Genomic DNA, 55909 nt, shown 5'->3' with positions numbered 1-55909 from the left:
ACGGCCGGCGCGCTCAGCGCCTCTTCAAGCATTCTCGACACAGCATTCTCCTTCGACATAAACGGTGCGCACTGAGAGCGCGCGGTCCAGCACGACCACGTCGGCCCAGCAGCCCTGTGCCAGCATGCCGCGGTCGGACATGCCCAGGTACTGGGCCGGATAGAGCGACACGCGCCGCGACGCATCGGCCAGGTCCAGCCCGATCGACACAAAGTTGCGCAGCGCCTGGTCCATGGTCAGCACGCTGCCAGCCAGCGTGCCGTCAGCCAGGCGCACGCTGCCGTGGGCCTTGTAGACGGTCTGGCTGCCCAGGTGGTACACGCCGTCCGGCATGCCCGCGGCGGCGGTGGCGTCAGTCACCGCATACAGCCGCGGAATCGCGCGCAGCGCGGCGCGGATGGCGCCGGGGTGGACGTGCAGCAGGTCGGGGATCAGCTCGGCAAACTCGGCATGCGCCAGCGCTGCCGCGACCACGCCGGGCGCGCGGTGCTGCAGTGGGGTCATTGCGTTGAACAGGTGGGTGAAGCCGCTGGCGCCGGCGTCCAGCGCGGCCACGGCGTCCTCATAGGTGCCCAGCGTGTGGCCCAGCTGCACGCGCACGCCGCGTGCGGCCAGCAGGCGGATGATGTCCAGATGCCCCGGCAGCTCGGGCGCCAGCGTCACCACCTTCAGCGGCGCGGCGCCCAGGTACTGCTCCAGTTCTTCGGGCGTGGCAGTGGCCGAGGTATCCGGCTGCGCGCCCAGCTTGCCGGGGTTGATATATGGCCCTTCCAGGTGCACGCCCAGCATGCGCGCCGCGCCGGGCGGGCGCTGCGCGCAGGCCCGGCCCAGCGCCTGCAGTGCGGGCAGCAGCACGTCGTGCGGCGAGGTCATGGTGCTGCCCAGCAGGCTGGAGGTGCCAAAGCGCACATGCGCGCGCAGGATCACTGGCACCGCGGCCTCGCCATCCATGAAGTCCTTGCCGCCGCCGCCGTGGTTGAGCAGGTCGACAAACCCCGGCAGCACGTACGGGGCATCGTTGTGCTCAGGCGAGGCGGGCACGCCCTCAATGCGCGCGATGCGTCCGTCCGGGCCGGCATGGATCTCTCCGAAGATCCAGCCGGCCGGTGTCAGGATGTTTCCTTTCATGGCAATGCTCTCCAATACATTTCAATCACCGGCCAGCCACCGTCAGAACCGGTGGATGATGCCGGCATTGCCCTGCTGGTTCGCCCCGGCGCGCGGCATGGTGTCCGGCGACGCCTCCACCGAGACGGTGGCATGCGCGAGTTGAACACCGACGCCACCGTGCCATACGGCGAGGTGCGCAAGTCATACTTTGCGCCCAGTGTGACAAGCGTGCCATGCCCGCCGCTTTTGTTCAGGGTGGCGTAGTAGACGCCGGACAGCCGCGTCAGCGCCGGCAGCAAGCGGTAGTTGGCGCCGACCCATGCCATCTGGCTGCGCGTGGCGGCGTAGGAGTTCTCCGGCGTGGCCACGGTATCGCCCGAGGACACGGTCAGGTTGTAGCCGGCAAACAGGCGCAGGTTGTTCAGCGCATAGCTGCCGCCTAGCGTGTACTGGCGCGAACTGGCGTACAGGTCGTCCATGCGGCTCTGCGCGTCGCGCAGTTCCTCGTAGATGCCGGTCAGGTTCAGGTTGCCCTGCGCGTACTTGATGGCCGCGCTCAGCTGCTTGCCGCTGTTGAAGCTGCCCGCCATGCCGTCGCTGCCGGCCTGCGCGCGCACACTCAGCCCGCCCCACACCGGCGAGTTGTAGGTCGCGGCATTGAGGCGCGCGCCCCAGTTGCGGCCATAGACCAGGGTGGCGACCGAACTGGCCTGCAGGCCCATCGGGTCGATCGCGCCGCTCTCGTCATCGGTCAGGCTCATGGCCCGGCCCAGCAGCAGCGTGCCCCAGTCGTTGCTGGCCAGGCCCACTTGCGCGCGCCGGTTGAATAGCGGATCGTAGCGCCCGGTGCCGGAGGTGATCATGCCCTCCAGGTTGAAGACCCCGCGCAGTCCGCCGCCAAGGTCCTCGGCACCGCGCATGCCCCAGAAGCTGACGCCGTACTGGTTGCTGCCGAAGCGGAAGGTGTCCACGTCGCCGCCCGGGCGGGCGATGCCGTTGACCTAGTCGAGGCCGGCCACGGCGCGGCCGTACAAGGTGATGCCGGTGCCGGCGGACTGGGCGCAGGCGCCCCCGGCCGACGCTGCGAGCAGCGCCGTCAGAGCAACGCGTTTCATGATCAATGACTCCTGGATAGGCAGACGGTATCCACCGGCGCGGCCGTCGTTGTTGTGGCCGATGGGGAAGGTCGACCGCAGCCGCGCACGGCTGCGGCGGCGGGGGGCCAGGTGGGCATGGCTTGCAGGGCGCGCTCGAAGGCGGCCGCGTGTCCGTCAGCCGCATGGCCGAAGGCGATGTGGGCGGTGTCATCGCCGATCCCCTGGGGATTTCACGCGTCACGGCCCGCCGCGCCCTGCAGGTGCTGGCGGAGGAAGGCGCGATCACGCGCAGCCGCGGCGCGGGCACTTTATCGCCGCGCCCTGAGCCGAAGACGGCGCGGCTGGACAACTTCAGCGAACTGGCGCGCCGGCGCGGCATGACGCCGGCCAGCGATCTGGTGGCGTTCGAACGCCGCCGCGCCACGACGCAGGAGGCCGCGGCGCTGGCACTGCCGGACGCCGATGAGATCGTCAGGCTGACCCGCCTGCGCAAGGCCGACGGGCAGATTTTCTGGATGGATGTGACCACGCTGGCGCTGGCCGTGCTGCCCGACGCCAGCGCCATCGGCGAATCGCTGTACGCCTACCTGGAGCGGATCGGCAAGCCGGTGCTGCGCGTCACCGAGAAGCTGCGCGCGATCGTGGCAACTGAGGAGCTGGCCGCACGACTGGGCATCGAGCCGGGCGAGCCGCTGCTGCACATCCGGCGCACCGGCTACACCCATGACGACCAGCCGGTCGAACTGACCGACACGTACTACCTGAACGACTTCTACGAACTGACGCCGTAGCGCCCCGCATGCCCGGCCACCGGCGGCTCGACCGGGGGCGGGGTCGGGTCTTCCTCTGGCGGCAACGGCAAGTCCGGGGGGATGCCCGGCGGCCCGGGCTCTTCGACCGGGGGCACGGTATGGCGCGGCTGCAGGCGCGCAACGGCGCGGGGGTTCGGCAAGGCGGGCATGCGGGGTCTCCGTGGCCGGGTTTCCTCCTCATTGAAGCAAACCCGGCCGGTGCGCGCCAGTAATGATGCAAGTCCTGCTCAGGCGTGTTGCCGGCGCACGAAGAACAGCGCCGCGCCCACCGCCATCAGCACGCTGCCAAAGAAGCGGTTCTGCCAGCGCACCGCGCGCGCATTGCGGAACAGCCCCTGCATGCGCGAAGCCAGCAGCGCATAGCCATGCATCACCACCAGGTCCACGCAGCACATGGTGGCGGCCAGGATCGCCAGCTGCAGCGCCAGCGGCCGGTTGGGATCGATGAACTGCGGCAGCACCGCGACCATGAAGATGATGCCCTTGGGGTTGGTCACATTGGTCAGCAGGCCGGTGGCAAAGCGCCGGCGCCGGCTCATCACCGCCACGCGCACGGGGGCGGCGCTGCCACCCTGGTCCGCCCCGCTCTCCATCTTCGCGCGCCATTGCTGCACGCCGAGGTAGATCAGGTACAGCGCGCCAATCGTCTTGACCACCATGAAAGCCTGCTCCGAGGCCAGCAGCAGCGCGCCCAGCCCGCCGCCCGCCACCAGCAGCACGATCACCAGCCCGGCCTGCAGACCGAAGATGGTGGTGGTGGTCCTGCGCAGCCCATATGAGAGCCCATGGCTCATCGACAGCACCGCGCCCGACCCCGGCGACACGGCGATCACCCAGCACGCAGCGAAATAAGCCAACCACACTTCCCAACGCATCCCTACTCTCCTTTGACGACAACGATGCCGGGGCCACGATCCCGCAGCCACGGCACAAACAATTTTTCCTGCGGCGCGGCGCGTCAGAACGGGTGGAAGCCGCCCAGGAACTGCTCCACCTGCTCGGCCTGGCGCGCGTCGCGCGCGGCATCGCCCGATTCCAGCACCACCGCCTGGTACGCGCGCGTACCCACGGCCACCAAGCGCGCCGTCAGCCGGCGCGGCGACTGGTCCTGCGGCGACACCCCGCTGGCCTGCACTTCCACGCCGGCAAGCGGGCGGCCCGGACGGTCGGCACTCATCATGGTGACCGGCCGCGCGCGCGGCTCGCCCGACGGCGTGCCAAGGTTGGCCAGCAGGCCGGCCTGCATCGCCGCCAGCGCCTCGCGCCGCAGGGCTTCGTCATCGGCGGGCAGCGTCACCACGCCCACGGCGAAGAGCGTGTCGTCGACGCGCGCGGCTTCCATCGTCATCGGCAGCTTGCGCCCGGCAATGGTCACGTCGCGCGCGGCGCTGGTGGGCTTGCCCGGATAGAGCGCGGCATAGGCGCCCTCGCCAGACTGGATGGTGCGCCAGTCATAGCGCGGCGAACAGGCGCACAGGGCGAATGCCAGCACGGCGGCACAGCACAGCAGCGGCCGGCGGACAGCGGCAGGAAAGCTCGGCGGAGGCGGCACAAGACGCATCGGGAATCCATGGGGGGACGGCGCGCACAGGCTGCGGGCGGCGCTGGCGGGCGCCATCGCCTGCGGGCGGAAACCGGTATTATCCCGAAAGCGGCGCGCCAGTGCTTGCCGCGCCGCTCCCACTACCCCCTGCCCCCACGTTCCTGCCATGCCTGCCGCCCGCATCGCCCGCCACGTCTTTGCCACCACCAGCCTGCGCTGGGTGGCCGCGAGCGCGTTGCTGGCAGCCGCAACCAGCATGCCCGCCGCCGCCAGCCCCGCTCATCTGCCGCCGGCCACCGACCTCGCCGCCCACGGCACCGAGGCCGCGCGCCGCGGCGAGCCGCTGGTGGTGCTGGTGTCGATGCCGGGCTGCAGCTATTGCGATGCCGTGCGCCGCAACTACCTCGGCCCGCAGGCCGCCGCCGGCGAGATTGCCGTGCGCGAACTCGACATGACCTCCGACACCCCGCTGCGCGATGCCGACGGCAGCCTGACTACCGCGCGCGCGTGGGCGCGGGCGCACCAGGTGCGGGTGGCGCCCACGGTGCTGTTCCTGGACCGCCAGGGCCGCGCCGCCGCCGGCCCGCTGCGCGGCATGCAGCCGGATTTCTACGGCGCCTACCTGGAACAGGCGCTGGACCAGGCACGCGCCGCCATCGCCACCCGGCGCTGAACGGATTGGCGCGCTTGCGGCAGATTGCCGCAGCCCGGCCCCGCGCAGCGCGCGAACGCCCGCGGCATTAGAATGTCCCAATGCTGACCCGAACCTGCCTGACCCGGATTCCATGACCACTGCTGCCCCTGCCATCAAAACCTCCCGCAAGCCCTGGCCCATCGTCGTGGCCGTAGTCGTGCTCGCGCTGCTGGGCTGGTTCGGCTACCGCGCGCTGTCGCCGGCCAATACGGCCCCGGCGGCCACCTTCACGCTGCTGTCGGGCGAGAAGGTCAGCACCGCCGACCTCAAGGGCAAGGTCTACATGATCAACTTCTGGGCCACCAGCTGCGCCACCTGCGTCAAGGAAATGCCGGACATGGTCCGCACCTATGAGCAGTTCAAGGGCAAGGGGCTGGAATTCGTCGCCGTGGCGATGAACTACGACCCGCCCATGTATGTGATGAACTACGCCAAGACGCGCGGCCTGCCGTTCAAGGTGGCCATGGATTCCGACGGCGCCGCGGCCAAGGCCTTCGGCAATGTGCAGCTGACGCCGACCACCTTCGTGGTAGACAAGGACGGCCGCATCCTGAAGCGCTATGTGGGCGAGCCCGAGTGGGATGCACTGCACAAGCTGCTGGATGGCGCGCTGGCAAAGTCCGCGTAACGCTCCCGGCGGCAACCGCAGCGAAAAGGTGCTCATTGAGCACCTTTTTTTGTTTTTAGGCACGATCGCCAGGGCAGCAGGTTGCGCGACATCCCTGTATGGATATACAGTTGGCGCCAGCCTTTTCTGAGCCTTCCCCGAGCCCCGCCTGTGACTTTGGACCTAGCCCCCGCCGCCGACCTCGCGGCCCCTGACGCCGATGACGTCCCCGCCTACCTGTCCCGGCTCAACCCGGAGCAGCGCGCCGCGGTGGAACACGGCAGCGACGCGCCGCTGCTGATCATCGCCGGCGCCGGCTCGGGCAAGACCAATACGCTGGCGCACCGGGTCGCGCACCTGGTGCTGGCCGGTGCCGATCCGCGCCGCATCCTGCTGCTGACGTTCTCGCGCCGCGCCGCGGCCGAGATGGGACGGCGCGTCGAGCGCATCGTCGACCAGGCACTCGGCACCCAGACCGGCGCGGGGCGCGCGGCGCTGCAATGGTCCGGCACCTTCCACGCCATCGGCGCGCGCCTGCTGCGCGAATACGCCGAGACCCTGGGCCTGTCGCCCGCCTTCACCATCAGCGACCGCGGCGATGCCGCCGACCTGATGCACGTGGTGCGCCACGACCTGGGGCTGTCAGAGACCGCCAGCCGCTTCCCGAAGAAGGAAACCTGCCTGTCGATCTACTCGCGCGTGGTCAACACCCAGGCGCTGCTGGAAGACGTGCTCAGGCAGCAGTTCCCGCGCTACGCGATGTGGGCCGATGCGCTGCGCACCTTGTTCGCCGGCTATGTCGAGGCCAAGCAGAAGCAGCATGTGCTGGACTATGACGACCTGCTGCTGTACTGGGCGCAGGCCATGGCCGAGCCCACCATCGCGCAGGACATGGGCGCGCGCTTCGACCATGTGCTGGTCGACGAATACCAGGACACCAATGCGCTGCAGGCGTCGATCCTGCTGGCCATGCGACCGGACGGCCGCGGCCTGACCGTGGTGGGCGACGACGCGCAGTCGATCTACGCCTTCCGCGGCGCTACCGTCCGCAATATCCTGGACTTCCCGGCGCAGTTCACGCCGGCCGCGCAGCAGGTCACGCTGTCGCAGAACTACCGCTCGACGCAGCCGATCCTGCAGGCCGCCAACGCCGTGATCGGGCTGGCGGCCGAGCGCTATACCAAGGACCTGTGGTCCGAGCGCGCCTCGGCCGAAAAGCCCGGCGTGATCGTGGTCAACGATGAGGCCGACCAGGCCCGCTACGTGGTCGAGCAGGTGCTGGCGCGGCGCGAGGCCGGCCTGACGCTGATGGCGCAGGCGGTGCTGTTCCGCGCCGCCGACCACAGTGCGCAGGTGGAGATCGAGCTGGCCCGGCGCAATATCCCGTTCGTGAAGTTCGGCGGACTGAAATTCCTGGAGTCGACCCACGTCAAGGACGTGCTGGCGGTGGTGCGCTGGCTGGAAAACCCGCGCGACCGCATGGCGGGCTTCCGCACGCTGCAGCTGCTGCCCGGCATCGGCCCCAAGACCGCGGCGCGCGTGCTGGATGCGATGGCGCTGGCCACCGAGCCCTTGTTCTCGCTGGAGGAATTCGAGCCGCCGCCGGCCGCCGCGCCCGCCTGGGCCGACCTGCTGGCGCTGGCGCGCGCGCTGATGGCGCCCACCTCGCCGTGGCCGTCGGAGTTCGAGCAAGTGCTGGCCTGGTACGCGCCGCACCTGGAGCGCCTGCACGACGATGCCGCCGCGCGCCAGGCCGACCTGCAGCAGCTGGAGCGCATCGCCGCCACCTACGGCGCGCGCGAGCGCTTCCTGACCGAGCTGACGCTGGACCCGCCCAGCGCCTCCAGCGACGAATCCGGCGTGCCCTCGCGCGACGAGGACTACCTGATCCTGTCGACCATCCACTCGGCCAAGGGCCAGGAGTGGAAGGCGGTGTACGTGCTCAATGCGGTCGACGGCTGCATGCCGAGCGACCTGGCGACCGGCACCACCGAAGAGATCGAGGAAGAACGGCGGTTGCTCTATGTGGCGATGACGCGGGCCAAGGACCACCTGGACATCGTGGTGCCGCAGCGCTTCTACGTGCACCAGCAGGTGGGCTTCGGCGACCGGCATGTGTATGCGTCGCGCACGCGCTTTTTGCCGAATCGCGTGATGCCCAACTTCCACAGCCGTGCCTGGCCGCCGCCGCCGATGCCGGGCGAGGCGCCGGCAAGGCCGGCGCTGGCGCCGGTGGACCTGGCCAGCCGGATGCGGAATATGTGGCGCTGAGCCTGCGCGCTACCCCGGTGCCAGCGCGATGTGCTTGTATTCGACGAAGTCATCGATCGCGGCCACGCCGTTGAGCCGGCCCTGCCCCGACTGCTTGTAGCCGCCCTCCTCGAATTCGTCGTAGACCGACGCCCAGTTGTTGATCCACACGGTGCCCGCCTCGAGCGCGCGCGCCATGATGCGCGCCACCAGCGCATTTGTCAGCGCCGTCTGCCCCGGCATCTTTGATCACCGCCGTGCAGCCCGCCGCCAGTGCCAGCGCCAGCGAGCGCACCATCAGCACCACCGGCGAATTCCACGGCACGATGATGCCGGCCACGCCCATCGGCTCGCGCAGCACCAGCGACAGCCGCCCCGGCCGCGGCTCGGCGGCGCGGCCGTATTCGGTGAGCGCGAGCCCGGCGTAGTAGCGCAGCTTGGCCGGCACCATGCCGACCTCGAAGGCCGCGCAGGCTCGTATTGGCGGCGAGTACGGCGTCCTCGGCCTCGCCCACCTCGACCAGGATGCGCATGCAGTATTCGTGGAAGACTTGCCCCGCTTCGGTCGCCGCGGCACCGCGCCCGCGTTGCAGCAGCGCGGCGCCGAGCCGTTGCTCCAGCATCTGCACACGCTGGCTGATCACCGACTTGGTCGTGTCCAGCCGCCGTGCCGCCTCGGTAATGCTGCCGGCATCGACCACGGCCACGAAGGCATGCATTTCAGAGAGTTTGTTCGTGACTCGCGCCTGCCCGTCCGTGAAGGCGTGGCCTGGCTGGCCTACGCCACCTTTTCCAGCAGCAATCCCTTCAGGTACTCCCCTTCCGGGAACGCGGCCAGCATCGGGTGATCCGTGCCCGCCGACAGCCGCCGCAGGATGCGCGCATCGGCGCGCGCATCGGTGACCGCGCCCGCCACGATCTTCTGAAACAGCTCCATGCTGATCGCGCCCGAGCACGAGTAGGTGAACAGCAGCCCGCCCGGGCGCAGCAGCTGCATGCCGACCAGGTTGATTTCCTTGTAGGCGCGCGCGGCGCGGTCGATATGCTGCGCCGACGGGGCGAACTTGGGCGGGTCCAGCACGATCAGGTCGAACTGGCGACCCTCGGCGCGGAATTCACGCAGGGTCTTGAACACGTCGGCATCGAGCCAGGTGGCGCGCTCGGGTTCGAAGCCGTTGAGCGTGACATTGCCCGCGGCGATCTTCAGCGCCTCGCCCGATGAATCGATCGAGGTCACCGAGGTGGCGCCGCCGCGCAGCGCCGCCAGCGAGAAGCCGCCGGTATAGCAGAAGCAGTTCAGCACCTCGCGCCCGACGGCCAGGTCGCCCACAAGCTTGCGGTTGTCGCGCTGGTCGACATAGAAGCCGGTCTTGTGGCCGTTGCGCACGTCGACGTAGTAGCGCACGCCGTGCTCGGTGACCGACAGCGCCGGATCCGGCTCGGCGCCGGCCAACACGCCGGTCACCAGCTCCAGGCCTTCGCGCTGGCGCACGGCGGCATCGGAACGCTCATAGACGTTGGGGCAGCCGGTCTCCTTGACCAGTGCCTGCACGATCGCGGTCTTCCAGTGTTCCACGCCGGCCGAATTGAACTGGCACACCAGCTGGCCCTTTTCACCATTGCCGTAGTAGTCGACGATCAGGCCGGGCAGCCGGTCGGATTCGCCGAAGATCAGCCGCACCGCGTCGCTGTCCTTCACCCATTGGCGCCGGTAGGCAATGGCCGCGGCCACGCGGCGCTTGAACAGGGCGTGGTCGACCGGCTCGTTTTCATCGAAGGTCCACGCGCGCGCGCGGATCTGCGACTCGGGGCTGTAGGCGGCCTTGGCCAGGAAGCGGCCGTCGGCGGCGCGCACGATCACGGTTGCGCCCGGCTCGCAGCGCCCTTCGGTCGTGGCAATGCCGGTGGCGTAGATCCACGGGTGGCGGCGCAGCAGGGATTTTTCCTTGCCGGGTTTCAGGGTGATGGTGTTCATGTTGGTATGGGGAAACTGCAGGCCACCAGCAATTGAAACTGGCGCGAACGCATCAAGGCGGCTCCCCTCTCCCGCTTGCGGGAGAGGGGTGGGGGTGAGGGCGGGAGCGTCGACGAAGTGATGCGTGTCGGTATGCCAGCGCCTGCCCTCACCCCCTGCCCCTCTCCCGCGCGCGGGAGAGGGGAGAAAACAGAGCGGGAGGGAGGGCCTTTACAGCACCACCTTCACCATCGGATGCGAAGTCAGCGCCCGATACAAATCATCGAGCTGCTCGCGGCTGGTCACCCACACCGTCACGGTCAGGCCCAGGTAGTTGCCGCCGCTCGAGGGGCGCATTTCCATCTTGCCTGCGTGGAAGTCGGGATCGAATCCCTGCACCAGCTCGACGATGGCCTCGGCAAAGCCGTCCTGCATCGCGCCCATCACCTTGATGGGGAAGTGGCTGGGATACTCGATCAGCGACTGCTCCGGCGGGATATCGCCAGTCTTGTTGCCGCTGCCTTGGTTGTCGGTTGTCATGTCGGATTCTCCGGCACGAAACCGGCGCGCCGCATGGCGCGCCAGCTTGCGCGCATTCAGGTCACTTGCGCTTGAACCACAGGCGGATGGTGTCCCACAGGCGGCCGAAGAAGCCGGCCTCAGGCACTTCTTCCAGCGCCACCACCGGGAACTCCGCCACCTTGTTGGTGCCGTCCATCAGCTTGACCATGCCCACCTGCTGGCCCGCCGAGATCGGCGCGATCAGCAGTTCCTGGCGCTCCAGCACCGGCTTGAGGCGCCCGCCGGTGCCCTTGGGCACGGTGACGAAGGTCTCGTTCTGCACGCCGATCTTGACCGTGCCGCTCTTGCCCTTGTAGATGTCCGGCGTGGCCAGCACCTGACCCTTGTCGTACAGGCGCAGCGTGTCGAAGAACTGGAAGCCGTAGTTGAGGATCTTCAGGCTTTCCTGGGTGCGCACCTGTTCGGTGGTGGTGCCGATCACGATTGAGATCAGGCGGCGCGAGCCGTCCGGCACGTTGGCCAGCGGCCGCTTGGCCGACGAGATCAGGCAGTAGCCGGCGGACTTGGTGTGGCCGGTCTTGACCCCGTCCACGGTCGGGTCGATATACAGCAGGCGGTTGCGGTTGGGCTGCCTGATCTTGTTATAGGTGAACTCCTTCTGCGAGTACATGGCGTAGTACTCGGGGAAGTCCTTGATCAGGCGCGTGGTCAGCGTCGCCAGGTCCACCGCGGTGGTGTAGTGGTTCGGGTCGGGAATGCCGTCGGTGTTGGTGAAGTGGGTGTTCTTCATGCCCATGCGCTGGGCCTCGCGGTTCATCATCGCGACGAAGCCCTCTTCCGAGCCGCCCACGGCTTCGGCCAGCGCCAGCGCGGCGTCGTTGCCCGACTGCACGATCAGGCCCAGCAGCAGGTCCTGCACGGTGACCGGCTTGTTGGGCTCGATGAACATGCGCGACTCGTCGCTTTTGACCTTGAGCACCAGGCTGGTCGGCACCACCGACTGGTCCAGCGTCAGGCGCTTTTCCTTGAGTGCCTCGAACGCGAGGTAGGCGGTCATCAGCTTGGTCAGCGAGGCCGGCTCGATGCGCGCGTCGGCATTCTGCGACGCCAGGGCCTGGCCGCTGGTCACGTCATACAGCATCCACGACTTGGCTGCGACCTGCGGCATCGGCACGCCCTGCGCCAGGACGGCGGCAGGCGCGGCGGCCAGCACGACGGCGGCGGCGATGGCGGCGGGAGCAAAAGCGGACGAAAGGCGTGTCGTGGCTCTATTCAGCATGTTTCTGTTTTCCGACAGTAAGAAGGTGGCGCGGGGATGGTCCGGGTGGCGGCGTGCCGGCCTCACCGGTCCCACGCATTGACGACGAGCTGCTTGATCAGATGCAGCTTGCGGTGAAAGAAATGGTCGGCGCCGGGGATCACGATCACCGGCAGCTCCTGCGGGCGGGCCCAGTCGAACACGCTGGCCAGCGGCACGGTGTCGTCCTGTTCGCCATGGATCACGATGGTATCGGCCGGAACCTCGGCCACCTGCCAGCGGCTGGCGGCGGTGCCCACCAGCACCAGTCGCTGCGCGGGCGTGCCGGCATCGGCCAGGCGGCGTGCCACGTGGGTGGTGACGAAGCTGCCGAACGAGAACCCGCCCATGGCCAGCGGCAGCGTTGCGGCCTGTGCCGACCACGCGGTCTGCTGGCGCATCCAGGCCACCACGGCCAGCAGGTCGTCCTGCTCGGCGATGCCGTTGTCATGCTCGCCGGCGCTGCCGCCCACGCCGCGGAAGTTGGGGCGCACCGTAGCATAGCCCAGCTGCACGAAGCTGCGCGCCAGCGTCTGCGCAACCTTGTTGTCCTTGGTGCCGCCGAACAGCGGATGCGGATGCGCCACCAGCGCCAGGCCGCGCGGCTCACCTTGCGGCAGGTCTACCGAGAGATCGATCGCACCGGCGGGACCGGCAATGGAAAGTACCTGGGTATGCGCGTTCATGATGGCGGTGAAGCAAGCGCCCGGCGGCAAGCCCGGGCAAAAATGAAAAAAACCGTCCGGCTGGCGGGCGGGCGGCGGGCAATACGGCAAAGCGGCGAAACTGGGAAACAACAAGCCGGCATGCGCCGGCCTCGGTTCGTTCAGCGGTCCACCATCAGCCGTTCGACAGGCTTGCCCTTCATCAGGTGGCTGTCGATGATTTCGTCGATGTCGTGCTCATCGACAAAGGTGTACCAGATGGCCTCGGGGTAGACCACCAGCACCGGGCCGAGTTCACAACGGTTCAGGCAGCCTGCCTTGTTGATGCGCACCCGGCCTTCGCCGCCGGCGATGCCCAGTTCCTTGCAACGCTTCTTGGCGTATTCCTGCATCGCCTGGGCGTTGTGGTTGGCGCAGCAGTTCTCGCCGGCCTCGCGCTGGTTCAGGCAGAAGAAGACGTGGTGCTGGTAGTAGCTGCTCATGCGTACGGTGTGAGAAGGCGGCCCCGGACGGCGGCACAGCCCGGACGGCATTGAACGGAAGCTCGGAATTATACGGTGTCGCGGCGGCATGTCCGCGATGGCGGCGCCCTGGCACGGCCGTCGAAGTTGCCGACGGCTCCCGGCGGGTGGCGCTTCGCGCACCTGTGATGCCTCCGGCATTCCGAAACCCCGGAGCCACACCGTCCGGATTTCCGGAATCCCGGAGGCCGCACGCCCCTGCCAGGCCGTCGTTTCCTTGTGAATCAACCAGTTAGCAATGCCGGTTCGACTGGCACGGCGGTTGCGAATTCCCTCCCTGAACGCGCCGCAACCGTGACGGCGCGCAGCCCGCGCGGCCCCGCCGGGTACGGTCAACACCGAGGACGACATCATGAGAAAACCCTTCTACAAGATCCTGTACGTGCAGGTCCTGTTCGCCATCTTCGTCGGCATCCTGCTCGGCCACTACTGGCCAGACACCGGCGTGGCCATGAAGCCGCTGGGCGATGGCTTTATCAAGCTGATCAAGATGATCATCGGCCCGATCATCTTCTGTACCGTGGTGACCGGCATCGCCGGCATGAGCGACATGAAGAAGGTCGGCCGCGTCGGCGGCAAGGCGCTGCTGTACTTTGAAGTGGTGTCGACCTTCGCATTGCTGATCGGGCTGGGCGCCGCGCACCTGCTCAAGCCGGGCGTGGGCTTCAACATCGACCCGGCCACGCTGGACACCAAGGCCATTGCCCAGTACGTGTCCAAGGCGCACGGCCAGAGCACGGTCGAGTTCCTGATGCACATCATCCCGGACACGGTCTTCAGCGCCTTCGCCAACGGCGACATCCTGCAGATCCTGCTGGTGTCGCTGTTCTTCGGCGCCGCGCTGGCCGTGCTCGGCGAGCGCGCGCGCATCGTGGTGCAGCTGATCGAGCAGGTCTCCAAGGTGTTCTTCCACATCGTCCACGTGATCACCAAGGTGGCCCCGATCGGCGCCTTCGGCGCGATGGCGTTCACCATCGGCAAGTACGGCCTGGGCTCGCTGGTGCCGCTGCTCAAGCTGATCGGCACCTTCTACTTCACGGCCATCGTCTTCGTGGTGTTCGTGCTGGGCACGGTGGCGCGCCTGACCGGCTTCAGCATCCTGCGCTTCATCTCGTACATCAAGGAAGAGCTGCTGATCGTGCTGGGCACCAGCTCGTCGGAAGCGGCGCTGCCGCACATGATGGAGAAGCTTGAAAAGCTCGGCTGCTCGCGCTCGGTGGTGGGCCTGGTGGTGCCCACCGGCTATTCGTTCAACCTGGACGGCACCAACATCTACATGACGATGGCGGTGATCTTCATTGCACAGGCAACCGGCATCGAGCTGACGCTGATGCAGCAGCTGACCATCCTGACGGTGGCGATGATCACCTCCAAGGGCGCCAGCGGCGTGACCGGCTCGGGCTTCATCACGCTGGCCGCGACGCTGGCGGTGGTGCCGACCATCCCGGTGGCGGGCATGGTGCTGATCCTTGGCATCGACCGCTTCATGAGCGAGTGCCGCGCGCTGACCAACATCATCGGCAACGGCGTGGCCACGGTGGTGGTCTCGGCATGGGAGCGCGAGCTTGACCGCAAGAAGCTCAACAGTGAGCTGCAACACGGCGGCCGCGATGCTGAAGTACTGGCCGACGCCGGCCAGAACGTCTGACGCCATGCGGGTGGCTGCCCCGGCCACCCGCCAGCGAGTATCATCGGCGCGACAGCCTTCGCGCGCGCCGATGCCACACTCAGACGACTTTCTCGCCGTGCATGACCCCGCCGCCCCGTCTGCCGCGCATCCGGCCCATGCGCCGGACAGCGGCAACGGCCGCTGGTGGGGCTTTGCGGTCGCCCTGGCCGCGGGCCTGCTGCTGCTGTGCGCGCTGACCTGGCTGGTCTCGGTCCAGCGCGGCCTGGCCACCCTGCAGCAAAGCACAGCCACGCGCGCCGACCGCTACGCCGCCACGCTGGAAAGCACCCTCGACCGCTACGAATTCCTGCCCGCGCTGGTCTCGCTGCACCCCTTCGTGCGCGGGCTGCTGGACTCCCCCAACGACCCGCAACGCGTGGCCGCCGCCAACCAGTACCTGGCGGAGGTCAATCGCCGCGCGCATGCCTCGGCCACCTATGTGATCGCCGCCAACGGCATTGCGCTGGCGGCCAGCAACCACGGCCAGCCCGGCAGCTTTGTCGGCACCGACTACCGCTTCCGCCCCTACTTCCAGGCCGCCGCGGGCGGCAAGATGGGGCGTTTCTATGCCATCGGCATCACCAGCGAGGAGCCCGGCTACTACCTCGCGCAGCCGATCGAGTCGGGCGGCAAGGTCATCGGCGTGACCGTGGTCAAGCTCAACCTGGAGTGGTTCCAGCGCGCCGGCAGCGGCGCCGAGCCGCTGATGGTCAGCGACGACCATGGCGTGATCTTCCTGTCGTCGGTGTCGGCCTGGCAGTACCGCACCCTGCGCCCGCTGCCGCCGGCGCTGCAGGCCGAGATGGAAAACACCCGCCAGTACCACGGCCGCGCGGTGACGCCGCTGCCGCTGGAGCCGCTGACCTCGCCGGTCACGCGCTGGCTGGCGGACACCACACTGACCGACGGCGCGCGGCTGGTGCGCGTGCGCGACGAATCGCCCGCCACCAGGACCACCTTTGCCCCGGACGGCGCCGAGCGCGCCGACCGCTACCTGGAACTGGGCCGCACGGTCGGCCCCGCTGGCTGGACCATGCAGGTGATGGCGCCGCTGGAGCCGGTGCTGGCCAATGCGCGCAACGCCACCGTGGCGGCGGCGCTGGCCTATGCCTGCATCTGCCTGCTGCTGGTCAACTGGCGCCAGCGCCGCCAGCGCGCGCGCGACATGCAGTACAGCCGCCGCCTGCTGGAGGCCGCCTACGACCAGCTGGAGCGCCGCGTCGAGGCCCGCACCGCCGACCTGATGGCGATCAATGAAAAGCTGGAAGATGAAGTGGCCGAGCGCACCCGTGCGGAAAGCGAGCTGCGCGCGGCCCAGGACGAACTGGTGCAGGCCAGCAAGCTGGCCGCGCTGGGGCAGATGGCGGCCGGCATCACGCATGAGCTGAACCAGCCGCTGGCGGCGCTGCGCACGTTCTCGGACAACACCCGCGTGCTGCTGGAGCGCGGCCAGCTGGCCGCGGCCGAAGGCAACCTCACCGCCATTGCTGACCTGACTGAGCGCATGGGCAAGATCACCAGCCAGCTCAAGCTGTTTGCCGGCAAGGCCCGCCCGGTGCGCCGGCCGGTGGCGCTGCGCGCGGCGGTCGACCACGTGCTGGCGCTGCTGGCGCCGCGGCTGGGCGCGGTTACGGTCAGCGTCACCGGCCTGGACGCCCTGCCCGGGCTCGCCGTGCGCGCCGATGAGCTGAAGCTGGAGCAAGTGCTGCTGAACCTGCTCGGCAACGCGCTGGATGCGATTGCGGCAGCCGCGCCGGCGCGGGGACAGATCGATCTCGACGTGCAGGCAGAAGACCACGCCGTCACCATCGTCGTGCGCGACAACGGCACCGGCATCGCGCCGGAAGCGCTGCCGCGCCTGTTCGAACCATTCTTCACCACCAAGGAAACCGGGCAGGGCCTGGGGCTGGGGCTGGCGATCTCGTCGTCGATCGTGCGCGAGTTCGGCGGCCAGCTGAGCGTGGCCAACGTGCCCGGCGGCGGCGCGCAGTTCACGCTGGTGCTAGCGCGCGCCCCCGCCATCGATCCGGCACCATCGGTTTCCGCCTCTCAATGAGTATTGCCATGCAAGACGGTCTGCGTGTCCTGTTTGTCGAAGACGAGCCGCTGGTGCGTCAGGCCACCGCGCAGAGCCTGGAGCTGGCCGGCTTCGCGGTGCTGGCGCTGCCCTCCGCCGAGGCCGCGATCCCGCACCTGCACGGCGCCTTTGCCGGCGTGGTGGTGACCGACGTGCGCCTGCCCGGCGCCAGCGGCCTGGACCTGCTGCAGCACTGCCGCAACGCCGCGCCGGGCGTGCCGGTGATCCTGGTGACCGGCCATGGCGACATCACCATGGCCGTGCAGGCCATGCGCGAAGGCGCCTACGACTTTATCGAAAAACCCTTCGGTGCCGACCGCCTCACCGACACCGTGCGCCGCGCGCTGGAACGCCGCGCGCTGGAACTGGAAAACCAGGCGCTGCGCCGCGAACTGGCCGGCCCTGCGGCGGGCACGCGCATCATCGGCCGCTCGCCCGCGATCGGGCAGGTGCGCGCGCTGGTGGCCAATGTCGCGCCCACCGACGTGCCGGTGATGATCAACGGCGAGACCGGTACCGGCAAGGAACTGGTGGCGCGCAGCCTGCATGCGCTGTCCGGCCGTGCCGAAGGCCCGTTTATCGCGCTGAATTGCGGCGCGGTGCCCGAGGCCATCTTCGAGAGCGAGATGTTCGGCCACGAGGCCGGCGCCTTCACCGGCGCCGGCAAGCGCCGCATCGGCAAGCTAGAACATGCCTCGGGCGGCACGCTCTTCCTCGACGAGATCGAGAGCATGCCGCTGGCGCTGCAGGTCAAGCTGCTGCGGGTGCTGCAGGAAGGCTCGCTGGAGCGGCTGGGGTCCAATGCCTCGGTGAAGATCGATGTGCGCATCGTCGCCGCGGCCAAGGGCGACATGGATGCGCTGGTGGCGCAGGGCAGCTTCCGTGAGGACCTGTACTACCGGCTGAACGTGGTCACCATTGCGCTGCCGCCGTTGCGCGAACGGCGCGAGGACATCGTGCCGCTGTTCGAGCATTTCTCGCTGGTGTCTGCGGTGCGCTACCAGCGGCCGGCGCCGATCCTGTCCGAGGCGCAACGCCAGGCACTGGCCCAGCGGCCCTGGCCTGGCAATGTGCGCGAGCTGCGCAATGCCGCGGATCGGATGGTGCTGGGCGTGCCGGAGGGCGGGCAGGCAGGTGCGCAGGCCGCGGGCCCCGATGAAGCCGCGCCGCTGCGCGAGCGGATGGAGCACTTCGAGCGCGCCGTGATTGCAGATGCACTGGCGCGCACCGGTGGTGCGGTCAGCCAGGCGGCGGACTTGCTGCAAGTCGGCAAGGCTACGCTCTATGACAAGATCAAGCGCTACGGGCTGTGATGTCACGCTGCCTTCATTCCGCTGCCACGTGGCCGTCACATTGGCGAACTATCCTTCGGTGGCGGTTGTGGCATTGGCAGGTGCCCGCCGTGTGTATCAATCTTCGTGGTAATTGATGGCCCCGCGTATGCGGGGCGTTTTTTTGGGTGATTCACCCCGCCCCGCCACTTCACACTGCCCACACACTCCCCTCACCCCCGCTGGCCAGACTGGAGCCCTTCCATCTCCGGGAACTGCCATGCCCTCTTTCGACTACGACATCGTCATCGCCGGCGCCAGCTTTGCCGGCGCAGCCTGCGCCCTGGCCGCGGCACGCGCCGGCCTGCGCGTGCTGGTGCTGGAACGCAAGACCGATCTGGGCGACAAGCTCCACACCACCGGCATCCTGGTCAAGGAAGCCATCGAGCAAACCTGGCTGGGCCGCGCGCCGGCCGACTGCGTGCACCGGGTGGAGCAGGTGCGGCTGTACTCGCCCAAGCTGCGCAGCATCGACCTGAGCGCGCCGGGCTATTACTTCCACACTACGGATACGCCGCGGTTGATGCGCTGGCTGGCCGCCGAACTGGTGTGCCACCGGGTCGAACTGCGCCTGGGCCAGGCGTTTGTGGGCGCAGTGCCGCGCCACGGCGGATGGCATGTGACCGGCGTGGGCAATACGCGCTATCTGGTGGGAGCGGACGGCGCGAAGTCGCGCGTGGCACAGTGTGCCGGGCTGGGGCGCGTGCACAGCTTCCTGTATGGCGTGGAATACGAGTTCCCGGGACTGGCGCTGCCCGAGCCCGGCGCGCTGCACTGCTTTATCACCCGGCGCTTCGCGCCCGGCTATATCGGCTGGATCGCGCAGAACCCCACCGGCGTGCAGGCCGGCCTGGCGCTGCGCTACCTGCCGCGTCACGGCCGCGCGCCGGACCTGGACGGGCTGCTGGCGCATGTGCGCGAGCGCGCCGGGCTGCCGCAGCTGGCGCAGCCTGCGGCGACGCGCGCGGGCCTGATCCCGTGCGGCGGCCCGGTCTTCCCGCTGGCGCGCGACGGCGTGATCCTGACGGGGGATGCCGCCGGCATCGTCTCGCCGGTCACCGCCGGCGGCATCCACTATGCCTTTGCCCATGGCGAGTCGGTCGGCCAGGCCGTGGCCGCGCACCTGCTGCGCGGCGGCCCGGCGCCGGAAGCCGTCGCCACCGCCAGCGCGCCGCGCTTTCGCGCCAAACGTGCGCTGCGCTGGATGTTCGACCGCTTCCAGTGCGACTGGCCCTTTGACCTGATGCTGTACTCGCCGCCGCTGCGCTGGGCGGCGGAGCAGATCTATTTCCACAAGCGCCAGGGCGACGAACCCGCGCCGCCGGCCCGCACGGCGGCCAGCGCCTGACCGGCTAGAATGCCGGGCATGGAACAACCGCGGATCCTGGTGGTGGAAGACGAGCAGGCCATCGCCGACACCATCCTCTATGCCCTGCGCACCGACGGCATGCTGGCCGAGCACTGCACGCTCGGCGGCGCCGCGCTCGAGCGCATGCGCGCCGGCGCGGCCGACCTGGTGATCCTCGACGTGGGCCTGCCGGACCTGAGCGGCTTCGAGGTCTGCCGCACGCTGCGCACCTTCAGCAATGCGCCGGTGGTCTTCCTGACCGCGCGCCATGAAGAGATCGACCGCATCGTCGGGCTGGAGATCGGCGCCGACGACTATGTGGTCAAGCCCTTCTCGCCGCGCGAACTGGCCGCGCGCGTGCGCGCCATCCTGCGCCGGGCGCGCGGCGGCAGCACAGCGAAGGGCGACGAGGTCGCCGGCTTCACCCACGACAAGGACGGCGCTCGCCTGGCCTACCGCGGCCGCTGGCTGGAGCTGACCCGCTACGAGTACCTGCTGCTGGCCTGGCTGGTGGCGCATCCGAGCCGTATCTATTCGCGAGCGCAGCTGATGGAGGGCGTCTGGGAAGACGCGCTCGACACCAGCGACCGCACCGTCGACACCCATATCAAGACCCTGCGCGCCAAGCTGCGGGAGGCCTCGCCAGACGGCGCCGAGCGCATCCGCACCCATCGCGGCATGGGCTATTCGCTGGAACCGTGAGCGCACGCCATGCATATCGGCCTGCGCATCTTCTTCGGCTTCTTCCTGATCGTGGGACTGGCCACGGTGCTGACGCTGCGCGTGTTCGTGCAGGAGGTCAAGCCCGGCGTGCGCCAGGCCATGGAAGACACGCTGATCGACACCGCGCACGTGCTGGCGGCGCTTGCCGCCGACGACATGAAGGCCGGCCGCATTGCCGACGGCGAATTCGCGCGGCACATGGCGGCGCTGCGCGACCTGCCGGTGGACGCCGATGTGTCGGGCCTGCACAAGGACAGCATCGGCTACCGCATCTACGTGACCGATGCCAGGGGCATCGTGCGCTTTGACTCCACCGGCACTGACGTGGGCCGCGACTATTCGCGCTGGAACGATGTCTACCTGACGCTGCGCGGCAAGTACGGCGCGCGCAGCACGCGCACCGACCCCGACGACGAGGCCAGCACCGTGATGCACGTGGCCGCGCCAATACGCGACGGGGACGGCGAGCGCATCATCGGCGTGCTGACCGTGGCCAAGCCCAATGCGGCAATGGCGCCCTTTATCGAGCGCAGCCAGCGCAAGATCCTGCTCTACGGCGGCCTGCTGATCGGCGCCGCTTGCGTGATCGGGCTGGCCTGCACGCTGTGGCTGGCGCATGGACTGAGCCGGCTGCGCGGGTACGCGCGCGCGGTGGCGGCCGGCGAGCGCGCCGAGATGCCGCTGCGCGGCGGCAGCGAGCTGGCCGAGCTGGGCCGCGCGGTGCAGGGCATGCGCGAGCGGCTGGAAGACAAGCAGTATGTCGAGCACTACATCCACACGCTGACCCATGAGATGAAAAGTCCGCTGGCCGCGATCGGCGGCGCCGCCGAACTGCTGCAGGAAGAGATGCCGGCGGCGGACCGCCAGCGCTTCGTCGCCAATATCCGCGCGCAATCCGGACGGCTTGAAACCATGATCCGCAAGCTGCTGGCGCTGGCCGACGTGGAGCAGCGCCAGCGCCTGGAAGTGCGCGAGCCGGTGCGGCTGGCCCCGCTGCTGGCGCAACTGGGCAGCGAGCTGGAGCCGCGCGCGCGCCAGCGCGGCGTGACGCTGCGGCTGGCCGCCGACGCCAGCCCGGACCTGGTCGCCGGCGATCCGTTCCTGCTGCGCCAGGCCATCGCAAACCTGCTGGAGAACGCCATCGACTTCGCCCCGCCGGACAGCGAAGTCACGGTACGGCTGGAGCGCCGCGGCGGCGCGCTGGCCATCGCCGTCGCCGACCAGGGCCCGGGCATCCCCGACTACGCCCTGCCGCGCGTGTTCGAGCGCTTCTATTCGCTGCCGCGCCCGCACGGTGCGGACAAGAGCACCGGCCTGGGCCTGTGCTTTGCACGCGAGGTGGCAACGTTGCATCATGGCGATGTCACGCTGGCCAACCGCCCCGGCGGCGGCGCGCTGGCGGAACTGACCCTTCCGGCAGCATAGTTCCACGAGGTGACCGAACCGGCATAGACTGGGGCTTCTAACGTGATCGCGCTGAAACTCCCTATAATCGAACGACCGTTCATTTAGGGCGCCCGCGAGGCCCGCCCAGTAGTTCAGGAGACACCATGCCCGCCGCCAAGCAACTGCCCCAGGCCCTGCAGAACCTGGCCCTGCCCGTCATCGCCTCGCCCATGTTCATCGTCAGCTACCCGGAGCTGGTGCTGGCGCAGTGCAAGGCCGGCATCGTCGGCTCGTTCCCGGCGCTCAATGCGCGCCCGGCGGAACTGCTCGACGAGTGGCTCACCCAGATCGAAGGCGAGCTGGCCACCTTCAAGGCCGCCAACCCGGGCGCGCAGGTGGGCCCGGTCGCGGTCAACCAGATCGTGCATACCTCGAACGCGCGGCTGGAACACGACGTGAAGGTGTGCGTGGACCACAAGGTGCCAATCTTCATCACCTCGCTGCGCGCCCCGGTCAAGGAAATGATCGACGCGGTGCACAGCTACGGCGGCATCGTTCTGCACGACGTGATCAGCCTGCGCCATGCCGAGAAGGCGATCGAGGCCGGCGTCGACGGCCTGATCCTGGTGGCGGCCGGCGCCGGCGGCCATGCCGGCATGCTGTCGCCGTTCGCGCTGGTGGGCGAGGTGCGCAAGATCTTCGACGGCCCGATCGCGCTGTCGGGTTCGATCGCCACCGGCGAGGCGGTGCTGGCCGCGCAGGCCATGGGCGCGGACTTTGCCTACGTGGGCACGCGCTTTATCGCCTCGCAGGAGGCCCACGCGGCAGAGACGTACAAGCAGTCGATCACCAGTTCGGCCGCCGCCGATATCATCTACACCAACCTGTTCACCGGCGTGCACGGCAATTACATCCGCGAAAGCATCAGCAACGTGGGGCTGGATCCGGACAACCTGCCGGTGGCCGACAAGAGCAAGATGGACTTCTCCAGCGGCGCCTCCAAGGCCAAGGCGTGGAAGGACGTGTGGGGCGCCGGCCAGGGCGTGGGCCAGATCCACGACATCCCCACCGCCGGCGAAATCGTCGTGCGCATGAAAGCGGAGTACGATGCCGCCAAGGCGCGCCTAGGTATCGCGCGCTAAACCCCAGTCACCACGGGGCCGCTGTTGCGGCCCTTGCTCCATCCATTGCCTGGTCCTAGCCCCGCCACCCCGCCCGATTCCGCTCCAGACGCCGTCGCCACACTGAGCCGCCGGCAGCAGGCGCTGCGCGCCATGTGGGTGGTGCTGGGTGCGGCTTTCCTGCTGCTGGGGGTGATCGGCATCTTCCTGCCGGTGCTGCCAACCACGCCATTCGTGCTGCTGGCCGCGGCATGCTTCGCGCGGGGGTCCCAGCGCTTCCATGAGTGGCTGCTAGGGCATCCGCGCTTCGGGCCGCTGGTCAGCGACTGGCAGCGCTATCGCAGCATTCCCTTGCGGGCCAAATGCCTGGCGTTGTCGATGATGTGGGCGTCGATGGGGACGACCGCGTGGCTGCTGCGGGCGCGGCCGATTGCTTCGGCGGCGCTGCTGGCTTGTGCGGTGGGGGTGAGTGTGTGGATGGTCAGGCTGCCGACGCGGCCGGTGGAGGGGGGGAAGTCTTGAAAGCGCGGGCGTACTAAGGCGCGTCACTCCACGCACCGGCCGTCTCCCCCAGCCCTCTCCCGCCTGCGGAAGAGGGCTGGGGGAGACGGCCGGGGTATCAACGAAGTCGATCCTGCCAGCCGCCACCCAACTCAATCGTAGCTGCGCGCATCCTCGATCAGCTTCCCATCCTGCGGCAACGACCCCGCCGCCACGAAGGCCACTTCACCGCGCAGCCGCATCACCTCGCGCAGCGATTCCGCCACCGCACGCTGCAAGTCACCATCCTCGCGCGTAGCCTCGCAGCGCAGCGTCATTACGTCCGCGCCAGGGTCGCCAGTCACCACCAGCCGCGCCACGCGAATCTCCGGATGCCGCCGCAGCACGTCCGCCACCTGCCCCGGATGCACGAACATGCCCTTGACCTTGGTGGCCTGGTCGGCACGGCCCAGCCAGCCCTTGAGCCGGATATTGGTGCGCCCGCACGGGCTGGGCCGTTGCGACGACTCCGCCACGATGGCCGACAGGTCGCCGGTGCCGAAGCGGATCAGCGGGTAGTCGCCGTTGCCCAGCACCGTCACCACCACCTCGCCGGTCTCGCCCTCGGGCATCGGCCGGGAACCGCCGGGCTCGACGATCTCTACCAGCACGCCCTCGTCCACCACCCAGCCGTCGCCGCCCTCGGTCTCATAGGCAATCAGGCCGACGTCCGCGGTGCCATACATCTGCTGCACGCGCACGCCGCGCGCCTGGAACCAGGCCCGCAGCGACGGCGGCAACGCCTCGCCCGAGACCAGCGCCTTGGCCAGGCTGGTGCAGGGCGTGCCCAGTTCGTCGCCGCGCTCCAGCAGCAGCTTCAGGAACGACGGCGTGCCGGCGTAGGCCGTGGGCTGCAGGCTGGCCAGCGCCTGCACCTGCGAATCGGTCTGGCCGACACCGGCCGGGAACACGCAGCAGCCCAGCCGGTGCGCGCCGGTCTCCATCATCATGCCGGCCGGGGTGAAGTGGTAGGAGAAGGTGTTGTAGACGAGCTCGCCGGCGCGGAAGCCCGCCGCATGCATGGCGCGGGCCACGCGCCACCAGTCGGCGTCGTGGCCGTCGGGTTCGTGGATCGGGCCGGGCGACTGGAACACATGGCGCAACTTGCCCAGCGGGGTCGCGTTCAGGCCACCCAGCGGCGGCAGCAAGCGCTGGCGCGCGGTCAGGTCCGACTTGCGCGTGACCGGCAGCGCCGCCAGCGCCGCGCGCGAGGTCAGCAGCCGCGGATCGACCCCGCTCAGCATCTCGGCAAAGTAAGGGGCGTTGTCGCGCGCATGTGCCACCTGGCGTGCCAGGGCGGCAAGGAGCGCCTGCTCGCGGACTTCCGGCGCGCGGGTTTCGAGCGAATCGAAGTGTTCTGGCATGGTGCTGTGCGTCAGGGAATGGGATGCGGCATGCTGTCGCGCCACAGGCGCGTGGTGGCAATGCCGGATAAATTGGGTCGGCTTACGTCGGCTCAGGCCAGCCAGCGCTTCCTGCGCCGGTAGCTCTTCACATCGCGGAACGACTTACGCCCGGCACCGTCGTCCGCATCGTTGGCGGCCACGCCCAGGTAGAACTCCTTGACATCCTCGTTGGTGCGCAGCGATTCGGCGTCGCCGTCCATCACCACGCGGCCGTTTTCCAGGATGTAGCCGTAGTCGGCATAGCGCAGCGCCACCATGGTGTTCTGCTCGGCCAGCAGGAAGCTGACGTTCTCGCGCGAATTCAGGCCGCGCACGATCTCGAAGATCTCCTCGACGATCTGCGGCGCCAGCCCCATCGAAGGCTCGTCCAGCAGGATCATCGCCGGCTTGGCCATCATGGCCCGGCCGATCGCGCACATCTGCTGCTCGCCGCCAGAGGTGTAGCCGGCCTGCGACTTGCGGCGCGTCTTCAGCCGCGGGAAGTACTCGTAGATCTTTTCCAGCTCGTCGCGCGTCTGGCCGCGCGACAGGCCGCGCGTGTAGGCGCCGGTGAGCAGGTTCTCTTCGATGGTCAGGTGCGCGAAGCAGTGGCGCCCCTCCATCACCTGGATCACGCCGCGGCGCACCAGGTCGTTGGGCGTGAGCTGGTCGACGCGGTCGCCGCGATATTCGATCGAGCCCTTGGTGACATCGCCGCGCTCGGCCTGCAGCAGGTTGGAGATGGCCTTGAGCGTGGTGGTCTTGCCCGCGCCGTTGGCGCCGAGCAGCGCCACGATCTTGCCTTCCGGCACTTCGAGCGAGACGCCTTTGAGCACCAGGATCACGTGATCGTAGATGACTTCGATATTGTTGACGGACAGAAGGCTCATGGTGCGGCTCGTGTTGGTGTTGCGGTTTCCAGCTTGCCTATTGGGTACTCCCTCTCCCTCTGGGAGAAGGTTGGGGTGAGGGCGGGCGCTGCCACGAAGTGAACGCGCTCGCTATTGCCAGCGCCGGCCCTCACCCCCGCCCCTCTCCCGCAAGCGGGAGAGGGGAGAACCCAGTCGGGATTCGGGCGGCCTCTCAAGACTTCGAACAAGCCGGAGTAATCCCCTTCTCCTTCGCGTACTGCGCCGCCGTGGCCTTGAACAGCGGGTGGATCAGGCTCTTGTTGCCCTCGATCCAGTCCGACACCACCACCCACTTGGTGCCATCCCACTGCTGGATCTTGACCTTGCCCGAACCCTCGTGGTTGTCGCAGCTGGTCTTGATCTCGGGCAGCAGGCCGGTGGCGCCGAGTTGCTGCAGGCGCGCGTTGGTCAGGTTCAGGTTCTCGAAGGCCCAGCGCATCTGCTCGCCGGTCATGGGCTTGCCCTTGCCGAACTTGGCCTGTGCCACGCGCACCGCTTCCACCGTCACCACCGCCGCCGACACGCCGCGGTTGTACAGCACCGAACCCACCTTGTTCTTGTCCTGCATATTGCCCTTGCCGGCACCGTAGACCACCTTGTCGATATCGGCGATCAGCGGCACGTTGCGGCCCGCCACGTTCCAGGTGGCGCTCATGTAGCCCTTGGACGCATCACCCGCCGGCACCGTGTCTTCTTCCGAGCCGGCCCACCACGAGCCGATTATCTTGTCGCGCGCAAAGCCCACCTTCTGCGCGGCCTTCAGCGCGGTCTGGTTCATCACGCCCCAGCCCCAGAAGATCACGTAGTCGGGGTTCTCCTGGCGGATCTTCAGCCACTGCGCGCCCTGCTCGTTGCCCGGGTGCGCCACCGGGATCTCCACCAGGTTGAACTTGCCCAGCTTGGCCTCGGCCTGCAGCGCCACGATCGGCTCCTTGCCATAGGCCGAGTCGTGGTACAGGTAGACGATCTTCTTGCCGGCCAGCGAGCCGCCGTTCTTCGAGGCCAGGTACTTGACGATGGCCGAGACCTGCATCTGGTACGTGGTCACCAGCGGGAACGCGTACGGGAACACCGAGCCATCCACCGCGTCGGTGCGGCCGTAGCCCATCATCACCAGCGGCACCTTGTCGGCGGCGGTCTTGTCGACCAGCGCGTACGAAATGCCGGTGGACATGGCGTGGTAGGCGGTGCCCTTGGTGGTGGCGTTCTTGGACTTCAGGCGTTCATAGCACTCCACGCCCTTGGCGTTGTTGTACTCGGTCTCGCACTCTTCCCACGACAGCTTGACGCCGTTGACGCCGCCTTCCTTCAGATTGACGTAGTTGAGGTAGTCGATGAAACCGCCATACCAGGACTGCCCGTTGGCGCCATACGGCCCCACGCGGTAGCTTGGCAGCGCCACGAACTGCTCGTTGCTCTGCGCCATGGCCGGCGCCGCCGGCGCCAGCAGTGCCGCCGCGGCGCTGACCACCAGGGCGGCGCGTTGCACATTGCGAATCAGGTTGGTCATGACAGTCTCCATCGCCCTCAAGGGAGCGTTTCGTTATGCGTAAGCTTCAGAACTTCACACAGGAACTGCGGTAACACAGGCACCCCTCCCGTCAATGAGGGAACGGCCACAGCCTCAGCTTTTCCTTGGCGATCTGCCACAGCCGGGCCAGCCCGTGCGGCTCCACGATCAGGAAGAAGATGATCAGCCCGCCGAACACCATCAGCTGGATGTGCGACACGGTGGCATTGGTGAACGGCAGGTGCAGCAGCGCGGCCAGCGGCGGCAGCACGTTGTCCAGGAAGATCGGCAGCAGCAGGATGAAGGCCGCGCCCAGGAACGAGCCCAGGATGCTGCCCACGCCGCCGATGATGATCATGAACAGCACGCGGAACGACAGGTCCAGCGAGAAGCCGTCGGGCTCGACCGAGCCCAGGTAGCAGAACGCATACAGCGCGCCGGCCACGCCGCAGTAGAACGAGCTGACCGCGAACGCGAGCAGCTTGGTGCGCATCAGCGGGATGCCGATCACCTCGGCCGCCACGTCCATGTCGCGCACCGACATCCACGCGCGCCCGGTGGCCGAGCGCACCAGGTTCTTGGCGGCCAGCGCCAGCACCGTGACGATGGCCAGCACGAACAGGTACTTCTTCAGCGGGGTGTCGATGGCGACGCCGAACAGGTCCAGCCGCTGCGCCGTGATCACGCCCGACGAGCTGTTGTTGGAGAACCAGGGGAACTTGGTCAGCGCCCACACCACGAAGAACTGCGCCGCCAGCGTCGCCACGGCGAGGTAGAAGCCCTTGATGCGCAGCGACGGCAGGCCGAAGGCCACCCCCACCAGCGCCGCCGACAGCCCGGCCAGCAGGAATGACAGCAGCACCGGGATGCCTTCGATGCGCAGCTGGAAGTTGTAGGCCGCGTAGGCGCCCACGGCCATGAAGGCTGCGGTGCCGAGCGACAGCTGGCCGGCATAGCCGGTCAGGATATTAAGGCCCAGCGCCGCCAGCGAGAAAATCAGGAATGGGATCAGGATGGCCGAGAACCAGTACTCCGACCCGACGAACGGGATCGCCACGAAGGCCACGGCCATCAGCACGGCAAAGCCGATGCGGTCCTGGCGGATGGGGAAGATCTGGCTGTCGGCGACGTAGCTGGTCTTGAACTGGCCGGCTTCACGATAAAACATGGTAAGTCTCCTGTGCGAAGTCGGTCAGACGCGATCGATGTGTTTCTCGCCGAACAGCCCTTCGGGGCGGACCAGCAGGAACAGCAGGGCGAACACATACGGGAACCACCCTTCGATGCCGCCGAAGTTGCCCCCGAACATCGACTGGAACACCGGCGGGATATAGATCTCGGCCAGCTTCTCCGAGGCGCCGATGATCAGCCCGCCGACGATGGCGCCCGGCACCGAGGTGAAGCCGCCCAGGATCAGCACCGGCAGCGCCTTGAGCGCGGTCAGCGTGAGCGCGAACTGCACGCCATTGCGCGAGCCCCACAGCATGCCGGCCACCAGTGCAACGAAGCCTGCCACGCCCCAGACGATGGCCCAGATGTTCTGCAGCGGGATGCCCAGCGACAGCGCCGCCTGGTGGTCGTCGGCCACCGCGCGCAGCGCGCGGCCGACCTTGGTGTACTGGAAGAACAGCGCCAGCGATCCCACCAGGACGCCGGCGATGGCCGCCGCCGCGATGTCGAACTTGGACAGCACGATATTGAAGTTGGTCAGGATCGATTCGATCGGCTCGTCGACGATGCCCAGGTTGATCGGGCGCACTTCATTGCCGAACAGCAGCGGCCCCAGGCCTTCGAGGAAGAATGATAGCCCGATGGTCGCCATGAACAGCGTGATCGGCGGCTGGTTGACCAGCTTGCGCAGCACGAAGCGCTCGGTGCTCATGCCGACCAGGATCATCACCACGAAGGCGCCGATCACCGCGGCCCACATCGGCAGGCCCTTGTCCATCAGCCCCACCACCGCCAGCGCGGCGAAGTACACCATCGCGCCCTGCGCGAAGTTGAACACGCCTGAGGCCTTGTAGATCAGCACGAAGCCCAGCGCCACCAGCGAGTACATCAGGCCCGAGAGCAAGCCGCCGATCAGGATTTCAAAGAAGAACGTCATGGTTCAGAGCCTCAGTGCGAAGTGCCCAGGTACGCCTTGATCACGTCAGGGTTGCCCTTGACCTCGTCCGGCGTGCCGTCGCCGATCTTCTTGCCGTAGTCGAGCACCACCACGCGGTCGGAGATATCCATCACCACGCCCATGTCGTGCTCGATCAGCACGATGGTGGTGCCGAACTGCCGGTTCACATCCAGGATGAAGCGGCACATGTCCTGCTTCTCTTCCACGTTCATGCCGGCCATGGGCTCGTCCAGCAGCAGCATCGAGGGCTCGGCCGCGAGCGCGCGCGCCAGCTCCACGCGCTTCTGCAGGCCATACGGCAAGCGCCCCACCGGGGTCTTGCGGATCGACTGGATCTCGAGGAAGTCGATCACTTCCTCGACCTTCTGGCGATGGCGCATCTCTTCGTTGCGCGCCGGGCCCCACCACAGCGCGTGGGCGAAGAGCCCGGTGCGGAACTGCGTGTTGCGCCCGGTCATGATGTTGTCCAGCACCGTCATGCCCTTGAACAGCGCGATGTTCTGGAAGGTGCGCGCAATGCCCTGGCGCGCCGCGGCGGTCGGGTGCATCTGCTTGCGCTCCTCGCCGCGGAACACGATGCGTCCCTGCTGCGGGTGGTAGACGCCGTTGATCACGTTGAGCATCGAGCTCTTGCCGGCGCCGTTGGGGCCGATGATGGCGCGCACCTCGTGCTCGCACACATCGAACGAGATATCGGTCAGCGCCTTGACCCCGCCGAACGACAGCGAGATATGCTGCAGGTCCAGGATCACCTCGCCGCCGGTGCGCGCCTGCTCGCCGGTGCGCTGTGCGCGCTGCGTGCCGGGATGCGCGCCGCTGTCATCCGCCAGACCCGCGGGAGACATCGGGCCTGCCGGGGCGATCGCGCCGCCGCTGCCCGTGCCGCTGGCATCCGTGCGTGCCGTCCCCGCCCATTCGCGCTGCCCCGCGCCTTGCCAGGCTACTTGCGTCATCTTGCTGCCCTCGCTCATGCCGCGCGCGCCGCCACAGGCAGGCGCTTCGCATTGACCAGCTTCAGCGTGGCCGACACGCTGCCCTCGCGCCCGTCTTCAAACTTGACGCGCGTCTCGATGAACTGCTCGGACTTGCCCGCATAGAGCGCCTCCACCAGCACGCCGTATTTGTCGGCGATAAAGCCGCGGCGCACCTTGCGCGTGCGCGTGAGCTCGTCGTCGTCCGGATCCAGTTCCTTGTGGAGGACCAGGAAGCGTGCCACCTGCGATCCGGCCAGCATCGGGTCGTTGGCCAGATCGGCATTCACCTGGTTCACGCACTCGCCGATCATTTCCAGCACGTCGGGCTGCGCGGCCAGGTCGACATAGCCGGCATACGGCAGGTGGCGGCGCTCGGCCCAGTTGCCCACGGCCTCGAAGTCGATGTTGATAAAGGCGCAGACCTGGTCGCGGTCGCTGCCGAAGGCCACCGCTTCCTTGATGTACGGGAAGAACTTGAGCTTGTTCTCGATGTACTTGGGCGCGAACATCGAGCCATCGGCCAGCTTGCCCACGTCCTTGGCGCGGTCGATGATCTTCAGGTGGCCGTCGGCGTCGATCACACCGGCGTCCCCGGTCATGAAGTAGCCCTCGTCGTTGATGGCCTCGCGCGTGGCGTCGTCGCGCTTGTAGTAGGACTTGAGCAGGCCCACGCCGCGCACCAGCACCTCGCCGTTGTCGGCGATGCGGATTTCCATGCCGGGCGCGGCCGGCCCTACGGAATCGAACTTGACCTTGCCGTCCGGCTGCAGGCACACATAGGCGCAGGTCTCGGTCTGGCCGTAGAACTGCTTCAGGTTCACGCCGATCGAGCGGTAGAAGCGGAACAGGTCCGGTCCGATCGCCTCGCCCGCGGTATAGCCCACGCGGATGCGGCTCATGCCCAGCACATTGCGCAGCGGGCCGTAGACCAGCACTTCGCCCAGGGCGTAGCGCGCGCGGTCCGCGAGCGATACCGGCTGGCCGTCAAGGATATCGGTGCCGCAGCGCTTCGCCACATCCATGGCCCAGTGGAACAGCTTGCGCTTGATCCAGCCGGCATCCTCCATGCGGATCATCACCTGCGTCAGCAGCCCTTCATAGATGCGCGGCGGCGCAAAGTAGTAGGTGGGGCCGATCTCGCGCAGGTCGGTCATCACCGTTTCGCGCGATTCCGGGCAGTTCACCGTGAAGCCCGCCACCATCGCCTGCGCGTAGGAGAACAGGTTGTCGCCCACCCATGCCATCGGCAGGTAGGACAGCACGTCGTCGTCAGCGCTCAGCTTGTCGAAGGCGCAGCCGTTGCGCGCCGCGCCGATCAAGCCGTAGTGCGAATGGCATACGCCCTTGGGCTTGCCGGTAGTGCCCGACGTATAGAGGATGATCGCGGTGTCTTCGGGCTGGCCGGCGGCGATGGCCTCGTCATAGAAGCCCGGGTGCGCCTGGTCGAACTCGCGGCCCAGTTCCTGCAGCCGTTCATAAGACATCAGCGACGGGTGGTCGTAGTCCATCAGGCCGCGCGGGTCTTCAAAGATGACGTGGCGCACGGCGCGGCCGGACTCGGCCAGCTGCGCCTCCACTTCCAGCAGCTTGTCGACCTGCTCCTGGTCCTCGACGATGGCGAACTCGATTTCCGCATCGTTGAGCACGTAGACCATCTCGTTGGCGATGGCGTCCTGGTACAGCGGCACCGGCACGCCGCCCAGCGCCTGCGCCGCGGTCATGGCCCAGTACAGCCGCGGGCGGTTGTCGCCCACCACCGCCAGGTTCATGCCGCGCCTGAAGCCGAGCGCGGCCAGCCCGCAAGCCAGCGCCCTCACCTGCTGGGCCGCCTGGGCCCAGCTGTATGTCTGCCAGATGCCGAGATCCTTCTCGCGGTGAGCCGGATGATCCGGCCGCTGCTGGGCGTGCGCCAGCAGCCATCGCGGGAAGGTCGTCGCCGACGATTCCTGCATCGCTGTCTCCTGTCCCTCCGGCGTGGGGATCCACGCCCGGTGTCAAGCGCCGGTCCGGTCGTTATACTTGGCTTGCTTTGCCCGGCAGCAATTGCCGCCCGGCATCAAGCCCGGTGTGCCTTGCATCAGGCCGCCGGGAAGGCTTGCGCCTTGCCCCGGCGTGCCGCTGGTGGCACCCGCGGTTCCGTTGTGATCGTACGATAGCCCATGCCAACAACCCCGGTTGTCACGCCGGTGACAATTCCGGGTTAATCCCTACGGGAGCTTCTGCAGGCCATGCTGAACGATTTTGTCGACCGCTGCGTATGGGCAGCAGACCTGAGCCCCGAGCAGCGCGAACGCGTGCGCCGCGCCATGTTCGTGCACGAGTACACCCAGGGCGACTACGTCTGTCACAAGGGTGACATGGCTGAGCACTGGATGGGCGTGCTCGAAGGCATCGTCAAGATCACCACGGTGTCGCCCTCGGGCAAGTCGGTCACCTTCACCGGCGTGCCCACCGGCGGCTGGTTCGGCGAAGGCGCGGTGCTCAAGTCGGAAATCCGCAAGTACGACGTGATGGCGCTGCGCCGCTCGACCATCGCCTTCCTGCCGCGCGACACTTTTCTGTGGTTGCTGGATACCAGCCTGCCGTTCACGCGCTTCCTGCTGACGCAGTTCAACGAACGCCTGGGACAGTTCATCGCGGCGGTGGAATATGAACGGCTGCTCGACATCGATTCGCGCGTGGCGCGCGCGGTGTCGTCGCTGTTCAATGAGCACCTGTATCCGGGGATCGGCACGACGCTGGAGATCTCGCAGGAAGAGATCGGCCTGCTTGCAGGCATTTCGCGCCAGCGCGCCAACCAGGCGCTCAAGGTGCTGGAACAGCAGGGCCTGGTGCGGGTGGACTACGGCGTGATCGAGGTGCTGGACCTGGAGGGGTTGCGCCAGTACGGCGAATAACATGGCCAGCGCCATCGATGCCGCCACGCTGCAGGCCTATCGCGAGACGCATTACCGCGTGCTGGGCGACCTGCCGATGATATTGCTGGTAGACCAACCCAGCGCCCCGCTGGCGGCGCTGCACCGCGCGCTGGGCGTGGCATCGAGCGCCTTCATTACCGCCGCCAACCCGTTCAGCCTGCGCTGCGACGACGACGCCAACGCACGGCGCCAGCAGGCGCTGGCGCGGGACGTGGCAAAGATGGGGTTGCGCGCAATCGAAGCCGCCGGCGAGCATCCTGCCAACGGCTGGCCGGCAGAGCCGAGCTTCCTGGTGCTGGGGCTGTCGCTGGAGGATGCCCGGGCACTCGGCGAGAAATACGAACAGAACGCGGTGGTCTGGAGCGGCGCGGACGCGGTGCCGCGTCTGGTGCTGCTGCGCTGAACGCCGCGACGCGCCGCGTCGTGGCGACGCGTCAGCCGGCGAGAGGGTCAGTGGCCGTGGCCGCGGTGCCCGTGCCCATGGCCGTGGCCGCGCCCGTAATGGCGATCGTAGTCCCGATAGTGATGAGAGTGGTGATGCCGCCCGCGCCACTCACCGCGGCCATACCAGCGGCGTCCGTCCCAATAGCGGTCGCCATGCCAGCCGTGGTAGCGCGGCGCATAGACCACGGGCGGCGGAGGCGCCACATACACAGGGGCCGGGGCCACATAGACCGGCGCGCCGACCTGCACGCCCACATCCACATGAGCCATCGCCGAACGGGCCGCCAGCAGGGACATTGCGCCCGCGAGCAGCGCAGCAAAGAGAATCGGGTGAGCCATGGAACTTGTCTTGTCGTAAACGGAACGGTGCACTCTACCGCGCATTCCTGTTACCGGATGCGGCGGAGTGTTTCGGCATATAACGCCGTGTAAGCGGGATTTGGCGGCGACCGGAACCGGCACCGGAAAAAGCGGCGGCCGCCCGCAGGCGGCCGCCGTGCCACGCAGCAAGTGCCGGGAAGCTTACTTGCTATAGACGTACACGCCGCGGCCGGTCTTGCGGCCCAGGTAGCCGGCAGCCACCATCTCACGCATCAGCATCGCCGGGCGGTACTTCGGATCGGCAAACTCCGTGTACAGCACTTCCATCACGGCCAACATGGTGTCCAGGCCGATCATGTCAGCCAGCGCCAGCGGGCCGATCGGGTGGTTGCAGCCCAGCTTCATGCCTTCATCGATCTCTTCCGGCGAGGCCAGGCCTTCGCCCAGCACGCAGAAGGCCTCGTTGATCATCGGGCACAGGATGCGGTTGACGACGAAGCCCGGGCTGTTCCTGACCGTGATCGGGTACTTGCCGAGCTGCTTCGACAGGGCCTCGACGGCGGCATGGGTGGTGTCGCTGGTCTGCAGGCCGCGGATCAGTTCCACCAGCGCCATCACCGGCACCGGGTTGAAGAAGTGCATGCCGATAAAGCGGTCGGCGCGCGAGGTCACGGCGGCCAGCTTGGTGATCGAGATCGACGAGGTGTTGGACGCGATGATCACGTTCTCGCCGACGATGCTGTCGATCTGCTTGAGAATCTTGACCTTCAGGTCGTAGTTCTCGGTCGCGGCCTCGATCACGATATCAGTGGCCTTGAGATCGTCGTACGAGGTGCTGCCCTTGATGCGCGCCAGCGCGCTGGCCTTGTCGGCCTCGGTCAGCTTTTCCTTCTTGATCAGCCGGTCCAGGCTGCCCGCCACGGTGGCAACACCCTTCTGCACGGCGGCATCGCTGATGTCGACCATCACCACGTTGAGACCTACCACTGCGCAGGCCTGGGCGATGCCATTGCCCATGGTGCCGGCACCGACGATGCCCACTGTCCTGATGCTCATCTTGTCTTCCTCTGCTTGGTTGGATTGCTGATAAATCGGTTCAGGCGCGGGTTCAGGCGCCCTGCTCGCGCAGCGCGGCAATGATGCGCTCGGCATGACCCTTGAGCTGTTCCGGGTCCTGCATCTCGCGCGCGTGGCCGCGCAGGGCACTGTCGGCATAGCGCGGCACGATATGGAAATGCACGTGCGGCACGGTCTGGCCCGCGGCCGCGCCGTTGAACTGGCCGATGGAGATGCCGTCGGGCGCAAACGCCGCGCGCACCGCGCGCGCCACCCGCTGCGTGGCAACGATGGCGGCCTGCGCGCCCTGCTCGGACAGGTCGAACAGGTTGACCGCGGCTTCCTTGGGCACCACCAGCGTATGGCCGTCGGCCTGCGGCATGATGTCCATGAAGGCGATGGTGTCGTCGTCCTCGTAGACCTTGATGCACGGCAGCTCGCCGCGCAGGATCTTCGCGAAGATATTGGTCGGGTTGTACTGGGTGTCCATGATCTTTGGCTTGCTTTGTCTCGAATACGTTTGCCGTGGCGCGGGCGCCGGCACAGCCTTCGAGTGTAACGCAGGGCGGCCCTTCACTGCGGCCGCCCTGCGCGGTAATCGGGCACTGCTTGCTACGCGGTGCCGCCGGCTCTACATATTGCGCCGGTATTGCCCGCCCACCTCGAACAGCGCGTGCGTGATCTGCCCCAGCGAGCAAACCCGCACTGCGTCCATCAGCACCGCGAATACGTTCTGGTTGTCGATCACCGCCTGGCGCAACTGCGCCAGCATGGCCGGGGCCTCGGCCGCATGGGCCTGCTGGAACGCCTGCAGGCGGTCGAGCTGGCTCTGCTTCTCGGCCTCGCTGGAGCGCGCCAGTTCCAGCTTCTGCGGGGTCGGGTCGCCGTCCGGGTTGCGGAACGTGTTCACGCCGATGATGGGCAGCGTGCCGTCGTGCTTGAGCTGCTCGTAGTAGAGCGACTCTTCCTGGATCTTGCCGCGCTGGTAGCCGGTCTCCATCGCGCCCAGCACGCCGCCGCGCTCGGCGATGCGCTCGAACTCCTGCAGCACCGCCTCTTCCACCAGGTCGGTCAGCTCTTCGATCAGGAAGCTGCCCTGGTTGGGGTTCTCGCATTTGGCCACGCCCCACTCGCGGTTGATGATCAGCTGGATCGCCAGCGCGCGGCGCACCGACTCGCCGGTGGGCGTGGTGATGGCCTCGTCGTAGGCGTTGGTGTGCAGCGAATTGCAGTTGTCGTAGATCGCGATCAGCGCCTGCAGCGTGGTGCGGATATCGTTGAAGTCGATCTCCTGCGCATGCAGCGAGCGGCCCGAGGTCTGAATGTGGTACTTGAGCTTCTGGCTGCGCTCGTTGGCGCCGTACTTGTCGCGCATGGTCACGGCCCAGATGCGGCGCGCCACGCGGCCCAGCACGCTGTACTCGGGGTCCATGCCGTTGGAGAAGAAGAACGACAGGTTGGGCGCGAAATCATCGATATGCATGCCGCGCGCCAGGTACGCCTCCACATAGGTGAAGCCGTTGGACAGCGTGAACGCCAGCTGCGAGATCGGGTTCGCGCCGGCCTCGGCGATGTGGTAGCCGGAGATCGACACCGAGTAGAAGTTGCGCACCTGGTGGTGGACAAAGTACTCCTGGATATCGCCCATCACCTTGAGCGAGAACTCGGTGGAGAAGATGCAGGTGTTCTGGCCCTGGTCTTCCTTGAGGATGTCCGCCTGCACCGTGCCGCGCACGTTCTGCAGCACCCAGGCGCGGATCTTGGCTTCCTCGTCTGCGGTGGGCTCGCGCTGGTTGTCGGCGCGGAACTTGTCGAGCTGCTGGTCGATGGCGGTGTTCATGAACATCGCCAGGATGGTCGGGGCCGGGCCGTTGATGGTCATCGACACCGAGGTGCTCGGGCTGGTCAGGTCGAAGCCGTCGTACAGCACCTTCAGGTCGTCGAGCGTGGCGATCGACACGCCGGAGTTGCCGACCTTGCCGTAGATGTCGGGGCGCACGTGCGGGTCTTCGCCATACAGCGTGACCGAGTCGAACGCCGTCGACAGGCGCTTGGCATCCATGCCTTCGGACACCAGCTTGAAGCGGCGGTTGGTGCGGAAGGCATCGCCCTCGCCGGCGAACATGCGCGTGGGGTCCTCGTTCTCGCGCTTGAAGGCGAACACGCCGGCGGTGTAGGGGAAGCTGCCGGGCACGTTCTCGCGCATCAGCCACTTCAGCACCTCGCCGTCATCCTCGAAGCGCGGCAGCACCACCTTGCGCACCTTGGTGCCGGACAACGTGGTGGTGACCAGCCCCGTGCGGATCTCCTTGTCGCGGATCCTGACCACGTATTCGTCGCCGCTGTAGGCTTCGCGCATCTGGGGCCACATCGCCAGCAGCTTGCGTTCGACCTGGCCCAGCGCGCTGTCGCGTTCGGCGGCCAGCGCGTCCAGCGCCGCGCCATCGCCTTGCGCGGCCTGCAGCATGCGGCTCGATTCACGCAGCTGCTGGCGCTCGCGCGCCAGGCGGCTTTGCGTCATCACGCGGCGGTGGTAGCCGCGCACCGTGTCTGCCAGTTCCGCCAGGTAGCGGCTGCGCGCCGGCGGCACGATCACATTCTGGCCGGTGGAGATGCGCCCCGCCTGCGCCGGCAGCACGCCCGGCTGCAGCTTCAGGCCGCGTTCGGCCAGCGCCGCGCGCAGTCCCTGGTACAGCATGGTCACGCCATCGTCATTGAAGCGCGACGCCTGCGTGCCGTACACCGGCATGTCCTCGGCCTTGCCGTGCCATTGCTCGCGGTTGCGCTGCACCTGCTTGGCCACATCGCGCCACGCGTCCTGCGCGCCCTTGCGGTCGAACTTGTTGATGGCGACGAAGTCGGCAAAGTCCAGCATGTCGATCTTCTCGAGCTGACTGGCCGCGCCGAACTCGGGCGTCATCACATAGAGCGACAGGTCGACGTGCGGCACAATGGCTGCATCGCCCTGACCGATGCCCGAGGTCTCGACGATCACCAGGTCGAAACCGGCCACCTTGCACGCGGCGATCACGTCCGGCAGCGCCTGCGAGATCTCCGAGCCCGCCTCGCGCGTCGCCATCGAGCGCATGAAGATGTTCGGGTGGTTGATCGCGTTCATGCGGATGCGGTCGCCCAGCAGCGCGCCGCCAGACTTGCGCCGCGACGGGTCGATCGAGATCACGGCGATGGAGAGCGCATCCTGCTGGTCCAGCCGGAAGCGGCGGATCAGTTCGTCGGTCAGTGACGACTTGCCGGCGCCGCCGGTGCCGGTGATGCCGAGCACCGGAATCGATGCCTGCTTTGCCTGCGCATGCATCGCGCCCACCAGCGCGGGATCGGCCTTGCCGTTCTCCAGCGCGGTGATCAGCTGGGCCAGCGCGCGGCGATCGCCACGGGCAACGGGTTCCAACGTGGCCGGCGCATAGCGCGACAGGTCGATGTCGCAGCGCTGCACCATGTCGGCAATCATGCCGGCCAGGCCCATGCGCTGGCCGTCCTCGGGGCTGAAGATGCGCGCCACGCCGTAGGCCTGCAGCTCGCGGATCTCGTCCGGCACGATCACGCCGCCGCCGCCGCCAAAGACCTGAATGTGCTCGCCGCCCTTCTCGCGCAGCAGGTCGACCATGTACTTGAAGAACTCGACATGTCCCCCCTGGTAGCTGGAAATCGCGATGCCCTGCGCGTCTTCCTGCAGCGCCGCCGTCACCACTTCCTCGACCGAGCGGTTGTGGCCGAGGTGGACCACCTCGCAGCCATGCGACTGCAGGATGCGGCGCATGATGTTGATCGAGGCGTCATGGCCATCGAACAGCGACGCCGCCGTGACAAAGCGCACCTTGTTGACCGGACCGCGGCCTTGCACAGTGGGCTTGGGCTGGGGCGCACCGCGGCGCACATCATGCACATCGGAAAGGTCGGTCATTGTCTCCACCGTTTCTGGTGTTGGCTGCTGCCGCGGCGTGCGCCGGACGTGCCGTTTTGTGCCGGCTTGGCTGCAAATGCGCGGGCTGCGCCCCGGGTCGGGGCCGATCGATTATATGAAGTTGACGTTAACGTAAAGCAATGGGGCGGAACCCCGATACCGGCGTGCGTGGGGCGGGGCAGTCCTTATAGAGTAGGCGCCCGCGGCAGGCGCCGCGCAAGCCCCCGGGCAAACAAAAGGCCACCCGCAGGTGGCCGTTCCGGCACAGCGTGAGTGGCCGCTCAGGCCCAGATCCTCGGGCACTCCCCGAACGCATCGGTGCTGTGCTCCTCCACCCGGTGCCGCATCGCCCGCAGCCACGCCGCCAGCCGCCGCAGCGACCACGGCGCCGGCACCTGGGCCAGCGCGAAGCGCGCGCCCGCGCCATCGCCCGACAGCCACACCCGGTAGCCCTCCGGCAACGGCAGTTCGGCGCCCGGCTCCAGCCAGATGTCAGTGGGATTGCCTTCCACCGTCACCCACAGCTTGCCCACCGCCGCGCAGACGGTCTGCCCGTAACCGGCGCGCCAGCTCACTGGCTGTCCGGGGTCGTCCAGTTCGAAAGTCCGTAGTTCGCGCATGTCGCACTCCTCATCAGCCCGGCGGTCTGGTCCGGTGCCGACTCCTGGACGCCGAATGACCACAGGAGCCGGCGCCTTTCTCCGCCATGCTTCCATTATTCGCATCCCTCACTACAATCCCATGTACAGTTGTGAACAGTTTTCGATGAACTGTTCAGTAGTTTTCCCTGACAGTTGCGTCCTCCGGTTTCCCCCGGCTGCCCTGCCTTATGAAACTAATCTTAGATGCTTCTACCGGAATTCCACTGACCGATCAGATCGTCAACGGCGTGAAGTCGTGGATCGGCAACCGCGAGGCTCGGCCCGGCGCAAAGCTGCCGTCGATCCGTCAGCTGGCAGCCGCGAACGGCATCAGCCGCTTCCCGGTGATCGAAGCCTATGACCGGCTGGTATCGCAGGGGCTGCTGGATTCGCGCCAGGGTTCTGGCTTCTATGTGGCGGACAGTCCGCTGGCGGGGCGCTCAGCGTGCGGCTGGTCGGATCCGAGCCTGGCCGAGGATCTTTCCGACCACATCCTCGAGCAGTTCAACCACCCCAGCGGCACGCTCAAGCTGGCCGGCGGCTTTGTGCCGGAAACCTGGCGCGACGTTGAGGGGCTGACGCAGGCGATCCGCGCGATCTCGCGCAACGAGATCGACAGCGTGATCCACTACGCCACGCCGATGGGGCATCCGGAACTGCGCCGCCAGGTGTTGCTGCGCGTGCGCCAGTTGGGCATCGCCGCCGAACTGCCGCAAGTGCTGATCACCACCGGTGCCAGCCAGGCGCTGGACCTGGTGGTGCGCCACCTGCTCAAGCCCGGCGATACGGTGTTCGTGGAAGATCCCGGCTACTACAACCTGTTCGGCCTGCTGCGGCTGCATGGGGTGCAACTGGTGGGCGTGCCGCACACGGCCAACGGGCCCGACCCAGACGCCACCGAGGCGCTGCTGCGCCAGCACAAGCCCAAGCTGTTCTTCACCAACAGCGTGCTGCAGAACCCGACCGGGTCGACGCTGGCGCCGCCGGTGGCATTCCGGCTGCTGGAGCTGGCGCGCCGGCATGGCTTCCGCTTTGTCGAGGACGACATCTTCTCGGACTTCCAGACCCACTTCACCGACCGACTGGCCACGCTGGACCAGCTTGAGCACGTGATCTACATCGGCGGCTTTTCCAAGACGGTGTCGGCCTCGCTGCGGGTCGGCTACCTGGTGGCCGACAAGGCGTTGGTCAAGGACCTGGTCGATGTGAAGGTGCTGACCAGCGTGGCCGGCTCGCACTTCGCCGAGGCGGTGACGGCGGCGCTGCTGGAACGCGGCGGCTACCGCAAATATGTGGAGCGGCTGCGCCTGCGCGTGCGCGAGGCCTCCGCCAATGCCGTGCGGCAGCTGACCGGCAACGGCTGGGAGGTGTTCTGCCAGCCGTCCGGCGGCAACTTCCTGTGGGCACGCCCGCCCGGCATCGAGGATTCGCGCGAACTGGTGACGCTGGGCGAGGCATACGGCGTGACGCTGGCCCCAGGCAACTACTTCCGCCCGGGCGGCGAGACCTCGGCATGGATCCGGATCAACGCCGCCTACGCCAACGAGCCGCGCGCGGTGGCCTTCATGAAGGCCGCGGCCGGGCGCGGCAGCTGAAGGCGCTCAGCCGCCGTGGTTATGCAGCACGGCATTGCGCCGCGCGTAGCCGAAGTAGATCACCAGCCCCACCGCCAGCCACACCAGGAAGGCAATCCAGGTCAGCGCCTGCAGGTGTGCCATCAGGAACAGGCAGAAGCCGATTGACAGCAGCGGCACCACCGGCACGCCCGGGCAACGGAACGCGCGCGGCAGCTCGGGCCGGGTCTTGCGCAGCACCAGCACCGCCACCGAGATCAGCGTGAAGGCCGCCAGCGTGCCGATATTGATCAGCTCGGCCAGCACGCTCAGCGGCACGAAGGCGGCAATCGCGGCAAACACGATGCCCACGGTCCAGGTGGCGAAATACGGCGTGGCATGCACCGGGTGCACGGAAGACAACCGCTCGGGCAGCAGGCCGTCGCGCGACATCGCAAAGATCACGCGGGTCTGGCCATAGGTCATCACCAGGATGACCGTGGTCATGCCCAGGATTGCGCCCAGGTCGACAAAGCCCGCCACCCAGTTCTGGCCCGCGAACTGCAGCGCCAGCGAGACAGGGTGGTCCACGCCGGTGAACTTCGCGAACGGCACGATGCCGGTCATGATGGCGGCCACCACCACATACAGCACCGTGCACACCGCCAGCGAACCGATGATGCCGATCGGCAGGTCGCGGCGCGGGTTGCGCACCTCTTCCGCGGCCGAGGTCACCGCGTCGAAGCCGATAAAGGCAAAGAACACCAGCGCCGCCGCATTGAAGATGCCGGCAAAGCCGAATGGCGCGAACGGCTGCCAGTTGGCCGGCTGCACATGCCACACGCCCACCGCGATAAACAGCAGCACCACACCAATCTTGACCGCCACCATCAGGTTGTTGATGCGCGTGGATTCGCGCACGCCATATGACACCACCCAGGTGATGGCCAGCATGATCAGGCACGCCGGCAGGTTCAGCATGGTCTTCACCCCCGGCACGGACCCTGGCGCCGCGCTCAGCGCCGCCGGCAGCTTCAGCCCGAAGCCCGCCATCAGCGACTGGAAGTAGCCCGACCATCCCACCGACACGGCGGACGTGGCCAGCCCGTATTCCAGCAGCAGGTCCCAGCCGATCATCCACGCGACGATCTCGCCCAGCGTGGCGTAGCTGTACGTATAGATCGACCCCGACACCGGGATCGCCGAGGCAAACTCCGCGTAGCACAGCGCGGCAAAGCCGCAGGCCAGCGCCGCGATCACGAACGACACCGTCAGCGCCGGCCCCGCGGTCAGCGCGCCGGTGCCGGTCAGCACGAAAATGCCGGTGCCGATGATGGCGCCGATGCCCATCATCACCAGGTCGATCGGACCCAGCACCTTCTTCAGGCCGTCATCGCGCGCGACGGCCAGCATCGCGTCGATGTCCTTGGTTCGGAACAAGCTCATTCAGACTCCCTGCAACTGTGGCCGGGCACGCGGCGGGGAGGCGCGCGGCCTGAAAAAAAGGGCGGTAGTTTACGCCCGCCGCGGCGCGAAGGCGTCACATTGCGCGCCCGCGCGAGGCAGGCGCGTCATCGAATGATAGGAAAGGCCAGGCTGGCCGGCACTGACCGCAGACAAACTGCAGAGGGAGGATGTCAGCCGCCGCAGCCGGGCGCCGACAGGATGCCGTCCACGCGCGCTAGTGCGGCGGCAAGCGGATCGAGTGCCAGCAGTGCGGCGCCGGCAAGAGCCAGTGCCGCCAGCGCGGCAATCCTTGCGCGCAGCGCCCACGGCATCGCCCAGACCGCCAGCCCCAGCGGAGCTAGGGCCGCGCAGGCAAGCAGGAGCCGCGGCAGCATCAGCACTTCAGCGGCTCGCAGCCTCGGGCACCGCGGCGTGCGCCGGGCCCTTGGCCAGTGCCGGCAACGGTCCCGCGCGGCGCAGGCCAAACCACGAACACGCGGCGGAGCACAGCGTCACCGCCACCAGCGCCGTGATGCTGTGCTGGTAGCTGCGCGTGGCATCGAACGACCACGCCCCCAGTTGCACCGTCAGGAAGGCACCCAGCTGGTGCCCCAGGAACAGCAGGCCGAACACCTTGCCCTTGATCCGGCTGCCATAGCGCTCGAAGCAGAACATCGAGGTCAGGATCACCGTGCCCAGGTAGCTGGCGCCAAAGCCGACCGCAAACGGCAGCACGCCCAGGCCCGGCACCAGCAGCAACAGCATCGACGCCGAGCGCAGCGCGTAGAACGTGGCCAGCAGCCGGTGCTTGTCCCAGCTCAGTGCCAGCGCGCCGGAGACCAGGCCGCTGGCCAGCTCCAGTGCACCGAGCGTGCTCATCGCATAGCCCATCGCCAGCCGCGGCACGCCCTGCCCCTGCCAGTACGCGATCAGGTGCACGTCGATAAAGGCCATGGTGGCGCCGCAGCCGAAGAAGCCGGCTGCCAGCGCATAGAACACCGGGTCACGCCGCACCACCGTCCATGCCGGCACGTCGGCCTCGGCCGTGCGTGGCGCCGGTGCGGACGCCGGCTCCCAGCGCGAAGCCAGCCACAAGGCGCCGGCCACCGGCAACGCAAACACCGCACCCGCCACGCCGAACGCGGTGATCCAGCCCGCCTGCGGCTGCAGCCAGATCCACAGCGGCGACAGCACGACAAAGCCGATCGCGGTGCCGTTGGTAACCACCGCATAGGCCAGCCCCTTCCTGCGTTCCTCGAACAGCCGGTCCACCAGGATACCCATCGGCACAAAGGTCATGGCCGCCAGCCCGAACGCGCCGGCAAGGCCGAACATCAGCACGAAAAACGTCAGCGATCCCGGCCACAGCGCCGCGCTGCCCAGCGCAATGCCTGCCGCCAGCGCACCGGCGGCCGCAGTGCGCAGCGGGCCGACGCGATCGCTGAGCGCGCCGACCACCGGCGACATCAGCCCGGTGGCCAGCATAAAGACACTACCGGACCAGGCAAACTGCGCACGGCCCTGCCCGAAGTGCGTGGCGAGGTCGACGAAGTACACCTGGTAGAGGCCCTTCACCGCGGTCGACACGAACATCACGGCAAAGCCGATGGCGACCAGGGCCACGGTGACGGCGGGCAGGCGGGTGCGGTGCATGGCGATCTCTCTTTGGCAGGGATTCGTTGACCATGCTAAGGAAGGCCGGCCGCCTGCCGGGACAACGCCATGGACCAGAAAAGCAAATTTTCGGCCATCACCGATACAAAGCCTGCAATTCGCGCGAGAATGCCGGCATCGGCCTCGCGATCTCCACACTGGTGATGACTACCGCCTATTTCCTGGTGCTGCCCAATGTCCACATGCTCGACCTCGGCGGGCCGCTACAGATCCTGTCGAGTGTGGCAGAACTTGGCCTTGCGCCACTCACTGTGCGCTGCGTCGGCCCGCATTCCAGCGTCACGTCCTTCCAGGGTCCGGCGCTTGGCCGGGTTGAACGCCTGCCCGCCCGGCTCGAAGCCGGCGACGTGGTCATTGCCGTTGGCAGCAAACTTCTGGACACACTGACGACATCGCCTGCGTGGCACGATAGCGCGGCATGGTTGAGGGATAGCTTTGGTGAGGGCAGGAATGGCGGCGTGCAGGTGGCCGCAGTCTGCACCGGCGCCTTTCTGCTCGGCGCAGCGGGCCTGCTCGACGGGCGCCTGTGCACGACACACCATGCACATATCAAGCGCCTGCGCGCGCGCCATCCGGATGCCTCGGTGATCGACAACCGAGTGTTCGTCCGCGACGGCAATGTCTGGACCTCGGCCGGCGTGGCCTCCGGCATCGACCTGGCGCTGCGGCTGGTGGCCAACGCCTGCGGCGACGAGGCCGCGATTGCGGTGGCGCGCGACAACGTCGTGCCGTTCCGGCGCTTCGGCGCCGATCCGCAGCTTGAACCGCAGTTCAGCGCACGCTCGCACGGCAATCCGCTGGTGCATGCAGTGCAGGATGCGATCGCGCGCGACCTGGAAGCCAACGTCGCTGACCCGCGCTTTGCGCAGCGTTTCGCGGTCAGCGTCAGGCACCTGTCGCGCCTGTTCCATGAGGAAACCGGCCTCACGCCGAAGCAATACCAGCTGACCCTGCGCATGGCACGCGCGCGCAAGCTGCTGGCCGCATCGACGCTGCCGGTGGAAGCGATCGCGTTGAAGAGCGGCTTCGCCAGCGTGCAGGCCTTCCGCGCCTGCTGGAACAAGGGAGAAGCCGGCACGCCGAGCGCCTACCGGCAGGCCAGCACGTGCAGCGCGGAATAGCCGCGCTCAGGCGTGCCTGAGGATATTCACCAGTCGCCCGAACGGATCACGCACATAGAAACGGCGCACGCCCCACGGCTCGTCGGCAGGGCCGTATTCGATGGCAAAGCCCGCGGCCACCATGCGGCGATGCGCTTCATTGACTCGTCAACCTCTATGGACAGGTCCGGCACGGGTGTACCGCTGCCACCCTCCGACGCCACGCTGACCTGAACGGACATGGCAGTGTCGCGGCCATAAGTCTGGATCCACCCGTGATCCATCAGCAGGTCGAGACCAAGGACGTCCTGGTAGAAGGCGCGCGCAAGCGAAGGCTCCGCGGCCGAGATATTGGCGACGATACGTCTGACGTTCATCCCCTGCCTCCTTGAACAAGCGGGCCGCCCTGAACGGAGCGGGGACCGCCAACCGGTCCCCGCCAATAGGCACAACAAACTACTTAGCCACCGGCATGGTGAACTCAGCGCCCTTGGCGATCGAATCCGGCCAACGCTGCATCACGCTCTTGTAGCGCGTATAGAAGCGCACGCCCTCTTCGCCATAGGCATGGTGGTCACCGAACAGCGAGCGCTTCCACCCGCCAAACGAGTGCCAGGCCATCGGCACCGGGATCGGCACATTGATGCCGACCATGCCCACCTGGATCTGCCGCGCAAACGCACGCGCAATGCCGCCGTCGCTGGTGTAGCACGACACGCCGTTGCCGTACTCGTGCGCATTGATCAGCGACACCGCTTCGGCAAAGTCATGCACACGCACTACCGACAGCACCGGGCCGAAGATCTCTTCCTTGTAGATCGTCATGTCGGGCTTGACGTTGTCGAACAGCGTGCCGCCAACATAGAAGCCGTTCTCATGGCCATCGACCTTGTGACCGCGGCCATCGGTGACCAGCGTCGCGCCCTCTTGCACACCCTTGGCGATATAGCCTTCGACCTTGGCCTTGTGCGCACCGGTCACCAGCGGGCCCATCTCGGCATCGGACTCCATGCCGTTGCGGATCTTCAGCGTGCGCGCGCGTTCCGCGAGGCGCGGCACCAGCTTGTCGGCGACATCGCCCACCGCTACGGCGACCGAGATCGCCATGCAGCGTTCGCCGGCAGAACCATACGCGGCACCGATCAGCGCATCGACCGCCTGGTCGAGATCGGCATCCGGCATCACCACCAGGTGGTTCTTGGCGCCGCCCAAGGCCTGCACGCGCTTGCCGTGCTTGGTCCCTTCCGTATAGATGTACTCGGCGATCGGCGTCGAGCCGACGAACGACAGCGCCTGGACGTCTGGATGCGCGAGCAGCGCGTCCACGGCTTCCTTGTCGCCCTGCACGACATTGAACACGCCATCGGGCAATCCCGCCTGGCGCAGCAGATCGGCAATCAGCAGGCTCGGCGACGGATCGCGCTCCGACGGCTTCAACACGAAGGTATTGCCGCAGGCGATTGCCACCGGGAACATCCACATCGGCACCATCACCGGGAAGTTGAACGGCGTGATGCCGGCCACCACGCCCAGCGGCTGGCGCAGGTTCCAGTTGTCGATGCCGCCGCCGATGTTGTCGGTGAAATCGGTCTTGAGCAGGTTGGGGATGCCGCAGGCGAATTCCACCACCTCGATGCCGCGCGTGACTTCGCCCTTCGCATCCGAGAACACCTTGCCATGCTCGCGCGTGATCAGCGCGGCCAGGTCATCGTGGTGCTGGTCGAGCAGTTCCTTGAACTTGAACAGGATGCGCGCGCGGCGCAGCGGCGGCGTGTCGGCCCAGGCGGGGAACGCGGCCTGGGCGGCGGCGACGGCATCGGCCACGTCCTGCGTGGTCCCTAGCGCCACGCGCGCTGCGACCTCGCCGGTGGCGGGGTTGAATACGTCCGCATGGCGCTGGCCGCCGGCGCGGCGCACGGCGCCGCCGATGAAATGGTGGATCTCGGCAAGTTGCCGGTTTTCTGCGATGCTCACTTGGGATTTCCTTCGATTGCCGCGGCACGCAAGTCAGCGCGCGCCCCGGCGTGCAGTCAGGGAGGCCGGACCCGCAGGTCCGGCGGCAATGCGATGCGGCGCGCGCCGCTTACTTGATGTCCTGCAGCGCCTTCTTCACCGTATCGAACAGTTCGCCGATCTGGGCTTCAGAGATGATCAGCGGCGGCGAGAACGCCAGGATGTCGCCGGTGTAGCGCACCAGCACGCCGAGCTCCAGGCACTTCAGGAAGGCCTCATACGCGCGCGCGCCGGGCTGGCCGGGACGCGGCTCCAGCTCGATGCCGGCGACCAGGCCGTAGTTGCGGATGTCCTTCACGTGCGGCGCGCTGCGTACGTCGTGCACCGCGGCTTCGAACACCGGCGCCAGTTCGGCGGCGCGGCCGAACAGGTTCTCGCGCTGGTACAGGTCGAGGGTGGCGATGGCGGCAGCCGCGGCCAGCGGGTGGCCGGAGTAGGTGTAGCCATGCAGCAGCTCGATCGCGCCCGGCGCGGCCGAATTGACCACGGTGTCATGCACTTCGCGGCGCACGGCGACGGCGCCCATCGGCACCGCGGCGTTGTTGATCGCCTTGGCCATGGTGATCAGGTCCGGCGTGACCTTGAAGCGCTCCGCCGCGGTGGCGGCGCCCAGGCGGCCGAAGGCGGTGATGACCTCGTCGAAGATCAGCAGGATGCCGTGCTTGCTGGTGATTTCACGCAGCTTTTCCAGGTAGCCGACCGGCGGCACCAGCACGCCGGCGGAGCCGGCCAGCGGCTCGACGATCACGGCGGCAACGTTGGACGGGTCGTGCAGCGCCAGGATGCGCTCCAGCTCATCGGCCAGGTGCGCGCCCCATTGCGGCTGGCCCTTGGAGAAGGCTGCCTCGGCGATATTCAGCGTGGCCGGCAGATGGTCGGTACCCGGCATCAGGTTGGCCGAGAACGCCTTGCGGTTGGGGCCAATGCCGCCCACCGCCATGCCGCCGAAGCCCACGCCGTGGTAGCCGCGCTCGCGGCCGATAAAACGCGTGCGCTGCCCTTCGCCGCGTGCACGGTGGTAGGCCAGCGCGATCTTCAGCGCGGTGTCGACCGACTCCGAGCCCGAGTTGGTGAAGAAGATGCGATCCAGGCCCTGCGGCATGATCGAGGCCACCTTGGTGGCGGCCTCGAACGACAGCGGATGGCCCATTTGGAACGGCGGCGCATAGTCCAGCGTGGCGGCCTGGCGCGCTACGGCCTCGGAGATTTCCTTGCGGCAGTGGCCGGCGGCCACGCACCACAGGCCGGCACAACCGTCCAGGATCTGGCGGCCGTCGTGGGTGGTGTAGTACATGCCGCTGGCCGACGCCAGCAGGCGCGGCGCCGCCTTGTACTGGCGGTTGGCGGTGAAGGGCATCCACAGGGCATCGAGATCGGGAATCACGGTCTTGGCGGCGTCCATACGTCCTCCTAGGGGGAATCGGGTCGGATTGGCGGGTAGCACGCTGGCGGGCAGCGCGTCGGCAATGAGGGCCACTCTACCGGCGGCGCCTGGCCGACAAAATATACAGTCCGGACAAGGCTGCCTTACCGTGCAGTTTGAACATGCCAAACCGTACAGGCAAGCGCCATCGGGGTGCCGCCAGCCCGCCCCCGTGCCACGACCCGCCCTGGACTGCTGGGTGAGATCCCACGCTGCACTGCGGCAAATTTCGCTTTGCGGAAAGCCACCGCAGCCTGGCCTGCCTCCAGCCGCTAAACTGTACAGGTTCACGCCTGCCTGAGTGCCTGATGCTGACCCTGAACCTGACCCGCAGCCGCCGCGAGGGCGACACCCTGACCGAGCAGATCGTTGCCGGCATCGCCGCACTGGTTGAGCAGCGCGCGCTGCGCGCCGGCACCGCCCTGCCTTCGGTGCGCCGCTTTGCGCAGCACCACCACGTCAGCACCTTCACCGTGGCCGAGGCCTACGGCCGGCTGACCGCGCTGGGCTACCTGGCAGCGCGCCCGGGCTCGGGCTATACCGTGGCGCACCGCCATGCCCCCGCCGGGCGCGCGCGCGCGCCGCACTGGGAGGCGCCGGGTCTGAACGCGGCGTGGCTGCTGTCGGATGTGTTCGCCGACCACTCGGTGCCGATCAAGGCTGGCGCTGGCTGGCTGCCCGGCGACTGGCTCAACGAGGAAGGGCTGCACCAGGCCATGCGCGCCTCGGCGCGCGTGCCGGCGGCGCAGCTGTCGGGCTACGGCCATCCCTACGGCTTCGCGCCGCTGCGCGAGCATATCGCCGCAGGCCTGGGCCAGTACGGCATCCCGCTGCAGGCGCAGCAGGTGGTACTGACGCAGGGCGCCACGCAGGCGCTGGACCTGGTGGTGCGCACGCTGCTGCGTGCCGGCGATACGGTGCTGGTGGAATCGCCCTGCTACTGCAACCTCTTGCAGATCCTGCGGCTGGCGGGGCTGCGCGTGGTGGGCGTGCCGCGCTCGGCGGCGGGGCTCGATACCGATGCGCTGGACGATGCCATCCGCGCCCACGCCCCGCGCGCGCTCTTTATCAATACCGTGCTGCAGAACCCGACCGGCGCCAGCCTGAGCAGCATGAACGCCTTCCGCGTGCTGCAGCTGGCCGAGCAGCACCGGCTGCTGGTGGTGGAGGACGATATCTACCGCGAGCTGGCGCCGGCCGGCTCGCCGATGCTGGCGGCCATGGACGGGCTGTCGCAGGTGGTCTATATCAATGGCTTTTCCAAGACCATCACGCCGTCGCTGCGGGTCGGCTATCTGGCCGCCAGCCCCGACCTGGCCAAGGCCTTCGCGCGCACCAAGATGGCGGTCGGCCTGACCTCATCGGAAGTCACCGAGCGGCTGGTCTACTCGGTGCTGACCAGCGGCCACTACGGCCGCCACGTGGCGGCGCTGGCCGAGCGCCTGCGCGCGCAGCAGGATCGCGTCACGGAAAAGATGGAAGCCCACGGGCTGGAGGTGCTGCTGCGCCCGGAGGGCGGGATGTTCGCCTGGGCACGCCTGAACGAGGCGGCACAGGCGCGGCTGCAGGCCAGCCGCCGTGGCGAGCCGCTGCACGGCAACCGGCTGGCCACGCTGGCGCTGGAGCATGGCATCTGGCTGGCGCCAGGGTCGTATTTCGAGCCGGACGAGACCGATTCGCCGTGGATCCGCTTCAACGTGGCCACCGGCGATGCGCCACAGCTGTGGCAATTCTTCGACCGGCTGGCACAGGCGCCGCGCGCGGCCTAGCATCCGCGCAGGACGCAGGGGTCAGCTCCAGAGGCGCTCGACAAACCAGCCCGCGGTGGCGCAGAGGCCCAGCCAGGCGGTCAGGCAGATAGCGATAAATCGATAACTCATCTCGGAATGGACAACAAAATCGTTAAGGCAGTGTGAATTCTTCGTTGGATCATACATCCATTCATGAATGTATGTAAGGCTCGCATGGAATTCCCGCGGACAATCAAGGGCTATTTGTATCGCGGGGGGCACACAAAATACGCGCCAGCTGTCCCTGCAACCGTCAGGGACGCGGCCGCCGAAGCGCCGGGGCTCTGCTACCCTTGTGACTGCATTACCCCACGCAGGGTGAGGATTTCACCTCTCAAGCGCTCAGCAGAACCCGACCATGCATAGCCACGACTTGTCCGCCTGGACCCACAGCCACGCCTTCGACGCCGGCAACCGCGCCGCCGAACGCGGCACGCGCCTGGTGATGGCAATCACCGCCGCCACCATGGTGGTGGAGATCGCCGCCGGCCTTTGGTTCAACTCGATGGCGCTGCTGGCCGATGGCTGGCACATGAGCTCGCACGCCCTGGCCATCGGCCTGTCGGCCGTCGCTTATGCCGCCGCGCGCCGCTACGCCGGCGACCGGCGCTTTGCCTTCGGCACGTGGAAAATCGAAGTGCTGGCCGGCTTTGCCAGCGCGGTGTTCCTGCTAGGCATCGCGGCGCTGATGGCGGCCGGCTCGGTCGAGCGGCTGTTCAGCCCGCAGGCCATCCACTACCGCGAGGCCATGGCCGTGACCGCGCTCGGCCTGCTGGTCAACCTGGGCTGCGCGCTGATCCTTGGCGGCCATGCGCACGGGCACGACCACGGGCACGACCATGGCCACCATCACCACGGCCATGACCATGATCACGGCCACGGCCACCACCACGACATCAACCTGCGCGCCGCCTACATGCATGTGCTGGCCGACGCCGCGACCTCGGTGCTGGCGCTTGTCGCGCTGGCCGGCGGCTGGTGGCTGGGCTGGGCGTGGCTGGATCCGGTGATGGGCCTGGTGGGCGCCGCGCTGGTCGGCAGGTGGGCCGTCGGCCTGCTGCGCCAGAGCGGCACCGTGCTGCTGGACCGCGAGATGGACCACCCGGTGGTGGAAGAAGTGCGCGAGGTGCTGGCGGGCCTGGACCCTGCCTACGCCAACGGCGAGAAGCGCACCCGCGTGACCGACCTGCATGTGTGGCGCGTGGGCCGGCAGCAGTTTGCCTGCATCGCCTGCCTGGTCACGCACGATCCGGTGCTGACCCCGCAGCGCGTGCGCGAGGCACTATCCGTGCATGAGGAACTGGTGCACGTAACGGTGGAGATCAGCCGCTGCGACGGCGCGCACTGAGGCTTGTCATCGGTGCTTGCGGGTTCAGTCCAGCTCGCACCACATGCATAGCGGCGGTGTATCGGTATGGCGGTGGAATTCGCTCGATGACATGACCTCGGCCGGCAGCTTCGCGGCCGGCACCAGCGTAAAACCGTAGCGCGCGAAATAGCTCGGGCAGCTTGAGGCCAGCAGCACCGCGCGCCGCGCGCCATTGGCGCGAGCACGCATCAGCGCGGCGCGCACCACATGCGTGGCCACGCCCTGGTCGCGGTGTTCCGGCAATACGGCAACACTGCGGATCACCACGGTCTCGCCGAAACGCTCGCCGGCAGCGCAGCCAATGATCTGCGCGCCAAGGATGGCAATGTGGAAGTGCTCGAGCAAGCGGGCCACATCGTCCACGGGCAGGCCGCAGCGTTCCAGCACGCTGCCCACGGCTGGCGCGTCCGAGGGCACGGCCGCCCGGATCCGCAAGTCTTTGATCATCTGGAGCCTCTCTTTTTCACATCACCTCGCGACGGGGACACCATGGAAGCCCGGACATGGTTGTGCCGCCATCCGGCGGCACGGGTTGCACGCAGGCCATGTGGCCTATCGGGCAACATTACCTGATTCGGTGGCATTGTTCTATTGGGGAAGTAACGGAACAGCGAGGCCGAAATGGCCCGAGCCATCGCGGGCATTACGCGCGCCACGGCATGGCTGCCGTGCATGGCGGGTCACTGTGACAGGCGCATGAAAAACGGGGAAATTGCGCGGGCGCGCGCAAGACTGCCCGGCAACATGTGCCGGGCAAAGAAAAAACTGGAGGCGGGGATACGGAATCGAACCGTCGTGTACGGCTTTGCAGGCCGTTGCATCACCACTCTGCCACCCCGCCGCTGACGCCGCGTCTGTGCGACGCTACGTGCTGCGGGCCGCAGTGTAGCGGGAAATGGAAATCTTTGCAGGAGACGGTACCGGACCCTAGCCCATCGCGGACTGGATGTAGTTCTGCAGCCCGACCTTGTTCACCAGCTCCAGCTGCGCCTCGAGCCAGTCGATATGTTCCTCGGTGTCGGCCAGGATATCGACCACGATCTCGCGCGAGACATAATCGCCGACCGATTCGAAAAACTTGATCGCTTCCTTGCAGCTGGCCTGCGACACCTGTTCGAGCTTCAGGTCGCAGCCGAGCATCTCCTCGGTGTTCTCGCCGAGCAGCAGCTTGTCCAGGTCCTGCAGGTTGGGCAGGCCATCGAGCAACAGGATGCGCTCGATCAGCTTGTCCGCGTGCTTCATTTCCTCGATCGATTCCTCGTACTCGTGCTTGCCCAGCGCACCGAGCCCCCAATGCCGGTACATGCGGGCATGCAGGAAATACTGGTTGATCGCGGTCAACTCATGGCGGAGCTGGCCATTGAGCAACTGGATCACCTTTTTGTCGCTTTTCATGACTGCCCCCAACGACCCCTCAAAACCGATGGACCCACTCTCATTTTCGTAATCACGAAAACCCCGCAGTGATAATCCCGCCGCGCATTTCATGGTAGTCCGGCAAAAGCGGACATCAAGCAAATTCGGCCTTGCTGCAGCATTTTCGCCGGGTTTTCACGCGCCATTGCGGATGCGAATACCAATGGTTTCCATTCGATTTCCAAAAGCGCACCGCGCGGCATTGTGCAAATAGAAAAGCGGGCGCACACGGCAATTGCCGCACCGCCCGCCATCGGAAACCAGTCGTGTAAATCAGTCGAGCTTCGCGCCCGAATCCGCCACCAGCGTCTTCAGCACCGGCCAGTCACGCGCATACAGCGCCTGCGCCTCGGCCGGCGAGCTGCCCACCGTGCGCAGCCCCAGCGCGACCAGTCGCTCCTGCATGTCGGGCGCCTGCAGGATGGCGCGCACTTCGCCTTCAAGCCTGGCGAGAATCCGCGCGGGCACGCCCACCGGCGCCACCAGGCCGATCCAGCCGACGGTCTTGAAGGCGCTGTCCTGCATGCCGGACTCAGCGAAGGTAGGCATGTCAGGCAATGCGCTGCTGCGCTGCGTGCCGGTCACCGCCAGCGCCTTGAGCTTGCCACTCTGGATATAGGGCTTGGCGGTCAGGATGCTGGCAAAACCGAACTGCACCTGCCCGCCCAGCAGGTCCTGCATCATCGGCGCCTCGCCCTTGTAGGGCACGTGCGTGGCCTGGCCGTGCACCAGCTTGCTGTAGTAGGCGCCGCTCAGGTGCGACAGCGAACCCACGCCCCACGAGGCATAGCTGAGCTTGCCTGGCCGGCTGCGCACGTATTCGCCCAGTTCACGCACGGTGCGCGCCGGCACCGACGGATGGGCCACCAGCACCAGCTGCGCATCGGCCAGCACGCTGATCATGGTCAGGTCCTTGCGCGGGTCGTAGGGCAGTTTCTGGTACAGGAACTGGTTGGTCAGCACCGACTGCGTCAGGGTCATCAACAGCGTGTAGCCATCCGGCGCGGCCTTGGCCACGGCGTCGGTGCCGATGATGCCCGAGGCGCCCGCCTTGTTGTCCACCACCACGGGCTGGCCCAGGCGCTTGCTGAGCTTTTCGCCCATGGCACGGGCGATGGTGTCGGTGCCGCCGCCGGCCACATAAGGCACCACGATGCGGATCGGTTTGGCGGGATAGGTCTGTGCCGCGGCGGGCAGGGCCAGGCTGAGCGAAAACCCGCCAATCAGCCCGCCAGCGGCCAGCGCGAGCCATGCGCGTCGGTTCATGTCGTCTCCAGGTCGTCTTTATGGTTTTGGAGGACAACGTTAGCGGGCTTGAGAAATTACGTCCAATGCAATATTTTTCAGTTTTTGATGCAGAATTGGTTAACTTACTGGGGCTGACGTGGGGCTAAGGCAGCTGCATCACTTCGTCACGCTGGTCGAGCAAGGCAGTTTTGCCCGTGCCGCCAGCGCCCTGCACCTGTCGCAGCCGGCGCTCACGCGCAGCATCCAGGCGCTGGAAGCGGACCTGGGGCCGCTGGTCGACCGCAGCTACGGCAAGGTGCGGCCAACCGCCGCCGGCATGCTGGCGCTCGAACGCGCGCGCCGCATGCTACGCGAACAGCGCGAGTTGCGGCGCGACCTGCAATTGCTGGAGGAAGTAGAAATCGGCACGATCTGCGCTGGCTTCGGGCCGTTTGCGGCATCGTTCCTGCTCGATCCCGTGCTTGAGGCGCTGGTGCGGCGCTACCCGCAGTTGCGCATCGACCTGGAGACCGCGGACACGCCGGCCATGCGGCGTTCGCTCGAAGCGGAACGCCTCGATGTCTTTGTCGGCGAAAGCCGCAGCCTGGCGGAACTGGGACACCTGCAGATTGACCGGCTGCCGGCGCTGGAAACGGCATTCTTCGTGCGCAGCGGGCATCCGCTGGCGCGGCAGCGCGAAGTCACCCTGGCTGAGCTGCGCGCCTATCCGGTGGCCGGGACCCGGCTGCCGGCGCATATCCTGCACTTCTTCCGGCAGGCACTGCATGAAGCCCGCGGTGGCAGCGGCCCGGTCTCCGAGGACGCGCCCGGGCTGATGACCGTCACCTGCAACGACATGCACGCGCTGCGCTCGCTGCTGCTGGCCGTCGATGCCGTGGCGCTGGTGCCCGTGGCGATGATGGCCGACGCCTGCGCGCAAGGCATGGCCGTGGCCCTGCCGATGCACCCGCCAACCGAGCTGAGGGCGCAGTATGGGATCGTGTCGCTGGCCGGGCGCTCACCGTCGCCGGCCATGCGCGCATTCGCGGCGCTGGTGCACGAAGCGGTGGCGCAAGCCAGCGGCGGTGCCGGGCCGTAGGCCCGGGTCATCGCCCGGGCCGTTCGGGATTCAGCCAGCAGCCACCGCGGGGTGCCCCGCTTCGACACGCGACGGCAGGTGCACGGCCAGCCGGCGGCGCGAGCGCTCGGGGTTGACCGCGTGCCCCCGGAACGTTCTGCACCAGCACGCCCGTGACCAGCGGCGCCAGCACGCCAGCCAGCGACGACACCGATGCATCGATGGCGAGGATCGCACCGCGCTGCCCCGCCGGCACGACCTCGGCCAGCATCGCCGGGCCCAGCGAATAGATCGCCGGCGCGCACACGCATGCCACTACCAGCAGGCTCACCCGCATGGCCGG

The 55909-nt window shown here is 67.6% G+C and carries 52 protein-coding genes, 1 tRNA gene and 3 pseudogenes (2 of these 56 running past the window's edge); 19 read left to right on the top strand and 37 right to left on the bottom strand.

From position 1 onward, the window contains the following. The 3 genes in view from AC3WL8_RS15765 to AC3WL8_RS15755 are tightly spaced (each overlapping or abutting the next) and all read right to left on the bottom strand, a layout consistent with a single transcriptional unit that may run on beyond the window. A protein-coding gene (locus tag AC3WL8_RS15765) for an SIS domain-containing protein (protein ID WP_492378425.1) crosses the window boundary here: on the bottom strand, positions 1-32 show its start. The gene continues 1000 nt to the left of window position 1, outside the view; only the first 32 of its 1032 coding nucleotides appear in the window; it begins with the start codon at positions 30-32; its stop codon lies beyond the left edge, outside the window. Further along, positions 25-1128, bottom strand: a complete 1104-nt coding sequence (gene nagA, locus AC3WL8_RS15760) for an N-acetylglucosamine-6-phosphate deacetylase (protein WP_211980652.1) — start codon at positions 1126-1128, stop codon at positions 25-27. The genes AC3WL8_RS15765 and nagA overlap by 8 nt, the downstream gene beginning before the upstream one ends. Beyond that, positions 1125-2081, bottom strand: coding sequence for a porin (locus AC3WL8_RS15755; protein ID WP_492378421.1), 957 nt, complete (start codon positions 2079-2081; stop codon positions 1125-1127). The genes nagA and AC3WL8_RS15755 overlap by 4 nt, the downstream gene beginning before the upstream one ends. A gap of 266 nt (positions 2082-2347) precedes the next feature. On the opposite strand from AC3WL8_RS15755, the gene AC3WL8_RS15750 reads away from it, so the two are divergent. Then, the gene (locus tag AC3WL8_RS15750; RefSeq protein ID WP_492378420.1) at positions 2348-2998 is read left to right on the top strand and encodes a GntR family transcriptional regulator; all 651 of its coding nucleotides are present in this window, start codon (positions 2348-2350) and stop codon (positions 2996-2998) included. Here the strand turns inward: AC3WL8_RS15750 and AC3WL8_RS15745 are convergent. From AC3WL8_RS15745 to AC3WL8_RS15735, 3 genes are all read right to left on the bottom strand, one after another. Further along, the gene (locus AC3WL8_RS15745; protein ID WP_013955407.1) at positions 2980-3168 is read right to left on the bottom strand and encodes a hypothetical protein; all 189 of its coding nucleotides are present in this window, start codon (positions 3166-3168) and stop codon (positions 2980-2982) included. The genes AC3WL8_RS15750 and AC3WL8_RS15745 overlap by 19 nt on opposite strands. 78 nt (positions 3169-3246) lie before the next feature. Continuing rightward, entirely contained in the window at positions 3247-3894 is a 648-nt protein-coding gene (locus tag AC3WL8_RS15740) for a LysE family transporter (RefSeq protein WP_211980651.1), read from the bottom strand. A gap of 83 nt (positions 3895-3977) precedes the next feature. Continuing rightward, a complete protein-coding gene (locus tag AC3WL8_RS15735; RefSeq protein ID WP_211982099.1) occupies positions 3978-4580 on the bottom strand; it encodes a hypothetical protein in 603 nt (200 codons plus the stop codon). 148 nt (positions 4581-4728) lie between these two features. Here AC3WL8_RS15735 and AC3WL8_RS15730 point away from each other — a divergent pair, with 148 nt between their 5' ends. The 3 genes from AC3WL8_RS15730 (at position 4729) to AC3WL8_RS15720 (ending at position 8134) form a co-directional block, all read left to right on the top strand. Further along, entirely contained in the window at positions 4729-5235 is a 507-nt protein-coding gene (locus AC3WL8_RS15730; protein ID WP_211980650.1) for a SoxW family protein, read from the top strand. A 112-nt stretch (positions 5236-5347) separates the two neighbouring features. Continuing rightward, positions 5348-5884 carry a TlpA disulfide reductase family protein gene (locus tag AC3WL8_RS15725; RefSeq protein ID WP_013955403.1) on the top strand — a complete coding sequence of 179 codons (537 nt, stop codon included), beginning with the start codon at positions 5348-5350 and terminating at the stop codon, positions 5882-5884. 150 nt (positions 5885-6034) lie between these two features. Further along, positions 6035-8134 carry an ATP-dependent helicase gene (locus AC3WL8_RS15720; RefSeq protein ID WP_041227708.1) on the top strand — a complete coding sequence of 700 codons (2100 nt, stop codon included), beginning with the start codon at positions 6035-6037 and terminating at the stop codon, positions 8132-8134. A gap of 9 nt (positions 8135-8143) precedes the next feature. On the opposite strand, the gene AC3WL8_RS15715 is transcribed toward AC3WL8_RS15720, so the two are convergent. From AC3WL8_RS15715 to AC3WL8_RS15680, 8 genes and pseudogenes are all read right to left on the bottom strand, one after another. Further along, the gene (locus tag AC3WL8_RS15715) at positions 8144-8356 is read right to left on the bottom strand and encodes an aldehyde dehydrogenase family protein (protein ID WP_492378419.1); all 213 of its coding nucleotides are present in this window, start codon (positions 8354-8356) and stop codon (positions 8144-8146) included. A 55-nt stretch (positions 8357-8411) separates the two neighbouring features. After that, positions 8412-8564 (bottom strand): annotated as a pseudogene (locus tag AC3WL8_RS15710) (aldehyde dehydrogenase family protein); the annotation flags it as partial. Positions 8565-8724: 160 nt separating this feature from the next. Continuing rightward, positions 8725-8832, bottom strand: a pseudogene (locus AC3WL8_RS15705) (helix-turn-helix domain-containing protein); the annotation flags it as partial. A 59-nt stretch (positions 8833-8891) separates the two neighbouring features. Further along, on the bottom strand, positions 8892-10088 hold the full coding sequence (locus AC3WL8_RS15700; protein ID WP_013955400.1) for a class I SAM-dependent rRNA methyltransferase: 1197 nt from the start codon (positions 10086-10088) through the stop codon (positions 8892-8894). A 210-nt stretch (positions 10089-10298) separates the two neighbouring features. Further along, entirely contained in the window at positions 10299-10607 is a 309-nt protein-coding gene (locus AC3WL8_RS15695; RefSeq protein ID WP_211980647.1) for a YbeD family protein, read from the bottom strand. A 61-nt stretch (positions 10608-10668) separates the two neighbouring features. Then, positions 10669-11868, bottom strand: a complete 1200-nt coding sequence (locus AC3WL8_RS15690; protein ID WP_013955398.1) for a D-alanyl-D-alanine carboxypeptidase family protein — start codon at positions 11866-11868, stop codon at positions 10669-10671. Positions 11869-11930: 62 nt separating this feature from the next. Further along, positions 11931-12572, bottom strand: a complete 642-nt coding sequence (locus AC3WL8_RS15685) for an alpha/beta hydrolase (protein ID WP_492378418.1) — start codon at positions 12570-12572, stop codon at positions 11931-11933. Between the two features lie 140 nt (positions 12573-12712). Next, complete coding sequence (locus tag AC3WL8_RS15680; protein WP_010814863.1) at positions 12713-13033, bottom strand: (2Fe-2S) ferredoxin domain-containing protein; 321 nt, start codon at positions 13031-13033, stop codon at positions 12713-12715. Positions 13034-13424: 391 nt separating this feature from the next. Here AC3WL8_RS15680 and AC3WL8_RS15675 point away from each other — a divergent pair, with 391 nt between their 5' ends. From AC3WL8_RS15675 to AC3WL8_RS15640, 8 genes are all read left to right on the top strand, one after another. Further along, entirely contained in the window at positions 13425-14720 is a 1296-nt protein-coding gene (locus tag AC3WL8_RS15675) for a dicarboxylate/amino acid:cation symporter (protein ID WP_114133821.1), read from the top strand. 70 nt (positions 14721-14790) lie between these two features. Beyond that, on the top strand, positions 14791-16797 hold the full coding sequence (locus tag AC3WL8_RS15670; RefSeq protein ID WP_492378417.1) for a sensor histidine kinase: 2007 nt from the start codon (positions 14791-14793) through the stop codon (positions 16795-16797). An 8-nt stretch (positions 16798-16805) separates the two neighbouring features. Next, positions 16806-18131 (top strand): sigma-54-dependent transcriptional regulator, encoded by a 1326-nt coding sequence (locus AC3WL8_RS15665; protein WP_041227706.1) that lies wholly within the window; start codon positions 16806-16808, stop codon positions 18129-18131. A 238-nt stretch (positions 18132-18369) separates the two neighbouring features. Beyond that, a complete protein-coding gene (locus tag AC3WL8_RS15660; protein WP_492378416.1) occupies positions 18370-19497 on the top strand; it encodes an NAD(P)/FAD-dependent oxidoreductase in 1128 nt (375 codons plus the stop codon). Between the two features lie 9 nt (positions 19498-19506). Continuing rightward, positions 19507-20199 (top strand): two-component system response regulator CreB, encoded by a 693-nt coding sequence (creB, locus tag AC3WL8_RS15655; protein WP_492378415.1) that lies wholly within the window; start codon positions 19507-19509, stop codon positions 20197-20199. 9 nt (positions 20200-20208) lie between these two features. After that, complete coding sequence (gene creC, locus AC3WL8_RS15650) at positions 20209-21645, top strand: two-component system sensor histidine kinase CreC (protein WP_013955392.1); 1437 nt, start codon at positions 20209-20211, stop codon at positions 21643-21645. A 125-nt stretch (positions 21646-21770) separates the two neighbouring features. Beyond that, positions 21771-22748: an NAD(P)H-dependent flavin oxidoreductase gene (locus AC3WL8_RS15645; RefSeq protein WP_114133818.1), complete on the top strand. Its 978-nt coding sequence runs from the start codon at positions 21771-21773 to the stop codon at positions 22746-22748. A 132-nt stretch (positions 22749-22880) separates the two neighbouring features. After that, positions 22881-23249: a YbaN family protein gene (locus tag AC3WL8_RS15640; RefSeq protein WP_013955390.1), complete on the top strand. Its 369-nt coding sequence runs from the start codon at positions 22881-22883 to the stop codon at positions 23247-23249. Between the two features lie 131 nt (positions 23250-23380). On the opposite strand, the gene AC3WL8_RS15635 is transcribed toward AC3WL8_RS15640, so the two are convergent. The 7 genes from AC3WL8_RS15635 to AC3WL8_RS15605 all read right to left on the bottom strand — a co-directional run bounded on the left by AC3WL8_RS15635 (position 23381) and on the right by AC3WL8_RS15605 (position 32127). Further along, on the bottom strand, positions 23381-24631 hold the full coding sequence (locus tag AC3WL8_RS15635; RefSeq protein ID WP_013955389.1) for a phenylacetate--CoA ligase family protein: 1251 nt from the start codon (positions 24629-24631) through the stop codon (positions 23381-23383). A 92-nt stretch (positions 24632-24723) separates the two neighbouring features. Further along, the gene (locus AC3WL8_RS15630) at positions 24724-25542 is read right to left on the bottom strand and encodes an ABC transporter ATP-binding protein (protein WP_010814873.1); all 819 of its coding nucleotides are present in this window, start codon (positions 25540-25542) and stop codon (positions 24724-24726) included. Between the two features lie 193 nt (positions 25543-25735). Then, positions 25736-27073, bottom strand: coding sequence for an ABC transporter substrate-binding protein (locus tag AC3WL8_RS15625; RefSeq protein WP_013955388.1), 1338 nt, complete (start codon positions 27071-27073; stop codon positions 25736-25738). 91 nt (positions 27074-27164) lie between these two features. Then, the gene (locus tag AC3WL8_RS15620; RefSeq protein ID WP_013955387.1) at positions 27165-28241 is read right to left on the bottom strand and encodes a branched-chain amino acid ABC transporter permease; all 1077 of its coding nucleotides are present in this window, start codon (positions 28239-28241) and stop codon (positions 27165-27167) included. A gap of 24 nt (positions 28242-28265) precedes the next feature. Further along, on the bottom strand, positions 28266-29180 hold the full coding sequence (locus AC3WL8_RS15615) for a branched-chain amino acid ABC transporter permease (RefSeq protein WP_013955386.1): 915 nt from the start codon (positions 29178-29180) through the stop codon (positions 28266-28268). Between the two features lie 11 nt (positions 29181-29191). Then, complete coding sequence (locus AC3WL8_RS15610) at positions 29192-30154, bottom strand: ABC transporter ATP-binding protein (RefSeq protein ID WP_013955385.1); 963 nt, start codon at positions 30152-30154, stop codon at positions 29192-29194. Between the two features lie 14 nt (positions 30155-30168). Further along, positions 30169-32127 (bottom strand): AMP-dependent synthetase/ligase, encoded by a 1959-nt coding sequence (locus tag AC3WL8_RS15605; protein ID WP_492378414.1) that lies wholly within the window; start codon positions 32125-32127, stop codon positions 30169-30171. Between the two features lie 276 nt (positions 32128-32403). Here AC3WL8_RS15605 and AC3WL8_RS15600 point away from each other — a divergent pair, with 276 nt between their 5' ends. Then, positions 32404-33072, top strand: coding sequence for a Crp/Fnr family transcriptional regulator (locus AC3WL8_RS15600; RefSeq protein ID WP_013955382.1), 669 nt, complete (start codon positions 32404-32406; stop codon positions 33070-33072). Between the two features lies 1 nt (position 33073). Beyond that, positions 33074-33496: a DUF3293 domain-containing protein gene (locus AC3WL8_RS15595; RefSeq protein ID WP_492378413.1), complete on the top strand. Its 423-nt coding sequence runs from the start codon at positions 33074-33076 to the stop codon at positions 33494-33496. A gap of 47 nt (positions 33497-33543) precedes the next feature. Here AC3WL8_RS15595 and AC3WL8_RS15590 read toward each other — a convergent pair whose 3' ends face one another. The 5 genes from AC3WL8_RS15590 to AC3WL8_RS15570 form a co-directional block, all read right to left on the bottom strand. Continuing rightward, positions 33544-33876, bottom strand: a complete 333-nt coding sequence (locus AC3WL8_RS15590; RefSeq protein ID WP_013955380.1) for a hypothetical protein — start codon at positions 33874-33876, stop codon at positions 33544-33546. 183 nt (positions 33877-34059) lie between these two features. Next, positions 34060-34914 carry a 3-hydroxybutyryl-CoA dehydrogenase gene (locus tag AC3WL8_RS15585; protein WP_153953181.1) on the bottom strand — a complete coding sequence of 285 codons (855 nt, stop codon included), beginning with the start codon at positions 34912-34914 and terminating at the stop codon, positions 34060-34062. 52 nt (positions 34915-34966) lie between these two features. After that, positions 34967-35404 carry an HIT family protein gene (locus tag AC3WL8_RS15580; protein WP_013955378.1) on the bottom strand — a complete coding sequence of 146 codons (438 nt, stop codon included), beginning with the start codon at positions 35402-35404 and terminating at the stop codon, positions 34967-34969. Positions 35405-35545: 141 nt separating this feature from the next. After that, positions 35546-38836 carry a fused isobutyryl-CoA mutase/GTPase IcmF gene (gene icmF / locus AC3WL8_RS15575; protein ID WP_211980590.1) on the bottom strand — a complete coding sequence of 1097 codons (3291 nt, stop codon included), beginning with the start codon at positions 38834-38836 and terminating at the stop codon, positions 35546-35548. Positions 38837-39117: 281 nt separating this feature from the next. Next, on the bottom strand, positions 39118-39456 hold the full coding sequence (locus AC3WL8_RS15570; protein ID WP_492378412.1) for a DUF2917 domain-containing protein: 339 nt from the start codon (positions 39454-39456) through the stop codon (positions 39118-39120). 209 nt (positions 39457-39665) lie between these two features. On the opposite strand from AC3WL8_RS15570, the gene AC3WL8_RS15565 reads away from it, so the two are divergent. After that, positions 39666-41072, top strand: coding sequence for an aminotransferase-like domain-containing protein (locus tag AC3WL8_RS15565; RefSeq protein WP_013955375.1), 1407 nt, complete (start codon positions 39666-39668; stop codon positions 41070-41072). Between the two features lie 6 nt (positions 41073-41078). Here the strand turns inward: AC3WL8_RS15565 and bcaP are convergent, their stop codons facing one another. The 3 genes from bcaP to AC3WL8_RS15550 form a co-directional block, all read right to left on the bottom strand. Beyond that, positions 41079-42476, bottom strand: a complete 1398-nt coding sequence (gene bcaP, locus AC3WL8_RS15560) for a branched-chain amino acid transporter BcaP (RefSeq protein WP_492378411.1) — start codon at positions 42474-42476, stop codon at positions 41079-41081. A gap of 191 nt (positions 42477-42667) precedes the next feature. Continuing rightward, a complete protein-coding gene (locus tag AC3WL8_RS15555) occupies positions 42668-42871 on the bottom strand; it encodes a hypothetical protein (RefSeq protein ID WP_492378410.1) in 204 nt (67 codons plus the stop codon). A 7-nt stretch (positions 42872-42878) separates the two neighbouring features. Further along, positions 42879-44129, bottom strand: coding sequence for an MFS transporter (locus AC3WL8_RS15550; protein ID WP_492378409.1), 1251 nt, complete (start codon positions 44127-44129; stop codon positions 42879-42881). 164 nt (positions 44130-44293) lie between these two features. Between AC3WL8_RS15550 and AC3WL8_RS15545 the strand changes: the two genes are divergently transcribed. Beyond that, the gene (locus AC3WL8_RS15545; protein ID WP_153954950.1) at positions 44294-45271 is read left to right on the top strand and encodes a GlxA family transcriptional regulator; all 978 of its coding nucleotides are present in this window, start codon (positions 44294-44296) and stop codon (positions 45269-45271) included. Between the two features lie 6 nt (positions 45272-45277). Here AC3WL8_RS15545 and AC3WL8_RS15540 read toward each other — a convergent pair. From AC3WL8_RS15540 to aptA, 3 genes and pseudogenes are all read right to left on the bottom strand, one after another. After that, a pseudogene (locus AC3WL8_RS15540) lies at positions 45278-45627 on the bottom strand (VOC family protein). Positions 45628-45706: 79 nt separating this feature from the next. Further along, positions 45707-47224, bottom strand: a complete 1518-nt coding sequence (locus AC3WL8_RS15535) for a CoA-acylating methylmalonate-semialdehyde dehydrogenase (RefSeq protein ID WP_013955367.1) — start codon at positions 47222-47224, stop codon at positions 45707-45709. 109 nt (positions 47225-47333) lie between these two features. Then, positions 47334-48665 (bottom strand): omega-aminotransferase AptA, encoded by a 1332-nt coding sequence (gene aptA, locus AC3WL8_RS15530; RefSeq protein WP_492378408.1) that lies wholly within the window; start codon positions 48663-48665, stop codon positions 47334-47336. A gap of 329 nt (positions 48666-48994) precedes the next feature. Between aptA and AC3WL8_RS15525 the strand changes: the two genes are divergently transcribed. Continuing rightward, the gene (locus tag AC3WL8_RS15525; RefSeq protein WP_492378407.1) at positions 48995-50455 is read left to right on the top strand and encodes an aminotransferase-like domain-containing protein; all 1461 of its coding nucleotides are present in this window, start codon (positions 48995-48997) and stop codon (positions 50453-50455) included. 379 nt (positions 50456-50834) lie between these two features. Next, complete coding sequence (gene dmeF, locus AC3WL8_RS15520) at positions 50835-51824, top strand: CDF family Co(II)/Ni(II) efflux transporter DmeF (RefSeq protein WP_492378406.1); 990 nt, start codon at positions 50835-50837, stop codon at positions 51822-51824. 24 nt (positions 51825-51848) lie between these two features. Here dmeF and AC3WL8_RS15515 read toward each other — a convergent pair whose 3' ends face one another. The 4 genes from AC3WL8_RS15515 to AC3WL8_RS15500 form a co-directional block, all read right to left on the bottom strand. Continuing rightward, positions 51849-52292 carry a GNAT family N-acetyltransferase gene (locus tag AC3WL8_RS15515; protein WP_153954946.1) on the bottom strand — a complete coding sequence of 148 codons (444 nt, stop codon included), beginning with the start codon at positions 52290-52292 and terminating at the stop codon, positions 51849-51851. A gap of 319 nt (positions 52293-52611) precedes the next feature. Then, positions 52612-52686: transfer RNA gene (locus AC3WL8_RS15510), tRNA-Cys, on the bottom strand. A gap of 86 nt (positions 52687-52772) precedes the next feature. Next, positions 52773-53240, bottom strand: coding sequence for a bacterioferritin (bfr, locus tag AC3WL8_RS15505; RefSeq protein ID WP_013955362.1), 468 nt, complete (start codon positions 53238-53240; stop codon positions 52773-52775). A gap of 294 nt (positions 53241-53534) precedes the next feature. Further along, a complete protein-coding gene (locus tag AC3WL8_RS15500) occupies positions 53535-54527 on the bottom strand; it encodes a Bug family tripartite tricarboxylate transporter substrate binding protein (protein WP_492378405.1) in 993 nt (330 codons plus the stop codon). A 118-nt stretch (positions 54528-54645) separates the two neighbouring features. Between AC3WL8_RS15500 and AC3WL8_RS15495 the strand changes: the two genes are divergently transcribed. Beyond that, on the top strand, positions 54646-55587 hold the full coding sequence (locus AC3WL8_RS15495; RefSeq protein ID WP_492378404.1) for a LysR family transcriptional regulator: 942 nt from the start codon (positions 54646-54648) through the stop codon (positions 55585-55587). Between the two features lie 7 nt (positions 55588-55594). Here AC3WL8_RS15495 and AC3WL8_RS15490 read toward each other — a convergent pair whose 3' ends face one another. Continuing rightward, positions 55595-55909: the 3' end of an MFS transporter gene (locus AC3WL8_RS15490; protein ID WP_153954944.1), read on the bottom strand. 963 nt of this gene lie beyond the right edge of the window; the window shows 315 of its 1278 coding nt (coding positions 964-1278); the start codon falls outside the window, past its right edge; its stop codon occupies positions 55595-55597.

This window comes from Cupriavidus sp. FW305-F7, from assembly GCF_058782875.1.
Note: the sequence above shows the minus strand (reverse complement) of the source record. Positions and strands in the feature narration are given on the sequence as shown.

Excerpts from the sequence above, each read along its gene's own strand:
- nagA (WP_211980652.1), bottom strand. The coding sequence starts at position 1,128 with ATGAAAGGAAACATCCTGACACCGGCCGGCTGGATCTTCGGAGAGATC.
- AC3WL8_RS15745 (WP_013955407.1), bottom strand. The coding sequence starts at position 3,168 with ATGCCCGCCTTGCCGAACCCCCGCGCCGTTGCGCGCCTGCAGCCGCGC.
- AC3WL8_RS15740 (WP_211980651.1), bottom strand. The coding sequence starts at position 3,894 with ATGCGTTGGGAAGTGTGGTTGGCTTATTTCGCTGCGTGCTGGGTGATC.
- AC3WL8_RS15735 (WP_211982099.1), bottom strand. The coding sequence starts at position 4,580 with ATGCGTCTTGTGCCGCCTCCGCCGAGCTTTCCTGCCGCTGTCCGCCGG.
- AC3WL8_RS15730 (WP_211980650.1), top strand. The coding sequence starts at position 4,729 with ATGCCTGCCGCCCGCATCGCCCGCCACGTCTTTGCCACCACCAGCCTG.
- AC3WL8_RS15725 (WP_013955403.1), top strand. The coding sequence starts at position 5,348 with ATGACCACTGCTGCCCCTGCCATCAAAACCTCCCGCAAGCCCTGGCCC.
- AC3WL8_RS15715 (WP_492378419.1), bottom strand. The coding sequence starts at position 8,356 with ATGCCGGGGCAGACGGCGCTGACAAATGCGCTGGTGGCGCGCATCATG.
- AC3WL8_RS15700 (WP_013955400.1), bottom strand. The coding sequence starts at position 10,088 with ATGAACACCATCACCCTGAAACCCGGCAAGGAAAAATCCCTGCTGCGC.
- AC3WL8_RS15695 (WP_211980647.1), bottom strand. The coding sequence starts at position 10,607 with ATGACAACCGACAACCAAGGCAGCGGCAACAAGACTGGCGATATCCCG.
- AC3WL8_RS15690 (WP_013955398.1), bottom strand. The coding sequence starts at position 11,868 with ATGCTGAATAGAGCCACGACACGCCTTTCGTCCGCTTTTGCTCCCGCC.
- AC3WL8_RS15685 (WP_492378418.1), bottom strand. The coding sequence starts at position 12,572 with ATGAACGCGCATACCCAGGTACTTTCCATTGCCGGTCCCGCCGGTGCG.
- AC3WL8_RS15680 (WP_010814863.1), bottom strand. The coding sequence starts at position 13,033 with ATGAGCAGCTACTACCAGCACCACGTCTTCTTCTGCCTGAACCAGCGC.
- AC3WL8_RS15675 (WP_114133821.1), top strand. The coding sequence starts at position 13,425 with ATGAGAAAACCCTTCTACAAGATCCTGTACGTGCAGGTCCTGTTCGCC.
- AC3WL8_RS15670 (WP_492378417.1), top strand. The coding sequence starts at position 14,791 with ATGCCACACTCAGACGACTTTCTCGCCGTGCATGACCCCGCCGCCCCG.
- AC3WL8_RS15665 (WP_041227706.1), top strand. The coding sequence starts at position 16,806 with ATGCAAGACGGTCTGCGTGTCCTGTTTGTCGAAGACGAGCCGCTGGTG.
- AC3WL8_RS15660 (WP_492378416.1), top strand. The coding sequence starts at position 18,370 with ATGCCCTCTTTCGACTACGACATCGTCATCGCCGGCGCCAGCTTTGCC.
- creB (WP_492378415.1), top strand. The coding sequence starts at position 19,507 with ATGCCGGGCATGGAACAACCGCGGATCCTGGTGGTGGAAGACGAGCAG.
- creC (WP_013955392.1), top strand. The coding sequence starts at position 20,209 with ATGCATATCGGCCTGCGCATCTTCTTCGGCTTCTTCCTGATCGTGGGA.
- AC3WL8_RS15645 (WP_114133818.1), top strand. The coding sequence starts at position 21,771 with ATGCCCGCCGCCAAGCAACTGCCCCAGGCCCTGCAGAACCTGGCCCTG.
- AC3WL8_RS15640 (WP_013955390.1), top strand. The coding sequence starts at position 22,881 with ATGTGGGTGGTGCTGGGTGCGGCTTTCCTGCTGCTGGGGGTGATCGGC.
- AC3WL8_RS15635 (WP_013955389.1), bottom strand. The coding sequence starts at position 24,631 with ATGCCAGAACACTTCGATTCGCTCGAAACCCGCGCGCCGGAAGTCCGC.
- AC3WL8_RS15630 (WP_010814873.1), bottom strand. The coding sequence starts at position 25,542 with ATGAGCCTTCTGTCCGTCAACAATATCGAAGTCATCTACGATCACGTG.
- AC3WL8_RS15625 (WP_013955388.1), bottom strand. The coding sequence starts at position 27,073 with ATGACCAACCTGATTCGCAATGTGCAACGCGCCGCCCTGGTGGTCAGC.
- AC3WL8_RS15620 (WP_013955387.1), bottom strand. The coding sequence starts at position 28,241 with ATGTTTTATCGTGAAGCCGGCCAGTTCAAGACCAGCTACGTCGCCGAC.
- AC3WL8_RS15615 (WP_013955386.1), bottom strand. The coding sequence starts at position 29,180 with ATGACGTTCTTCTTTGAAATCCTGATCGGCGGCTTGCTCTCGGGCCTG.
- AC3WL8_RS15610 (WP_013955385.1), bottom strand. The coding sequence starts at position 30,154 with ATGACGCAAGTAGCCTGGCAAGGCGCGGGGCAGCGCGAATGGGCGGGG.
- AC3WL8_RS15605 (WP_492378414.1), bottom strand. The coding sequence starts at position 32,127 with ATGCAGGAATCGTCGGCGACGACCTTCCCGCGATGGCTGCTGGCGCAC.
- AC3WL8_RS15600 (WP_013955382.1), top strand. The coding sequence starts at position 32,404 with ATGCTGAACGATTTTGTCGACCGCTGCGTATGGGCAGCAGACCTGAGC.
- AC3WL8_RS15595 (WP_492378413.1), top strand. The coding sequence starts at position 33,074 with ATGGCCAGCGCCATCGATGCCGCCACGCTGCAGGCCTATCGCGAGACG.
- AC3WL8_RS15590 (WP_013955380.1), bottom strand. The coding sequence starts at position 33,876 with ATGGCTCACCCGATTCTCTTTGCTGCGCTGCTCGCGGGCGCAATGTCC.
- AC3WL8_RS15585 (WP_153953181.1), bottom strand. The coding sequence starts at position 34,914 with ATGAGCATCAGGACAGTGGGCATCGTCGGTGCCGGCACCATGGGCAAT.
- AC3WL8_RS15580 (WP_013955378.1), bottom strand. The coding sequence starts at position 35,404 with ATGGACACCCAGTACAACCCGACCAATATCTTCGCGAAGATCCTGCGC.
- icmF (WP_211980590.1), bottom strand. The coding sequence starts at position 38,836 with ATGACCGACCTTTCCGATGTGCATGATGTGCGCCGCGGTGCGCCCCAG.
- AC3WL8_RS15570 (WP_492378412.1), bottom strand. The coding sequence starts at position 39,456 with ATGCGCGAACTACGGACTTTCGAACTGGACGACCCCGGACAGCCAGTG.
- AC3WL8_RS15565 (WP_013955375.1), top strand. The coding sequence starts at position 39,666 with ATGAAACTAATCTTAGATGCTTCTACCGGAATTCCACTGACCGATCAG.
- bcaP (WP_492378411.1), bottom strand. The coding sequence starts at position 42,476 with ATGAGCTTGTTCCGAACCAAGGACATCGACGCGATGCTGGCCGTCGCG.
- AC3WL8_RS15555 (WP_492378410.1), bottom strand. The coding sequence starts at position 42,871 with ATGCTGCCGCGGCTCCTGCTTGCCTGCGCGGCCCTAGCTCCGCTGGGG.
- AC3WL8_RS15550 (WP_492378409.1), bottom strand. The coding sequence starts at position 44,129 with ATGCACCGCACCCGCCTGCCCGCCGTCACCGTGGCCCTGGTCGCCATC.
- AC3WL8_RS15545 (WP_153954950.1), top strand. The coding sequence starts at position 44,294 with ATGACTACCGCCTATTTCCTGGTGCTGCCCAATGTCCACATGCTCGAC.
- aptA (WP_492378408.1), bottom strand. The coding sequence starts at position 48,665 with ATGGACGCCGCCAAGACCGTGATTCCCGATCTCGATGCCCTGTGGATG.
- AC3WL8_RS15525 (WP_492378407.1), top strand. The coding sequence starts at position 48,995 with ATGCTGACCCTGAACCTGACCCGCAGCCGCCGCGAGGGCGACACCCTG.
- dmeF (WP_492378406.1), top strand. The coding sequence starts at position 50,835 with ATGCATAGCCACGACTTGTCCGCCTGGACCCACAGCCACGCCTTCGAC.
- AC3WL8_RS15515 (WP_153954946.1), bottom strand. The coding sequence starts at position 52,292 with ATGATCAAAGACTTGCGGATCCGGGCGGCCGTGCCCTCGGACGCGCCA.
- bfr (WP_013955362.1), bottom strand. The coding sequence starts at position 53,240 with ATGAAAAGCGACAAAAAGGTGATCCAGTTGCTCAATGGCCAGCTCCGC.
- AC3WL8_RS15500 (WP_492378405.1), bottom strand. The coding sequence starts at position 54,527 with ATGAACCGACGCGCATGGCTCGCGCTGGCCGCTGGCGGGCTGATTGGC.